This window comes from Mesorhizobium liriopis, from assembly GCF_024053505.1.
In the GTDB taxonomy this organism is placed as follows: domain Bacteria; phylum Pseudomonadota; class Alphaproteobacteria; order Rhizobiales; family Rhizobiaceae; genus Mesorhizobium_B; species Mesorhizobium_B liriopis.
The window spans coordinates 1-56599 of the sequence record NZ_JAMXQS010000004.1 but is presented as its reverse complement, the minus strand read 5'-3'; the positions used below and the strand labels follow the sequence as shown (position 1 = coordinate 56599).

The 56599-nt window shown below is 63.4% G+C and carries 52 protein-coding genes and 1 pseudogene (1 of these 53 cut by a window edge); 27 read left to right on the top strand and 26 right to left on the bottom strand.

Annotation, left to right across the window (positions count from 1 at the left end):
• The 3 genes from NGM99_RS08175 to NGM99_RS08165 all read left to right on the top strand — a co-directional run.
• Window positions 1-959: the 3' portion of an efflux RND transporter periplasmic adaptor subunit gene (locus NGM99_RS08175; protein ID WP_252817887.1), read on the top strand. Its footprint begins 277 nt before the window's first position; the window shows 959 of its 1236 coding nt (coding positions 278-1236); the start codon falls outside the window, past its left edge; its stop codon occupies window positions 957-959.
• A 72-nt stretch (window positions 960-1031) separates the two neighbouring features.
• Complete coding sequence (locus NGM99_RS08170) at window positions 1032-4148, top strand: efflux RND transporter permease subunit (protein WP_252818442.1); 3117 nt, start codon at window positions 1032-1034, stop codon at window positions 4146-4148.
• Between the two features lie 104 nt (window positions 4149-4252).
• The gene (locus NGM99_RS08165) at window positions 4253-4729 is read left to right on the top strand and encodes a MaoC family dehydratase (protein WP_252818440.1); all 477 of its coding nucleotides are present in this window, start codon (window positions 4253-4255) and stop codon (window positions 4727-4729) included.
• Window positions 4730-4790: 61 nt separating this feature from the next.
• On the opposite strand, the gene NGM99_RS08160 is transcribed toward NGM99_RS08165, so the two are convergent.
• Genes NGM99_RS08160 through NGM99_RS08135 form a run of 6 tightly spaced genes read right to left on the bottom strand, consistent with a single transcriptional unit; the run spans window position 4791 to window position 10711 of the window.
• The gene (locus NGM99_RS08160) at window positions 4791-5000 is read right to left on the bottom strand and encodes a hypothetical protein (RefSeq protein WP_252818491.1); all 210 of its coding nucleotides are present in this window, start codon (window positions 4998-5000) and stop codon (window positions 4791-4793) included.
• 54 nt (window positions 5001-5054) lie between these two features.
• Window positions 5055-5606, bottom strand: a complete 552-nt coding sequence (locus NGM99_RS08155) for a sarcosine oxidase subunit gamma (protein ID WP_252817886.1) — start codon at window positions 5604-5606, stop codon at window positions 5055-5057.
• Entirely contained in the window at window positions 5599-8595 is a 2997-nt protein-coding gene (locus tag NGM99_RS08150) for a sarcosine oxidase subunit alpha (RefSeq protein WP_435371408.1), read from the bottom strand. Before NGM99_RS08150 ends, NGM99_RS08155 begins: the two co-directional genes overlap by 8 nt.
• Window positions 8595-9023 carry a sarcosine oxidase subunit delta gene (locus NGM99_RS08145; protein ID WP_252817883.1) on the bottom strand — a complete coding sequence of 143 codons (429 nt, stop codon included), beginning with the start codon at window positions 9021-9023 and terminating at the stop codon, window positions 8595-8597. The genes NGM99_RS08150 and NGM99_RS08145 overlap by 1 nt, the downstream gene beginning before the upstream one ends.
• An 18-nt stretch (window positions 9024-9041) precedes the next feature.
• Entirely contained in the window at window positions 9042-9458 is a 417-nt protein-coding gene (locus tag NGM99_RS08140) for a hypothetical protein (RefSeq protein WP_252817881.1), read from the bottom strand.
• Window positions 9458-10711 (bottom strand): sarcosine oxidase subunit beta, encoded by a 1254-nt coding sequence (locus tag NGM99_RS08135; RefSeq protein ID WP_252817880.1) that lies wholly within the window; start codon window positions 10709-10711, stop codon window positions 9458-9460. Before NGM99_RS08135 ends, NGM99_RS08140 begins: the two co-directional genes overlap by 1 nt.
• A 443-nt stretch (window positions 10712-11154) precedes the next feature.
• Between NGM99_RS08135 and rpsU the strand changes: the two genes are divergently transcribed.
• The 4 genes from rpsU (at window position 11155) to NGM99_RS08115 (ending at window position 14569) form a co-directional block, all read left to right on the top strand.
• Entirely contained in the window at window positions 11155-11409 is a 255-nt protein-coding gene (gene rpsU / locus NGM99_RS08130) for a 30S ribosomal protein S21 (RefSeq protein ID WP_252817878.1), read from the top strand.
• A 177-nt stretch (window positions 11410-11586) separates the two neighbouring features.
• Window positions 11587-12435, top strand: coding sequence for a tetratricopeptide repeat protein (locus NGM99_RS08125; protein WP_252817877.1), 849 nt, complete (start codon window positions 11587-11589; stop codon window positions 12433-12435).
• A gap of 137 nt (window positions 12436-12572) precedes the next feature.
• Window positions 12573-13061: a DUF992 domain-containing protein gene (locus NGM99_RS08120; protein WP_252817875.1), complete on the top strand. Its 489-nt coding sequence runs from the start codon at window positions 12573-12575 to the stop codon at window positions 13059-13061.
• An 83-nt stretch (window positions 13062-13144) separates the two neighbouring features.
• Window positions 13145-14569, top strand: a complete 1425-nt coding sequence (locus NGM99_RS08115) for an MFS transporter (RefSeq protein ID WP_435371413.1) — start codon at window positions 13145-13147, stop codon at window positions 14567-14569.
• A gap of 221 nt (window positions 14570-14790) precedes the next feature.
• On the opposite strand, the gene NGM99_RS08110 is transcribed toward NGM99_RS08115, so the two are convergent.
• The 4 genes from NGM99_RS08110 to NGM99_RS08095 all read right to left on the bottom strand — a co-directional run bounded on the left by NGM99_RS08110 (window position 14791) and on the right by NGM99_RS08095 (window position 18280).
• A complete protein-coding gene (locus NGM99_RS08110) occupies window positions 14791-15018 on the bottom strand; it encodes an aa3-type cytochrome c oxidase subunit IV (protein WP_252817872.1) in 228 nt (75 codons plus the stop codon).
• Window positions 15019-15104: 86 nt separating this feature from the next.
• Entirely contained in the window at window positions 15105-15254 is a 150-nt protein-coding gene (locus NGM99_RS08105) for a DUF3096 domain-containing protein (RefSeq protein WP_252817871.1), read from the bottom strand.
• 77 nt (window positions 15255-15331) lie between these two features.
• A complete protein-coding gene (locus NGM99_RS08100) occupies window positions 15332-16111 on the bottom strand; it encodes an N-acyl amino acid synthase FeeM domain-containing protein (protein ID WP_252817869.1) in 780 nt (259 codons plus the stop codon).
• A 153-nt stretch (window positions 16112-16264) separates the two neighbouring features.
• Window positions 16265-18280, bottom strand: a complete 2016-nt coding sequence (locus NGM99_RS08095) for a putative bifunctional diguanylate cyclase/phosphodiesterase (RefSeq protein WP_252817867.1) — start codon at window positions 18278-18280, stop codon at window positions 16265-16267.
• Between NGM99_RS08095 and NGM99_RS08090 the strand changes: the two genes are divergently transcribed.
• Window positions 18248-18574, top strand: coding sequence for a hypothetical protein (locus tag NGM99_RS08090; protein ID WP_252817866.1), 327 nt, complete (start codon window positions 18248-18250; stop codon window positions 18572-18574). The two genes, NGM99_RS08095 and NGM99_RS08090, sit on opposite strands and share 33 nt — an antisense overlap.
• A gap of 261 nt (window positions 18575-18835) precedes the next feature.
• On the opposite strand, the gene NGM99_RS08085 is transcribed toward NGM99_RS08090, so the two are convergent.
• Complete coding sequence (locus tag NGM99_RS08085) at window positions 18836-19918, bottom strand: alpha/beta hydrolase (RefSeq protein ID WP_252817864.1); 1083 nt, start codon at window positions 19916-19918, stop codon at window positions 18836-18838.
• A gap of 200 nt (window positions 19919-20118) precedes the next feature.
• Here NGM99_RS08085 and NGM99_RS08080 point away from each other — a divergent pair, with 200 nt between their 5' ends.
• The 3 genes from NGM99_RS08080 to NGM99_RS08070 are packed head-to-tail and all read left to right on the top strand — an operon-like array spanning window position 20119 to window position 23257.
• Window positions 20119-20724, top strand: a complete 606-nt coding sequence (locus tag NGM99_RS08080) for a TRAP transporter small permease subunit (RefSeq protein WP_252817862.1) — start codon at window positions 20119-20121, stop codon at window positions 20722-20724.
• On the top strand, window positions 20721-22238 hold the full coding sequence (locus tag NGM99_RS08075) for a TRAP transporter large permease (RefSeq protein WP_252817860.1): 1518 nt from the start codon (window positions 20721-20723) through the stop codon (window positions 22236-22238). Before NGM99_RS08080 ends, NGM99_RS08075 begins: the two co-directional genes overlap by 4 nt.
• Window positions 22238-23257, top strand: a complete 1020-nt coding sequence (locus tag NGM99_RS08070; RefSeq protein WP_252817859.1) for a zinc-dependent alcohol dehydrogenase family protein — start codon at window positions 22238-22240, stop codon at window positions 23255-23257. The genes NGM99_RS08075 and NGM99_RS08070 overlap by 1 nt, the downstream gene beginning before the upstream one ends.
• A 36-nt stretch (window positions 23258-23293) precedes the next feature.
• On the opposite strand, the gene NGM99_RS08065 is transcribed toward NGM99_RS08070, so the two are convergent.
• Window positions 23294-24391 (bottom strand): TRAP transporter substrate-binding protein, encoded by a 1098-nt coding sequence (locus tag NGM99_RS08065; protein ID WP_252817857.1) that lies wholly within the window; start codon window positions 24389-24391, stop codon window positions 23294-23296.
• A 189-nt stretch (window positions 24392-24580) separates the two neighbouring features.
• Here NGM99_RS08065 and NGM99_RS08060 point away from each other — a divergent pair, with 189 nt between their 5' ends.
• Complete coding sequence (locus tag NGM99_RS08060; RefSeq protein ID WP_252817856.1) at window positions 24581-25354, top strand: gamma-glutamyl-gamma-aminobutyrate hydrolase family protein; 774 nt, start codon at window positions 24581-24583, stop codon at window positions 25352-25354.
• A 20-nt stretch (window positions 25355-25374) separates the two neighbouring features.
• On the opposite strand, the gene NGM99_RS08055 is transcribed toward NGM99_RS08060, so the two are convergent.
• The 3 genes from NGM99_RS08055 to NGM99_RS08045 form a co-directional block, all read right to left on the bottom strand.
• The gene (locus NGM99_RS08055) at window positions 25375-26346 is read right to left on the bottom strand and encodes a 2-hydroxyacid dehydrogenase (RefSeq protein WP_252817854.1); all 972 of its coding nucleotides are present in this window, start codon (window positions 26344-26346) and stop codon (window positions 25375-25377) included.
• Window positions 26347-26361: 15 nt separating this feature from the next.
• Complete coding sequence (locus tag NGM99_RS08050; RefSeq protein WP_252818439.1) at window positions 26362-27384, bottom strand: LacI family DNA-binding transcriptional regulator; 1023 nt, start codon at window positions 27382-27384, stop codon at window positions 26362-26364.
• Window positions 27385-27474: 90 nt separating this feature from the next.
• A complete protein-coding gene (locus tag NGM99_RS08045; RefSeq protein ID WP_252817853.1) occupies window positions 27475-28023 on the bottom strand; it encodes a MarR family winged helix-turn-helix transcriptional regulator in 549 nt (182 codons plus the stop codon).
• A 185-nt stretch (window positions 28024-28208) separates the two neighbouring features.
• Between NGM99_RS08045 and NGM99_RS08040 the strand changes: the two genes are divergently transcribed.
• From NGM99_RS08040 to NGM99_RS08020, 5 genes are all read left to right on the top strand, one after another.
• A complete protein-coding gene (locus NGM99_RS08040) occupies window positions 28209-29297 on the top strand; it encodes a CobW family GTP-binding protein (protein WP_252817851.1) in 1089 nt (362 codons plus the stop codon).
• Between the two features lie 3 nt (window positions 29298-29300).
• Window positions 29301-30272, top strand: coding sequence for a WD40 repeat domain-containing protein (locus NGM99_RS08035; RefSeq protein WP_252817849.1), 972 nt, complete (start codon window positions 29301-29303; stop codon window positions 30270-30272).
• Window positions 30273-30298: 26 nt separating this feature from the next.
• Window positions 30299-31687, top strand: a complete 1389-nt coding sequence (locus NGM99_RS08030; RefSeq protein ID WP_252817848.1) for a glutamine synthetase family protein — start codon at window positions 30299-30301, stop codon at window positions 31685-31687.
• Between the two features lie 116 nt (window positions 31688-31803).
• Window positions 31804-33039, top strand: coding sequence for a putative DNA modification/repair radical SAM protein (locus NGM99_RS08025; protein WP_252817845.1), 1236 nt, complete (start codon window positions 31804-31806; stop codon window positions 33037-33039).
• Between the two features lie 18 nt (window positions 33040-33057).
• Window positions 33058-34533, top strand: coding sequence for a UdgX family uracil-DNA binding protein (locus NGM99_RS08020; RefSeq protein ID WP_252817842.1), 1476 nt, complete (start codon window positions 33058-33060; stop codon window positions 34531-34533).
• 44 nt (window positions 34534-34577) lie between these two features.
• Here the strand turns inward: NGM99_RS08020 and NGM99_RS08015 are convergent, their stop codons facing one another.
• Window positions 34578-35069: a heme-degrading domain-containing protein gene (locus NGM99_RS08015; protein WP_252817840.1), complete on the bottom strand. Its 492-nt coding sequence runs from the start codon at window positions 35067-35069 to the stop codon at window positions 34578-34580.
• 16 nt (window positions 35070-35085) lie between these two features.
• Window positions 35086-36399, bottom strand: a complete 1314-nt coding sequence (guaD, locus tag NGM99_RS08010; protein ID WP_252817839.1) for a guanine deaminase — start codon at window positions 36397-36399, stop codon at window positions 35086-35088.
• Window positions 36400-36500: 101 nt separating this feature from the next.
• On the opposite strand from guaD, the gene NGM99_RS08005 reads away from it, so the two are divergent.
• The 9 genes from NGM99_RS08005 (at window position 36501) to NGM99_RS07965 (ending at window position 47432) form a co-directional block, all read left to right on the top strand.
• Window positions 36501-37004 (top strand): ureidoglycolate lyase, encoded by a 504-nt coding sequence (locus tag NGM99_RS08005; protein WP_252817837.1) that lies wholly within the window; start codon window positions 36501-36503, stop codon window positions 37002-37004.
• Window positions 37005-37085: 81 nt separating this feature from the next.
• Complete coding sequence (locus tag NGM99_RS08000) at window positions 37086-39101, top strand: CocE/NonD family hydrolase (RefSeq protein ID WP_252817836.1); 2016 nt, start codon at window positions 37086-37088, stop codon at window positions 39099-39101.
• Between the two features lie 143 nt (window positions 39102-39244).
• Window positions 39245-40828, top strand: a complete 1584-nt coding sequence (locus tag NGM99_RS07995; protein ID WP_252817834.1) for an ABC transporter substrate-binding protein — start codon at window positions 39245-39247, stop codon at window positions 40826-40828.
• A gap of 143 nt (window positions 40829-40971) precedes the next feature.
• Complete coding sequence (locus tag NGM99_RS07990; protein ID WP_252817833.1) at window positions 40972-42561, top strand: ABC transporter substrate-binding protein; 1590 nt, start codon at window positions 40972-40974, stop codon at window positions 42559-42561.
• A gap of 20 nt (window positions 42562-42581) precedes the next feature.
• Entirely contained in the window at window positions 42582-43541 is a 960-nt protein-coding gene (locus NGM99_RS07985; protein WP_252817831.1) for an ABC transporter permease, read from the top strand.
• 13 nt (window positions 43542-43554) lie between these two features.
• A complete protein-coding gene (locus NGM99_RS07980; protein ID WP_252817830.1) occupies window positions 43555-44385 on the top strand; it encodes an ABC transporter permease in 831 nt (276 codons plus the stop codon).
• Window positions 44378-46042 (top strand): ABC transporter ATP-binding protein, encoded by a 1665-nt coding sequence (locus NGM99_RS07975; protein ID WP_252817829.1) that lies wholly within the window; start codon window positions 44378-44380, stop codon window positions 46040-46042. Before NGM99_RS07980 ends, NGM99_RS07975 begins: the two co-directional genes overlap by 8 nt.
• A 64-nt stretch (window positions 46043-46106) precedes the next feature.
• Window positions 46107-46562: a preQ(1) synthase gene (gene queF / locus NGM99_RS07970; protein ID WP_252817827.1), complete on the top strand. Its 456-nt coding sequence runs from the start codon at window positions 46107-46109 to the stop codon at window positions 46560-46562.
• Window positions 46563-46592: 30 nt separating this feature from the next.
• Entirely contained in the window at window positions 46593-47432 is an 840-nt protein-coding gene (locus tag NGM99_RS07965) for an alkaline phosphatase family protein (RefSeq protein ID WP_252817825.1), read from the top strand.
• Here NGM99_RS07965 and NGM99_RS07960 read toward each other — a convergent pair.
• The 7 genes from NGM99_RS07960 to bcoG are packed head-to-tail and all read right to left on the bottom strand — an operon-like array spanning window position 47429 to window position 55054.
• A complete protein-coding gene (locus tag NGM99_RS07960) occupies window positions 47429-47899 on the bottom strand; it encodes a CAP domain-containing protein (protein ID WP_252817823.1) in 471 nt (156 codons plus the stop codon). The two genes, NGM99_RS07965 and NGM99_RS07960, sit on opposite strands and share 4 nt — an antisense overlap.
• Window positions 47900-47921: 22 nt before the next feature.
• Window positions 47922-48872, bottom strand: a complete 951-nt coding sequence (locus tag NGM99_RS07955; RefSeq protein ID WP_252817822.1) for an alpha/beta hydrolase — start codon at window positions 48870-48872, stop codon at window positions 47922-47924.
• Window positions 48869-49651, bottom strand: a complete 783-nt coding sequence (locus NGM99_RS07950) for a carnitinyl-CoA dehydratase (protein WP_252817820.1) — start codon at window positions 49649-49651, stop codon at window positions 48869-48871. Before NGM99_RS07950 ends, NGM99_RS07955 begins: the two co-directional genes overlap by 4 nt.
• A gap of 58 nt (window positions 49652-49709) precedes the next feature.
• The gene (locus NGM99_RS07945; RefSeq protein WP_252818437.1) at window positions 49710-51833 is read right to left on the bottom strand and encodes an acetate--CoA ligase family protein; all 2124 of its coding nucleotides are present in this window, start codon (window positions 51831-51833) and stop codon (window positions 49710-49712) included.
• A 56-nt stretch (window positions 51834-51889) separates the two neighbouring features.
• A complete protein-coding gene (locus NGM99_RS07940) occupies window positions 51890-53053 on the bottom strand; it encodes an acyl-CoA dehydrogenase family protein (RefSeq protein WP_252817819.1) in 1164 nt (387 codons plus the stop codon).
• Between the two features lie 5 nt (window positions 53054-53058).
• Window positions 53059-54126, bottom strand: a complete 1068-nt coding sequence (locus NGM99_RS07935; RefSeq protein ID WP_252817817.1) for a 3-hydroxyacyl-CoA dehydrogenase NAD-binding domain-containing protein — start codon at window positions 54124-54126, stop codon at window positions 53059-53061.
• A gap of 10 nt (window positions 54127-54136) precedes the next feature.
• On the bottom strand, window positions 54137-55054 hold the full coding sequence (gene bcoG / locus NGM99_RS07930; protein WP_252817816.1) for a 3-dehydrocarnitine:acetyl-CoA trimethylamine transferase BcoG: 918 nt from the start codon (window positions 55052-55054) through the stop codon (window positions 54137-54139).
• 76 nt (window positions 55055-55130) lie between these two features.
• Between bcoG and NGM99_RS07925 the strand changes: the two genes are divergently transcribed.
• Window positions 55131-56108 carry a GlxA family transcriptional regulator gene (locus NGM99_RS07925; RefSeq protein WP_252817814.1) on the top strand — a complete coding sequence of 326 codons (978 nt, stop codon included), beginning with the start codon at window positions 55131-55133 and terminating at the stop codon, window positions 56106-56108.
• Window position 56109: 1 nt separating this feature from the next.
• On the opposite strand, the gene NGM99_RS07920 is transcribed toward NGM99_RS07925, so the two are convergent.
• Complete coding sequence (locus NGM99_RS07920) at window positions 56110-56334, bottom strand: hypothetical protein (protein WP_252817813.1); 225 nt, start codon at window positions 56332-56334, stop codon at window positions 56110-56112.
• 114 nt (window positions 56335-56448) lie between these two features.
• Window positions 56449-56599: pseudogene (locus NGM99_RS07915) on the bottom strand (xylose isomerase); the annotation flags it as partial.

Below are 56599 nucleotides of genomic sequence, written 5' to 3'. Positions count from 1 at the left end.
ACAGGCTGCAAGCCATCGGCACCGGCCGTGCACTCGCATCCGTCACCGTGAAACCCTATTCCGCAGGGCGCGTCACCGAGGTTCTGGTCAAGTCCGGCCAGCAGGTAAAGGCGGGCGATGTGCTGGCCAAGCTCGATTCCGAGGGCGAACAGCTCGCGCTCGACCGCGCCCGTATCGCAACCAAGGACGCGCAGGCGACACTCGAACGCACCAACACGCTTGTGCGCTCCAACACAGCATCCAGCGTCCAGCAGACCCAGGCTCAGCTCGCGGTCAACAATGCGCAGATTCTCGAGCGCGAGGCGGCACTCGCGCTCGAACGCCGCTCGGTGCTCTCGCCCATCGGTGGCGTGATCGGCATCGTGCCGATCGAGGTCGGCAACACAGTCGCCATCGACACGACGATTGCCTCCATCGACGACCGCTCGAGCCTGCTCGTCGATTTCTGGGTGCCGGAGCGTTTCGCCAGCACGATCCAGGTCGGCGCAGCCCTGCAGGCTGTTGCCATCGCACGTCCCAACGAAGTGATCGACGGCGAGGTGAACGCGGTGGACAGTCGTGTGGACGAGGCGAGCCGTACGCTTCAGGTCCGTGCCCGCATCCCGAACCCCGACGACGCCTTGCGTGCCGGGCAGTCCTTCCAGATTACCATGCGCTTTCCCGGCGACAGCTATCCGGCTGTCGATCCGCTCGCCGTTCAGTGGGGTGCCGACGGCGCCTTCGTCTGGGCCGTGCGCGAGGGTAAGGCCGAGCGCGTGCCCGTGCGCATCGTCCAGCGCAACACCGAAGACGTTCTGGTGCAGGCCGACCTCTCCTCGAGTGATCGTGTGGTGACGGAAGGCATTCACACCGTGCGTCAGGGTGCGGAGGTGCAGGTGGCCGGCAGCGAGCCGACAACACCCACCAGCGGTCCCGACACCTCGATCTCGGGTCCTCGCGCTTCAACAAGCGAGCTCTGAGCCGTGAGCGAAGAAACACACGCTCCCGACGGCGGGATAGCACAGACCAACCCGCACGGTGCAAAGCCGCAGATGGGCGCAGGCCTGACCGAGCTTTTCGTGCGCCGCCCAGTACTCGCCTTCGTCATCAACATGATGATCATCGTGGCGGGCTTGGCAGCCTTCGCGGGCATCGAGATCCGTGAATTGCCCGACGTCGACCGACCCGTGGTCACCATCAACTCCGATTATGACGGGGCCGCAGCCGAAACCATGGATCGCGAGGTGACGGATGTCATCGAACGTGCCGTGTCGCGCGTTTCCGGCGTGCAGAAGATCTCCTCGTCCTCATCCTATGGCCAGTCGCGGGTCAGCGTCGAGTTCGGCGACGATATCGACCTGAACGTCGCCGCTGCCGATATGCGCGATGCGGTTTCGCGCGTCGCCAATCAGTTGCCCGACGACATGGACCCGCCCCGTATCGTCAAGGCGGACGCCAACGCCGATGCGGTGATGCGGCTTGCGGTGACATCCGACACGATGCCGGTCGAAGACATGACCGTCTATGTCGAGGATCAGATTTCCGACCAGCTCGCGGCCGTCACCGGCGTCGCCGATGTGCAGATCTATGGCGACCGCGAGAAGATCTTTCGCGTGGACCTCGATCAGTCCAAGCTCGCCGCGCTCGGGCTGACTGTGGCCGATGTCTCGCGGACGCTTGCAACCGTCAATTTCGATGCGCCGGCGGGATCGCTGGAGTCCGGCAGTTCCGACCTGATCGTACGGGCGACCGCGACGGTTTCCACACCCGAGGCCTTCGAGGATCTGAACATCAATCGCCGGGTGAAGCTCGGTGACGTCGCCAAGGTCACGCTCGGTGGCGATCCCGGCACGACCTCGCTGCGCTCGGACAACAAGACCGGCATCGGTCTAGGCATCATCCGCCAGGCGCAGTCGAACACGCTCGACATCTCGGAAGGCGTGCGCGCTGCCGTGGCGCGCATCAGCGAGACGCTGCCGGAAGGCATGCACATCAAGGTGACGAGCGACGATGCGAGTTTCGTGGACGGCGCCATCCATGAAGTCGAGATCGCGCTGGGCCTGTCGGTGACTGCTGTTCTCCTCGTGATCTTCCTGTTCCTTTTCGATTGGCGCGCGACGCTGATCCCCGGCCTGTCGCTGCCCGTTGCGCTCATCGGCACGCTGGCTGCCGTTTATCTCGCGGGATTCTCGCTCAATATTCTGACACTTCTGGCGCTGGTTCTCGCCACCGGCCTCGTGGTGGACGACGCGATCGTCGTGCTCGAAAACATCGTGCGGCGGCGCAACGAGGGACTGGGACCGCGTGCCGCCGCCGTGCTCGGCACACAGGAAGTGTTCTTCGCCGTCATCGCGACCACCGCGACGCTTGCCGCCGTGTTCGTGCCCCTTTCCTTCCTGCCGGGCCAGACCGGCGGCTTGTTCCGCGAATTCGGCTTCACGCTGGCCATCGCCGTGGCACTCTCTGCCGTGGTGGCCCTGACGCTCTGCCCCATGCTCGCCTCACGCATGCTGAAGGCCTCGGCGGACGGCCATATCGAGCATCAGCCGGGCCTGTTTCTCCGCGTCGGCGGTTTTCTTTCGGGCCTCTATCGCCGTATTCTGCGCGCCTGCCTCAATGCACCGCTGATCGTGGTGCTGATCTCGGCGATCTTCGCGGCAGCAGCCTATGGCGCGTTCGGGCTGATCCGCTCCGAGCTGACGCCGACCGAGGACCGCTCCATGGTGATGCTGCGCATCACGGCTCCGCAAGGCGTCAGCCTCGACTACACCACGGCCCAGATGCGCCGCATCGAGCAGCTGATCGAACCGCTGCGCGAGAAGGGCGAGGTGACGGCGACCTTCGCCAATGTCGGCCAGGGCGGCTCGACTTCGAACGGCTTCATGGTCATCTCGCTGGCGCCGTGGGCCGAGCGCACGCGCTCCCAGCAGACGATCGCAGCCGAAATCACAAGCGCGGTGCGGCGCGAGGTGCCCGGTGTCCGCGTGGTCGCCAACCAGCCCAACTCGCTCGGCATTCGCGGTGCGGGCTCAGGCCTGCAATTCGCCGTGGTCGGCCCCGACTACGAAACCATCGGCAAGGCTGCGACCGATATCGTGGCAGCGCTCGAGCGCGACCCGCGCTTCGAGCAGCCGCGCCTTTCGACCGACGCCACACAGCCGCAGCTCGCCGTGTCCATCGACCGCGAGCGCGCTGCCGATCTCGGCATCGACATTTCGGGCCTCGCGGCCTCAATCCAGTCCGTGCTCGACGGACGCGAAGTCGCAGAAGTCTTCATCCGCGACCGCTCCTATCCCGTGAAGCTCCTTTCCACGACCAATCCGATCAACGACCCGACCGATCTCGAAAACGTCTTCCTGAAAACGAGCGATGGCCGTTTCGTGCCGATGTCGACCATTGCGAGCCTCAAGGAAATCGCCGTGCCGCCCTCGCTGTCGCGCGAGCAGCAGCTCCGCGCGGTGGCCGTGACGACGAGCCTCGCGGGCGACTTCGCGCTGGGCGACGCTTATGCGCAGGTTCAGCAGATCGCGGCCCCGCTTCTGCCCGAAGGCACGCGCATCCTGCCGCTGGCGGAAGCCGCGACGCTCGGCGAGCAGTCGAGCTCGATGATCCTGGTCTTCGGCTTCGCCATCGTGATCATCCTGCTTGTGCTCGCAGCGCAGTTCGAGAGCTTCATCAGTGCGGTCATCATCATGGCGACCGTGCCGCTCGGCCTTGCTTGCGCCGTCTTCGCACTGCTTCTAACCAATACGAGCCTCAACGCCTACAGCCAGATCGGCCTCGTGCTGCTTGTCGGCGTGATGGCCAAGAACGGCATCCTGATCGTGGAATTCGCCAACCAGCTGCGCGATCGCGGTCGCAATGTGCGCGAAGCCATTGAGGAGGCCTCGGTCATCCGCCTACGTCCGGTGATGATGACGATGATCTGCGCCATTCTCGGCGGCGTGCCGCTGGTGCTGGCTTCGGGTGCTGGCGCCGAAGCGCGCATCGCGCTCGGCTGGGTGATCGTCGGCGGCTTGGGTCTCGCGACGTTCTCGACGTTGTTCCTGACCCCCGTCGCCTATCTCCTGCTCGGCCGCTTCGTGACGCCCAAGGCGGAAGAGGATGCGCGGCTTGAGCGCGAGCTGGAGGCCGCCAACGGTTCGGCGATGCCGGCGCCTGCCGAGTAGCGGGCACCGAAGGGCACGATTGGGGCTTGGCGCGTCTGGAATGATCGGGCAGTGAGGGCCGCACTGCCAGAGAAAGCCCCATCATGACCGATCCACGCTCGCCCATGAAGCTCGAACCCGTTTCCGTCGAGGATCTGGAAAAGGGCATCGGCCTCGAAGTCGGCGTTTCACCTTGGCGGGAGGTGACGCAAAGCATGATCGACCAGTTCGCCGATGCGACGGACGATCATCAGTTCATCCATGTCGACCCGGTCCGCGCCGCCGAGACTCCCTTCGGAGGCACCATCGCGCACGGCTTTCTGACACTTTCCCTGCTCTCAGCGCTGTTCTTCGAGAGTGTACGGCCGGTGAAAGGCGAGCGCGTCGGCGTAAACCACGGCTTCGATCAAGTGCGCTTCGTGACGCCAGTGAAGAGCGGCGCGCGCATACGTGGGCGGTTCACACTGGCGGAGTTGCGGATCAGGCCCTCGGGCTGGATCAACATCGCGCATGATGTGGTGTTGGAAGTGGAAGGGTCGGCGAAGCCCGCGATGACGGCACGGTGGCTGACGCTGTTAGGACCGGATACGGCCGAGGGGTGAGCCCGGCCTCTGACTCACCTGCCCGATATCGGGAACGTCACCCTCATTTCAGCCGAAACCCTCACTCCTTCTCCGGCCGTCCCGGTTTGCTCGGATTGGTGATCGCCAAGGGGTCGCTGCCCGGAAAGCTTTCTTCCAAGCCTTCCTCCAGCCGTTCCTCGGCGTCGCGGTTCTCGTCTTCCCTTACAGGAAAATCCTTCGACTGCGGGTTCTTGCTTTCCCGGCCATCCTCGCGAATGGTGTTGTCGTTGTTCGCCTCGATCTCACTCATCGCTCTCGCACTCCACTTTGCCTGCGAGAACGGAGGCGGACCGCGCCCGTTCCCTCAAGCCGCCGCGTCGCGTGCGGACGCTGTCAGGAAGGCGAAGGCGTAGGGGCTGAACGAGCGCCAGCATTCGATGTGGAAGCTGTTCTCCGCTTTCTTCCAGAGCACGATCTCGATCTTGCCGAGAACCGTGCGCGAGCACGCCCCGACAGGAAAAGCCTCCGGTGAAAGATCCTGCGGACATCCACCATTGACCGCCTCGGCCGCATAGGCGCCCGACGCCACGATGCCGACATTGCGGTGCGAGATATCGACCGCCGAATGCAAGGCCTCGACGCCGCGAGAGGCTGTGAGCGGATCGGTCTCGGTGTCGATCACCAGCCATTCGTCCGGTCCGAGCCAGAGCGCGGCGCGGGTCCCCTCTTCCGAGGAAGTCTTGGGCAGGCGCGGAAGCGACAGGCCAAGCGCCTCTTCAAGCACAGAGATCGACGCCTCCGGTGCACGCAACGACACGCGGAATGAGGACGGAGCCAGCGTCAGCGACGCACCCTTGGCGTCGAAGCCGCGTGTCTCAAGGGAGGTGCGGCGTTGCGCGGTTGCAGTCTCAGCCATTGAGGCGGCCTCCTTCGGGATCGAAGAACACGGTGCCGGTCACTTCCACTTCGATCGCGCCATCGGGCATCGGCACCCAAAGGGTTTGACCCATGCGCTTGCGGCCATTCTGCAGAAGGGCAAGCGCAATCGAATGGCCGCAATTCTCCGACCAGTAGGACGATGTGACATGGCCGAGCATCGTCATCGGCACGGGCTCGCGCGGGTTGGCGACGATCTGCGCGCCCTCCTCCAGAACCGTTCTCGGGTTTTTGGTGCGCAGGCCCACGAGTTGCTTGCGGCCATCTGCAACGAGGTCGGAACGCTTCAAGCCACGGATACCGACGAAGTCGCGCTTCTTCTTGCCGATGGCCCAATCGAGCCCGGCATCATAGGGGCTGACCGTGCCGTCGGTTTCCTGGCCGACGATGATGTAGCCTTTCTCCGCGCGCAGGACGTGCATGGATTCCGTGCCATAGGCGCAGGCCCCGTATTTCTGGCCCTCCGCCCAAAGCGCTTCCCACACCGCCTGCCCGTAATCGGCCGGCACATTGACCTCGAAACCGCGTTCGCCGGTGAACGACATGCGGAAGAGACGGGTCGGCACACCGCAGATCCTGCCCTCGCGCACAGACATATGCGGCATCGCGGCATCCGAAATGTCGATGCCTTCCACCAGCGGCTCGATGATCTTGCGCGAGTTTGGACCTTGAACGGCGATCACCGCCCATTGCTCGGTGATCGAGGTCAGCCAGACCTTGAGGTCGGGGAACTCGGTCTGGAGATAATCTTCCATGTGGTTCATCACGCGCGGCGCGCCGCCGGTGGTGGTGGTCACGTGGAAGCGGTCCGATGCCAAACGGCCAACCACGCCATCATCATAGATGAACCCGTCCTCGCGCAGCATGATGCCATAGCGGCAGCGGCCGACCTCGAGCTTCTCCCATGGATTGGTGTAGAGGATCTCCATGAATTTCGCGGCGTCCGGCCCGACCACTTCGATCTTGCCGAGGGTGGAGGCATCGAACAGGCCTGCGGTCTCACGCACCGTCTTGCATTCGCGGTCCACTGCGCGGTGCATGTCCTCGCCTGCACGTGGGAAATACCAGGCGCGCTTCCACTGGCCGACATCCTCGAACGCCGCTCCTTGTGCTTCCGCCCAGGGGTGGATCGGCGTGCGGCGGGTGGGATCGAACAGTTCGCCCTTGGCATGGCCCACGATGGTGCCGAAGGTGACGGGGGTATAGGGCGCACGGAAGGTGGTGAGGCCGACCGACGGGATATCCTTGCCCAGCACTTCGGCGGCGATGGCCAGCCCGTGCATATTCGAGGTCTTGCCCTGGTCGGTCGCCATGCCGTTGGTGGTGAAGCGCTTCACATGCTCGATCGAATGCATGCCCTCGCGCACGGCGAGCCGAATATCCTTGGCCGTGACATCGTTCTGAAAATCCACGAAGGCCGCGACCGTGGTGCCGTTCTCGGCGCCCGGCGTGGTGCCGAGCATGCCGCCCGCGAACGCTTCGCCCGAGACGCCGGCAGGACGCGCGGCGCTTTTTGTGCCGCCTGTCGTCTCCTTGGCTGCCTTTTCGCCGGCCGCATAAGCCTCCTCGAGCGTGGCCTCGAGTCTGTCGGTGCCATTCGAGGCGCCGACCGAAACACAGGCCTGCGCATAGGTGCCCGGCAGAAAGCGCTGGCTCGCCTCGTCGAAGGCCACGCGGCCACGCGATTGCGAAAACAGATGCACCGAAGGCGTCCAGCCGGCCGACATCAGAAGCGCATCGACCGGGATCACACGTTCCGCGCCGACATTCACCGAGCGCACGGCCATGGAGGAGACGCGCAGACGGCCGCCGGTTTTGACCACCGCATGGCCCGACAGCACCTCGATACCGAGCGCGCGTGCCTGTTGCACGGCATCACCCTCGGAGGCCGGACGGATATCGACGATGGCCGCGATCTCGGTGCCGGCCTTCTTCAGGTCGATGGCCGCCTGATAGGCGGAATCGTTCGCGGTGAACACGCCGACCTTGCGGCCGACGGAAACACCGTAATGGTTGAGATAGGTCCGCGCGGCGGAGGCCAGCATGATGCCGGGGCGATCATTGTCGGCGAACACCATATGCCGCTCGATGGCGCCCGTCGCGATCACCACGCGGCCCGCGCGCACCTGCCACAGCCGCTCGCGCGGCAGACCGGGATTGGGGCTCGCGAGATGATCGGTCACGCGCTCGGCCAGCGCCACGAAGTTCTGCGCATAATATCCGAAAGCCGTGGTGCGGGGCAGAACACGCACGCGATCATTGGCCGCGAGCTTCGCGATCGCTTCCTGTGCCCAGTCCCATGCCGGCTTGTTTTCGACCATCGCGCCGGCCTCGAAGCGCAACGCGCCGCCGAGATCGGCCTGCTCGTCGCACAGGATCACCCGCGCGCCGCTTTCCGCCGCGGCCGTTGCGGCCGCGATGCCTGCCGCGCCACCGCCCAGCACCAGCACGTCGCAATGAGCGAAGCGCTGCGAATAGTGATCGGGATCGGGCAGATCCGGGGCCACGCCCAAACCGGCTGCCGCACGGATCTTGGGTTCGTAGAACTTCTCCCAAGCCTTTTTCGGCCACATGAAGGTCTTGTAGTAGAAGCCCGCCGAGAACATCGGCGAGGCGATGTTGTTCACCTCGCCCACATCATAGGCGAGCGAAGGCCAGCGGTTCTGGGAGACCGCCTTCAGGCCCGGATAGATTTCCTGCACGGTCGCGCGCACGTTCGGCACCTTGCGGCTCGGATCGCGCTCGATATTGACCAGCGCGTTGGGCTCTTCGGCCCCTGCCGAAAGAATGCCGCGCGGACGGTGATATTTGAACGAGCGTCCGACGAGATGCACGCCGTTGGCAAGCAGAGCGGAAGCGAGCGTATCGCCTTCGACGCCCTGATAGCTCGCGCCGTCGAACGTGAAGTTGGCACCTTTCGAGCCGAGACGGCCCTTGCCGGAAACGCGGAAGGAAGCAGGCTCGGCCATCATGCGTCTCCCTTGGAAGCGTCCGCAGCGGGTTCCGCCACGTTGATCTGGTCCGGCGGCACATTGGCCCAGGAACCCGGCCCCTGATCGGCCGGCATGTCGCCCCGGCCCTCGTCCATGCGCCGGTCTTCGTTCGCCGCGATCAGCTCGTTCAAGTCGGGCTGCGGTTCACCGGCCTTGTAGGTGTGGTGGAACTTGTCGGTGATCGTGTCGCGCACCGCGTTGAAGAAGCGGCCGCAGCCATGGATATGGCGCCAGCGCTCGAAGATCACGCCCTTCGGATTGTCGCGGATAAAGAAAAAGCGCTCGAAGGCCTCGGCCGATTCCTGCACGATATCGGTGGAGCGCGCGATGTGCGCCTGCCCGCCATTGCGGAATTCGAGTTCCGGCCGTTCTTCCTCGCAATAGGGGCAGCGGATCAGAAGCATGGTTTCAGGGTCCGAAAGTCAGAGTTCACCGGAGTCGAGGGCAGCACCCGGCGGCTGGTCACACAGGCGCTCGCCGGCCTGTGCGAAAGGCGCCATGCGAGGGATGAGCCTGGCGAGATCGCCCGGCCGCTCGACCAGTTCCTGCGCGCCCATATTGCCGAAGGAGAGATCCATCGGATCGACCGACACGATCACCGCACGCGACGCATCATCCGAGGTGTCGTCATGGTCGGCCACGAAATAAACCACCGGCCGCCCCATCACATAGGCGCAGAGCAACGTGCCTTCCGGCACCGTGAACGGCCAGTCCTTTTCCGCCGCTCCGGCGCGCGTGATCCGCTGGGTGCGGAAATCGTCCGCGCCTGGAATGTGGAAGAAGCTCTTCTCATTCGCCAGCGCCGGAAACACCGACGCGGCCAAGGCCAGTGCCAACATCAGTGCGCCACGGCCGCTGCTGCCGCCTCATCAATCAGCCGGCCCGAGCGGAAGCGCTCGAGCGTATAGGCGGCATTCAGCGGATGCGGGTTGTCGTTGGCGATGGTGTGGGCGAAGACGTGGCCGGAACCCGGCGTCGCCTTGAAGCCGCCCGTGCCCCAGCCGCAATTGACATAGAGCCCCGGCACCGGCGTCTTGGCGAGGATCGGCGAACGGTCGGGGGTCACATCCACGATGCCACCCCACGAGCGCAGCATCTTCATGCGCGCGAACATCGGGAACATCTCGCAGATGGCATCCAGCGTGTGGTTGAGGATGTGAAGCCCGCCCGTCTGGGAATAGGAGATGTACTGATCGGTGCCCGCCCCGATCACCAGTTCGCCCTTGTCGGACTGCGAGATATAGGCGTGCACGGTGTTGGACATCACCACGCAGGGGAAAGCCGGCTTGACGGGCTCGGACACCAGCGCCTGCAGCGGATAGCTTTCGAGCGGCATGCGCACATCGGCCATCTGCATCAGCACCGATGTATGGCCGGCGGCGACCACGCCGACCTTCTTGGCGCCGATGAAGCCGCGTGTGGTTTCCACACCCGTCACATGGCCGTTGCCGGAGCGGCGGATGCCCGTCACTTCGCAGTTCTGGATGATGTCGACGCCGCGCGCGGATGCCGCACGCGCATAGCCCCAAGCCACCGCATCGTGGCGCGCCGTACCGCCACGCCGCTGGAGTGCCGCGCCCATGATCGGATAGCGCGCATTCTTGGTGATGTTGAGCGGCGGGCAGAATTCCTTGGCTTCCTCAGGCGTCAGCCACTCATTGTCGATGCCGTTCAGGCGGTTCGAATGAATGTGGCGCTTGAAGACCTGAACATCATGCACGTTGTGCGCGAGCATCATCACGCCGCGCGGGGAGTACATGACGTTGTAGTTGAGGTCCTGGCTCAACCCGTCCCACAGCTTCACCGCATGGTCGTAAAGCTTGGCGCTCTCGTCGTAGAGATAGTTCGAGCGGATGATGGTGGTGTTGCGACCCGTATTGCCGCCACCGAGCCAACCCTTCTCGAGCACGGCGATGTTGCGCACGCCATGCTCCTTGGCGAGGTAGTAGGCGGTCGCCAAACCATGCCCGCCGGCGCCGACGATGATCACATCATATTCGGACTTGGGCTCGGGCGAACCCCACTGCTCGTTCCAGCCTTTGTGGCCTCGCATCGCCTCGCGCGCGATGGCGAATACCGAATATTTGCGCATCCGTCTGTCCAGCTCGCGTCCCCTGTGGGGCTCAATATTTGATCGGTCCGAGAGCTTTAGCACTAGCAATGGGCGCTGGCGAGCTTCGCGCTGCTTTGCGACAACATTCGCCGTTTTGCGTCAAGCGCTCATCAGAGGCGCTCACGAAGGGATCGAGAAATGTCCTCCCGCTTGAGACGTCGGGCATCTCGTTCCTTATCGCAGTTGCAGTGTCGGTAGCGGCCGTCGCGATCGTGACGCTTGTGGTGCGCCGTCGGATGGCGGCACCGGTGACCCAGGAGCCATAAGTGATACAAAGCTTCTCGACAGGCCGGCCGACTTCTGGTAAAGCGCGCCGAAATTCGCGGCAGGAATGCCGCCGGAGGCGGTGCCTTCTGGGCGCACGCCTTCACACAGTTCAAAATCAACATATGGGTCGCACGACCCGAAACACAGGATTGCCCGTGCAGGTTCTCGTCCGCGATAACAACGTTGATCAGGCGCTTCGCGCACTCAAGAAGAAGATGCAGCGCGAAGGCATCTTCCGCGAGATGAAGATGCGCGGCCACTACGAGAAGCCGTCCGAGAAGCGCGCCCGCGAAAAGGCGGAGGCCGTGCGCCGCGCCCGCAAGCTGGCTCGCAAGCGTGCGCAGCGCGAAGGCCTGCTGCCGGGTGCGAAGCCCGCTGCGGCACCTGCAGCTGCTCGTCCGGCCCGTTGAGCCGCCAAGTTTTCGTCCCTTTCCACATTTAGGGATTTCCGAAGGCGGGGTGACGTGAAGCGTCGCCGCGCCTTTTTCGTTGCCGGCTCAAGCGAAACCCGCTTGGCAAGGCGGCGAGAACCGCGCCATCTTTCGACACGTCGTGCGTTTAATGCCGGCGCGCAGGGAACAGACGCCATGACCGCGACCCCATTCCGCCTCCCCGTTTCGCGTTCTCGCGTGCTGGCCGCCTCGCTGCTTCTGGCAGCCGCGACCGCTCTTTCCGCCTGCCAGACAAGCCCGACCAGCAATCTGGGGAGCATCGACGCCGCCCAGGGATCGACGCAGAACATCGCCTCCCTGTCTTCGGTGATCAGCCGCAACCCGCAGGATCCTGAAGCCTACAATGTGCGGGGCTCGGCCTATGGCCGCGGCGGGCGCTATCGCGAGGCGCTCAAGGATTTCGATCAGGCGATCTCGCTCAAGCCGGATTATTATCAGGCCTATTCCAACCGCGCGCTGATCTATCGCTTCACCAACGACCAGCAAAACGCGCTCGCCGACTACAACAAGGCCATTCAGATCAATCCGAACTACGATGCCGCCTATATCGGACGCGGCAATCTCTACCGTCAGGCGGGCCGCACGCAGGAAGCCTTCAACGACTTCCAGAAGGCCATCCAGCTCGACACCACGGATGCCCGCGCCTACCACAATCGCGGCCTGCTTTATCAGCGCCAAGGGCAGCACGCTCTGGCTCTCGAAGACTTCTCGACCGCCATCTCGCTCTCGCCCGACGCGCCCGAGCCCTATAATGGCCGCGGCCTCAGCTATCTCGCGACCAACGACGAGGACAACGCCTTCACCGACTTCAACATGGCGATCAAGCTCAACGACAAGCTGGCCGAAAGCTGGGCCAATCAGGCGTTGATCTATGAGCGTCGCGGCGACAAGGCACGTGCGGCGAAGTCTTATGCCCGCGCGGTCCAGCTCGACCCCAATTATGGACCTGCGAAGGAAGGTCTGAGCCGCACGCGCGGCGTGTGATCAGATTAATCCGAGCCACCGACAACCTGTCTCAAAAGCGCCATTCACAGCTGAACAACCCTCTCGTGGAACCCAACCGCCCCTGAAACCCTTTCAGGCGCAGGTTGGGGACATGTAGATTGTTCAGGAGTTTCACCATGAAGAAAACGCTTTCGGCGCTCGCGATCCTCGGCGCCTCGCTTTTTGCCGCCACGCCAGCCACGCATGCCGCCGGTCTCGAACTCGGCATTCTCGACTGCGCGGTCGATGGCGGGCTGGGCTATGTAGTCGGCTCGCATAAGGGCCTCACCTGCACCTTCCGCCCCTATGACAAGGCTTACGGCCCGGAAATCTATACGGGCCGCATCGGCAAGCTCGGCATCGACCTCGGCATCACCCACCAGTCTTCGATCTCGTGGGCCGTGTTGGCTGCCCATGGCGGTGAGTATGGTCCGGGCAGCCTCGTCGGCAACTATCTGGGTGCCAGCGCCGATGCGAGCATCGTGACGGGCGGTGGTGCGAACCTGCTCGTCGGCGGCTTCAAGCGCTCGCTGACGCTTCAGCCACTGAGCGTGCAGACGCAGACGGGTCTGAACGCGGCGGTCGCAGTGACCAAGCTCGAACTCTACCAGGAGACGGTCAAGTAAGTCCTGAGCGACTGGCCTAACGCCACCACCCTTGTCTGATCCGCACCTCCCGGCCTAGCCATGGCTGGGAGGTGTTTTGCATGGTGGCAGAATTTCAAAGCGGTCGGCTCGACTGGGCGGCACTCCGGCGGAGCAGCGATCTCGCTCGTTTCTGCTTCATCAGCCTCGGTGTGATGCTCCACGCCACCAACGAGACCATGCTCGCGACCGTCATGCCCGCGCTGGTGCGTGACCTGTCCGGCGTCGAGATGATCGGCTGGTCACTCTCGATCTATGAGCTTGGCGCGATCACGGCAGGGGCCGCTGCCGGCCGCATGATCTCCTATCTTTCCTTGCGCAGCACCATGGTGCTGGCAGCGCTGCTTTACGCGCTGGGTGCCGCGATCTGCGCCCTGTCGCCTTCCATGCCACTCTTTCTGCTCGGCCGCGTGATCGAAGGCTTGGGCTGCGGTGGACTGATGGGCCTGGCATTCGTTTCCGTCGAGCGCCTGTTTCCAAGCATGGTCTGGCCTCAGCTTTTCGCCATCATCTCGGTCGTATGGGGCGTTTCCGCATTTAGTGGCCCGCTCCTCGGCGCGCTTTTCGTTGAACACTTCAGTTGGCGCGCAGCCTTCGTGCTTTTCGCGGGGGCCGGCCTCGCAATGGCCTGCGCGAGCCTCATCATCCTGCGCGGCGCAGCACTTCGCATTGGGCTTGCGGGCGAAGATATCCCGCCGCCCTTTCCCGTTCTGTCACTCGCCGCGCTGGCCACAGGCGTCGTCATGATCGCGGCGGCGGGCGTCGTTCACGGCGTGCTCGCCGCCACTATGCTGTTCGCGCTCGGCATCACGGGTCTCGTGCTGTTCTTTCGGCTCGATGCTCGCAATGCGCGCTCGCGGCTGTTTCCTTCGAAGCTGTTCGACTGGCACCGCCCCTTGGGAGCCGGGATGATCATGGTCGGCTCGCTCTCGATCGCGACCTGTTCCTTCTTCATCTACGGGCCGATCCTGTTGACCAGCCTGCACGGCATTTCGGTGCTGACCACCGGCTACATCATCGCAGCCGAATCCATCGCATGGTCGGTTCTTTCCATTGCGGTCGCGAACCTGCGCGCAGCGAACGAGAGACTGGTTATCGTAGCAGGCGCCGTGATGATCGCGGCAGGCATTGCCGGCTTCGCCTACGCCGTGCCGGCGGGCTCCTTGCCACTCATTCTTTTCTGCGCACTTCTGCAAGGTGGCGGCTTCGGTATCGCTTGGCCGTTTGTCACACGTATGGTGGTTACAGCCGCACCGGAAGACGAGCGCACGGTTGCCTCGTCGGGCGTGTCGGCGCTCCAGCGCATCGGCTATGCGACGGGGGCGGCGCTCTGCGGCATCGTCGCCAACGAGGCAGGCTTCTCCAAGGGGCTCAGCACAGATACCGCGGCGCATGTTGCGCCATGGCTCTTCCTCGCCTTTCTGCCACTGGCAGCGCTCGGCGTGGTCGCGGCTGTCAAACTTGTCCGGCACCCCGCCCCGGCGGTTTGACTCAACGCTGAACACAATCTTCCGGCATCAGGCCCCTACCCGTCATGCCTCTTTGCAAACCAGCAGATGCCAGTCGGCAGAGACGTCATTGATCACACGGTGCGACAGGCCAGCGCTGCAGGCCGGCGAGCTACAAACGATGCCCTCGACAGGCGACGAGGCCACTGCATGATGGAAACGATACACGACAGGGAAACCCCTATCGAGGGCAGCAGCAACGCTCAGCGCAAGGCTAAGGATCCGACCGCCAGGATCAGCACGAAAAGGATAATGGACGAGATGAAGCCGCCGCCGCCCAGCAGACCGAATGCCATGGCGATCAGGAGAGCAACCACGGCGAGCGTGCCGTACTTGGTGAGGATGAGAAAACGGTCGTAGGTCTTCTCATGCTCCGGGTAGTCCATCTTGGCACCCATTTCGAGCGGCCCGCTGGTATGATGCTCCGCCATGTTCCCTCTTCCCCGGCTTCAACAACCCTTGTGCCATAGCGAAATCGTGGAAGCCGGGCAATGGCGGCCGATGGCCACGCCCATTCTCATCCCGCCAGTTGCGGAAACAGGCCGAGCAGGCCGATCACGATGAGATAAAGCGCCACGATGTAGTTCAGCAGGCGCGGCATCACGAGAATGAGCACACCTGCGATCAGAGCGATCAGCGGCGAAAGCGGCAGATTGGCGAAGTCCATCAGTTTTCCTCAACGCATGTCGAAACGAGATAGAGCTGCCCTGCCTGCTTTCAGGGGCCGCACAGTGAGGATTCCAGCTATGCGGCCTCGGGAATATATTTTGCTGTCGGCAGCACGGTCAGCGGCGCACGTTCGCCAAGTGACGGATCATCGAACAACATCCGCTGCTCCAGGGCCGTCGCCTGAAAGAAAGGATAACGCGCGAAGAAGCGTTCGCGGATACCCAGCACATTCGCAATGTAGAGTACGACCTGATAATTGAGCCCCGGGAAGCTTCGGAGCTCACCGAGCTTTTCCGACCAGAACACACGGCGATAGAAGCCGACATGCTCTTCCCGGATCGTCGACAAGCAATATGGCGCGTTGAAGTGGAAGCAGGCCATGCTGGCCAGTCGCAGGGTAAGATAGGGTATCTGCGGATGAAGCCTGGAGAACTCCGCATCGGCCGCAAAGCGCGTCGGGTCGATCAGGCGCGTGCCCTGCGCGAGGATCGGATCCAGAAGATCCCCATAGACTGCCATGGTCGGCGAAACCGGATTCTCCGGTGAGATCAGGCTCAGCCGCAGCGTGCTGACCAGCTGACCGTCTATGAATATACCGAACTTGTAGCTGTTGGGCAGGTCGTCATAAGCATCGTAGATGGTTTGACTCGTATTCGGTCGCACCATGTCCGTCGTGCGATAAGATTTGTAGCGAAGACGATAAACAGCCTCGAGGTCTTCTCCTGCATCGCACCGCCGATACTCGGTTCGCTCCAGAAGCTCGGAAACAGTTCTCGAGAAGTTGGAGACCGTAGCTGGCGCTACGGGATCACTCATACTCGCCACATGCCGCAATGTGGCCACATGCGCATTCATCAAGCCCTGCCTTTTACGAAGTTCACTTTCTTGCACCTTAGGGGGCGGAGAGACGAAGTAAACATTTGATTAAAAAGCCGAACGCTTAACTCCCGTTAAGGTTAATCGTGTGAGCAGAGTTTAGTGCGAGTTTAACGCGATTTTGTAGCGGATTCAGGTGGTGGCGGATTTTCGCTGTGAGAGAGACACGTTCTCAGCGAGCGGCCACACTGTGCTCGACATGGTTCTGATGCCAGATGCGGACAATGCTGCGCCGTACAGAAATCCTTGCACCATGTCCGGCTGCACTTCTCGAACCAGCACTTTGAGCTGCTCGAATGTCTCGACCCCTTCGATGGTTATTTCCAGACCCAGCGCGCGGGACAGTCCGACAATGCTGCGCACGAGTTCGAGCGTTCTCTGGTTGCGCGCGATGTCATGAAGGAATGACCGGTCGATCTTCACCTTATCGAGCGGCAGCTTGTGCAGATAGCTCAGGCTCGAATAGCCGGTACCGAAATCGTCCAACGCAATCCGCACACCAATCGCTTTGATGGCCTCGATGGTGCGGCTGGTCTGCACCTGGTCGTCAAGCAGCGCAGTCTCGGTTACCTCGATCTCAAGACGATCGGATGCGAGACCCGACTGATCCAGCACGGCTCGAACCTTGTCCACCATATCCGGGCTGCGGAAATCTTTCGCAGAAAGATTGACTGATACGCTGATCGGTTCAGGCCACTTTTTGCATTCTGCGGTCGCCGTTTCGAGTACGAAGACGCTGATCTGCGAAATGATACCCATTTCTTCGGCCAGCGGAATGAAGATCGCAGGGGAAACCGGTCCGAGCGAAGGATGGTCCCAACGGCATAGTGCCTCGCAGCTGGCAATGCGCATGGTTTCGAGGGCGATGATCGGCTGATAGACGACCCTCAATTCGCGGGCCTCGACGGCATTCCGCAGATCCGCCTTGAGCAATTGCTTGTCGCGGAAAGCGGCATCCATCGCGCTTTCGAACAGCTTCCAGCGCCCCTTCCCTTCTTCCTTTGCCTTGTAGAGCGCCAGATCGGCGCGAACGATCATCGCATCGAAATCGGTATCCCGGACCTTGGCAACGGCGGCACCGCCGCTGGCCTCGATACGCAGCACATGCCCAACGGCATCGACCTCACCCTCCAGAGCACCGAAGACCTTGTTGATGATGTCCGAGAGCTCGAACTCATCATCGAGATTATCGATGAAAAGCATGAATTCGTCGCCGCCGAAGCGACTGACGATCATGCGCTCGCTGGCGAAGACATGCAGCCGTTCCCCGACAGCCAGGATCATCTTATCGCCGATAGGGTGACCCAGCGTATCGTTGATGCTTTTGAAGTCGTCCAGATCGATGACGGCGAATGCGCAAAGGCGATCCGGATCGCCGCTCGCCATGATGTCGGTCACGAGTTCATTGAAGTAGGCACGATTGACGAGGCCGGTCAGGCTATCGTGACGAGCCATGGTGCGGATTTTCTCCTCCGCTTGGATGCGGGCCGTCACCTCTTCAAAGGTGATGACGCCCAGTTCCTGGCTGCCCTCCCTGGCAGAAAACTCATAATGTTGACCATTGGTCAGCGAAACCAGAACTTTCCTGCTGCGTCCCTCGCGTAACGCGCGGGTGAGCTGGGACTCGATGAAGCGGCAGTCGCGGGCAGCCAGCATGTTTCCGGCGACGCCGCGCTTCAGCAGATCCTTGATCGTCCGCCCTATGAGACGCTCGCTGGTCGAAAACGCCATGAGGCGAGCTGCCTCCATGTTGGCGACGACGATGCGCCCATCGGGTCCAAGCATCACGAGGCCGTGCCCCATCGTGTTGAGGGCACGGTTGAATCGCTGCGCAAGTCGATGCGATTTCTTTTCTTCCGACAAGGCGGTGAGGAGAACTTCGCGCACGACAAGCGCAAAGCGCCGGATCGCGAAGAACAATGGCAGAGCCATCACGCCGAGGACGACGTGATAGGTATCGCCGCGCAAGATGAACGCAATCGAGATCGGCACGATCATGGTGACCATGAAGATCATCACCATGCGTGGCGAGCCGTAGTTGCGCCCTGCGATCGAGCTTGCCGACCCGAAAGTCATGCAAACAGCCGCAACCTCGGCAAAATTATCGGGACTCACATGGATGCTGACAAAGCCGAAAAGGCCGAACATCGCCCCGTGGAGCGCGCCATAGAAGATATACTGATTCTCCCGACGCAGAGCCTCCGCATAGCCGTCCGGGGCTGGCATTTTAGCGAAATGGATCGTGTTGTTGAGACGGAGGGCAGCGACCACAACGAACGCGATCGCCACATACAGGTAAACGGCGGCACCCGTCTTCCAGTAGGACATGAGGACGAGCAAGGTCTGCGCGACGAAGCCGATCGTCAGCGTGGTGACATCCCGAAAGAGCGTTTGCACGAAAGTTATGTAAACGTCGGTCGGAAGCTCATTCTTTCGATCTAGTTGCACCGTGAAATCCAGGAGGACCGATGCCGAACATGGCAGACCAGACTTAAAAAAGCCTTTTGCTCAAGGAGATAGAAGGAACGCCCAGACCGCAAGCCTGCCGGAACCGGTTTGGAGAAAAATTATCAAGCAGCAGTGCGATCAGCGCCTGGCGTAAAGTCCAATACAAGTCACTTGACCGGTCGGCAAAGTGTTCAAGCGTGGCGCTCGCCAAGAAGACGGCATCAACGTCTCTCAAGACGCACCACTGGACTTCCTTCAGGACCCAGCGCCCTTGATGCCCTTGGGCTTTTGCGAACCGACCGTCTTCGCCTCGATCGGTGCAAGCGTCGGTCGACCGCTCGGCTGGCGTTTGGGTTGGTCCTCGTCGGAGCTTGCGACGAGATCAGAGGCTGGCTTGGACGGCTTGAGAGCTTCCGGAGACATTCCTTTCTGGAAGAGAGCGCCGATAAACCGAGTGGCTTCCGGTAGCCCGTCGCCCCAATAGGTCCAGTCATGGCCGCCCTCGCGCACCATGAAGCGATGTTTTACGCCGAGCTTGCGCAGTTGCAGGTGAAAGGCGGCGTTGCCGGCGAAAAAGTCGTCGTCGGAACCGCAGTCGAAGTAGAAACTGGTCTTTTCCAGATTCTTTCCAGGCACTTCGCTGGCAAGGTCGAATACGCTGTTGGCGCGATAAAGCTTGTTGATGCGCGCCTTGCCGGCGAGCCCGATGCCCCAAGCTTTGCCATAGCGCCAATCATAAGCGGTTTGGTCGAGCGCGGTGATCTGGTCTTCGGTGCGGAAGGCCGCACTGAGGGCGGCCGCGCCCACGAACAGGTCGGGATATTTCAGCGACAAGGCAGTTGCCGCATAGCCGCCCATGGAAAGGCCGATGATCGCGCGACCGTTCTTGGTGCCCAAGCCGCCATAGCGCTTTTCGACGAAGGGCACGAATTCGCGCACGAACATGTCCTGCCAGCGGAAGGCGCCGTCGGCATCGTTCATGTAATAGGTGTTGAAACTGTCTTTGGGATCGCGCCGGCCTTCGGGCGAGACGGCGATGAAGGGCGGCACCTTGCCGCTTTCGATGAGCTTGTCGAAGATCAGGTTGGCGCGGGCGAACTGGAACCAGTCCTCGCTGCGCCCGCCCACGCCATGCATCATGAAGATCACGGGATAGGAGCGTACCCTGCGGTCGTATTCCGGCGGCAGATAGACGGAATAATCCACGTCCTGACGCAGGATGGCGCTGGGCATCGCCTGGTCTTCCCGCACGACGCCGACCGCATCCCCGTTGGCAGCCATCGCCGAACCGAGCCCCGTCAGCACCGCGAAAGCGGTGAGAAGCATGCGCTTGAACATTCTTCCCCTCTCAAAATCCCTCGGCTCCTCAAGCCGGATCCCACGGTCCGATCTTTCATGAAGCGCCTGACAATTGAAAGCGGCAACGGTTTGGCCGCGTGTTCTTTGCAAAGCGCCGGTCGCCTGCAATAGTGCGCCCCGGAGGATGCGCGGACCTGTCTCGACCGGGCCGGCGCGAAGCAGATCGGGAGGACAGCCGTTTGAGGGCAGCACTCGCATTCACGCGCCTGATCGATGGCTTGAGCCGCCGCGTTGCGGTGGTCGCCGTTTATCTCGTGCTCTTTTCAGCGCTGGTCAGCGCGTTCAACGCAATCTTCCGTTACTCGACCGGCACGCTGGTGGAATTGGACGCAGCACTCGGCACGCATGTCTTCACCAGCATGCTCGACCTTTACCGCAACAACTCCAACACCTTGTCGGAATCCCAGTGGTACATGTTCGCCGGCATGGTGATGCTCGGTGGCGCGTGGACGCTCAAGGTCAACGAGCATGTACGCGTGGATCTCTTCTACGGCTGGGTGAGCGAGCGCACGCGCACCTGGATCGACCTTCTCGGCGGGCTCTTCTTCCTCCTGCCGATGTGCGCCCTGATGGTCTGGCTGACTTGGCCGTGGTTCTACCATGCATGGCTGACCAATGAGGGGTCGCTCAATGCCGGCGGGCTCGTGCGCTGGCCGGTCTTTCTCATGATCCCGCTCGGCTTCGCGCTGATGGGCCTGCAGGGCGTGGCCGAAGTCGTGAAATGCGTGCTGGTGCTTTCCCAAGGCTATGTGCGTGAGTTCGCCTACGAAAAGCCCCTGCAATGATCGCATTCATCACGCATAACCTCGCCCCGCTGATGTTCGCGGGGCTGATCATCTTCATGATCATCGGCTACCCGGCCGCCTTCAGCCTCGCCGCCGTCGGCCTGTTCTTCGGCCTGGTCGGCATCGAGCTCGGGCTCATCGCGCCGGATTTTCTTGGCAATCTCACCTACCAGCTGTTCTCGGTGCTTTCGAACGAGTTGCTGCTCGCCATCCCCTTCTTCACCTTCATGGGCGTGATCTTGGAGAAATGTGGGCTCGCGGAAGATCTGCTCGACGGTTTCGGCCAGCTGTTCGGTGGCGTGCGCGGGGGGCTGTCCTATGCGGTCATCCTCGTCGGTGCCGTGCTCGGCGCCATCACCGGTACGGTCGCGGCATCCGTGATCGCCATGGGCCTGATCTCGCTGCCCGTGATGCAGCGCTACGGCTACAATATGCGCCACGCAACCGGCGTGATCGCGGCTTCGGGCACCATCACGCAGCTGATCCCGCCCTCGCTGGTTCTGATCGTGCTCGCCGACCAGCTTCAGCGCTCGCCGGGCGACATGTATATCGGCGCGACGGGTGCCTCGATCGTCCAGGTGCTGCTCTTCGCAGGCTGGGTGTTCATCCTGTCGATCATCCGCCCAGAGGATGTGCCCGCCCTGCCGCCCGAAGCGCGCACGCTGCGCGGCTGGCCGCTGATCGCCAAATGCGCGCGCGGCATGATTCCGTCGCTCGCGCTGATCTTCATCGTGCTCGGCACCATCTTCATGGGCCTCGCCACGCCGACGGAAGCGGGCGCCATGGGCGTGGTGGGTGCGATGCTGCTCGCCTGGTTCAACGGGCGTCTCACCTGGGCGCTGATCTATTCGGGCATGGATTCCACCATGCGCCTGACCGCGATGGTGGTCTGGATCCTGCTCGGTGCGCGCGTCTTCAGTCTCGTCTTCCAAGGCGTGGGCGGCGGTCACTGGATCGAGGAGATGCTGACGTCACTGCCCGGCGGCGTGGTGGGCTTCCTGATCTTCGTCAACATCTTCGTCTTCGTTCTGGCCTTCTTCCTCGACTTCTTCGAGATCGCCTTCATCGTGATCCCGCTGCTGGCGCCGGTCGCGGAGTCGCTTGGCATCAACCTGATCTGGTTCGGCGTGATGATCTGCGCGAACATGCAGACCTCGTTCATGCATCCGCCCTTCGGCTTCGCACTGTTCTACCTGCGCGGCATCGTGCCCCGCTCTCAGGTGCCGACGCGCGACATCTATCTGGGTGCGATTCCGTGGCTGGTCCTGCAGTTGATCCTGGTCGGCCTGCTCATCGCCTTCCCCGGCATGGTGACCTTCTTTCTCGATGCGCCGACCAATGTGGACCTGAACTCCATCCAGATCACGCTGCCGCCGGGAGGCGAGACGGGCGGCGGGCTTTCCGCGCCGCCCGCCTTCGATCTCAACACGCCGCCTGATTTCGGTGGAGGACCAGCACCGCAACCGGCCCAGCCACAGGCGCCCAACCTGTCACAGCCGCCGAGTTTCGATTGATGCGCGCCGTTCGCTTCGAGGGAGATGGAAAGATCGCATTGCGTGAAGTCGAGCGCCCTTCGCCCGGGCCGTTTGATCTTCTGATCCGCGTCGAGGCTTGCGGTATCTGCGGTACGGACCGCCACATCGTGAAAGGAGAGTTCGGCGCAAGCCCGCCCGTGACGCTCGGCCACGAGTTCTCGGGCATCGTGGAAAGCGTGGGCAGCGGTGTGACACGGTTCCGTGTCGGCGAGCGCATCACGGCGGACCCCAACCACGGTTGCGGTCTTTGTGCGCCCTGCCGTGAGGGCAAGGTCAATCTCTGTGAGAACCTTCAGCCCCTCGGCGTACGGCGCGATGGCGGTTTCGCGGATTATGCGCTGGTGCCCGAGGCACAGGCGCATGCGCTGCCGCTCTCCATTCCGCCCCTTCACGGCGCCTTCTGCGAACCCCTCGCCTGCTGCATCCATGGCGTCGATCTCGCCGGTTTGAAGACCGGCGCGTCAGTCATCGTGCTCGGTGGTGGCGTGATCGGAATGCTCGTCGTGCAACTTGCGAGGTTGGCGGGCGCGACACGCGTGGTGATGGCGACACGTCAAGCAGACAAGCGCGCGCTTGCCCAAAGCATCGGCGCAACGGCTACGGTCGATCCGAGCGGAGACGACTTTCTCAGGCGCCTCATCGGCGAAAGCGGCCTTTTTCCCGGTGGCGCGGATGCCGTTTTCGAATGCGCGGGCGTGCCGGAAACAGTCACGCAGATGCTGAAGCTCACCAAACGCGGCGGCACGGCCGTGCTTCTCGGCGTACTGCCGCCCGAAGCGCGGGTCGCGATTGAGCCCCTCGGCCTCCTCCTGCGCGAGGTACGGCTTCAGGCCTCGTTCCTCAACCCCTTCACCCATGCTCGGGCAGCGGAATTGATCGCGAGTGGGACGGTCAAGGTCGAACCCCTGATCTCGCGGACGATCACGCTGGAAGAAGCCTCCGATGCGATCCGCCAGCCGGCGCCGCGCGGTGAAATTCGAACGCTCGTCGTCCCGTAAGAAAGCCCCGGCCGTGGCCGGGGCTTGTCGCAGACCTCAGAGCTTTTTGTTGCGCTGCTGGCTCATCATGAACGTGTCGAAATTGTATTCGGCGATCTGCTGATAAAGGTAGTGGTCCTTGCGGAAGGCTTTGATCGAGTCCCAGATCTTCTTGAAATCCGGGTTCTTCGCTTCGATCTCGGCATAGACCTCGTTGCTCTTGTCGAAGCAGGCCGAGAGCACGTCCTGGCTGAAGGGACGAAGCTGCGCGCCGTTGGCGACGAGCTTCTTGATCGCGGTCGGGTTCAGCCAGTCATATTTCGAAAGCATGTCGCTGTCGGTCGCCCGCGCGGCGGTGCGCACCAGAGACTTGTAGCTTTCAGGCAGTTCGTCGAACTTGCCTTTGTTGAACATCAGGTGGACGGTCGGTCCGCCTTCCCACCAGCCGGGATAGTAGTAGAACGGCGCGACCTTCTGGAAGCCGAGCTTCTCGTCATCGTAGGGTCCGACCCATTCGGCCGCATCGATCGTGCCCTTTTCGAGCGCCTGATAGATTTCGCCGCCGGCGATCTGCTGCGGGATCACACCCAGCCGTGACAGGATCGAGCCGGCGAAGCCGCCGACGCGCATCTTGAGGCCCTGCAGGTCGGCGACCGTGTTGATCTCCTTGCGGAACCAGCCGCCCATTTGCACGCCGGTATTGCCGCTGGGCAGCGCGACGAGGTTCTGCTTGGCCATGAACTCGTTGAAGAGTTCGATACCGCCGCCGTGGTACTGCCAGGCATTGCGACCGCGTGCGTTGAGCGCGAACGGCACGTCGGCTCCCAACGCCCAGACCGGATCCTTGCCCCAGTAATAATAGGACACCGTGTGGCACGCCTCGACGGTTCCGGCTGCGGCGGCATCCGCTGCCTGCAGGCCCGGCACGATCTCGTTCGCCGCGAAGACCTGGATCTGGAAATTGCCGTCAGTCGCTTCGGACACGTATTTCGCGAAGGTCGGGCCGCCGCCATAGATCGTATCCAGCCCCTTCGGGAAAGACGATGTCAGCCGCCATGTGATCTTGGGCTGGCTTTGCGCGATGGCCGGCGCGGCAAGCGCCACGGTGCCGGCGCCGGCCAGCGCGCCCTTGGTCAGAAACGATCTACGGTCCATCCAGTCTCCTCCTGTTCTGGATCACCGCAAGAGCTTGCGCTCTCTCCTCGCGCGGTCGATCCCTCGAACCCGACAATACATGGCGAAACCCCCATGTCCAGCAGCCCCGGGCTGGCCCAACATGCCTGTCTGGAAAGCTTCCGGACGATGGATTAAATGGAGGCTGTCATTCAAGCGAAAGCCTGTTCCATGTCCCAGCCGCTCGTCGCGGTCGCCGCCGATGTCCGCCAGTTCGACAACTATGTTTGGCATGCAGCACCCCGGCAATACTTGGAGGCGGCCATTGCCAGTGCCGGTGTCTTGCCGCTGGTGCTTCCCTCCCTCGGCGATCGTCTCGACCTTGACGGCCTGCTCGACCGGGTGGACGGGGTTCTCATCACCGGCTCGAAATCGAATGTGCATCCTTCGCTCTATGGCGAGGAAGCGACGGAAGCCAACGGTCCCTATGATCCTGACCGCGACGCGACCACGCTGCCGTTGATCCGCAAGGCCATCGCGCGCGGCGTGCCGCTGCTCGCGATCTGCCGTGGCATCCAGGAACTCAACGTCGCACTCGGCGGCACGCTTGCGACTGAAATCCAGGAACGCGAAGGCGCGCTCGACCACCGGGCACCGGTGAGCGACGATCAGGATATTCGCTTCGGCATTCGCCAGAGTGTCGAGATCAAACCCGGCAGCTGCCTGGCCGGCATTTTCGGGGCGGGGGAAATCAAGGTGAATTCGGTCCACCGCCAGGGCATCGGCCGGCTGGGGGACAAGCTGCAGGTCGAGGCGGTCGCGAGCGATGGTACGGTGGAGGCGGTTTCCGTGATCGGCGCACCGGGCTTTGCCGTTGGCGTGCAGTGGCACCCAGAATATTGGGCCGCGAGCGACAAGGCGTCGGGTCAGATTTTCCGCGCGTTCGGCAACGCGGCACGAGCCTATGCGACGGCGCGAGACGGAGTGCGCGAAGCGGCAGAGTGACGGTTTGACGAGCGGAACGATCAGGCTCTCGCCTGGACCCCGCGCGTTTCCGCCACCGGCGTCAGGGCCCTTCCCTCATCGAACCAGCTGATCAGATTATTCACCACCAGATCCGCCATCGCATTCCGCGTCCAAACCGACGCCGAGCCCACATGCGGCAGGAGCACGGCGTTGGGCAGCGCCAGCAGTCGCGCAGGCACATGCGGTTCTTTTTCGAACACGTCGAGCCCTGCCGCCTGGATCGTGCCCTGCTCGAGCGCCTCGATCAGGGCCGCTTCGTCCACCGTCGTGCCGCGACCGATATTGATGAACACGCCACTCGGCCCCAGTGCTTTGAGGACGGAGGCGTCGATCGCCTTCTCCGTTTCAGGCGTTGAGGGTGCGACGTTGATCAGCGTATCGACCGCTTCGGCCAGTCCCTCCAGCGTGTCGTAGTAGGTATAGGGCGAGGCTTCAATTGCTCGGCGGTTGTGGTAGCTCACCGGCAATCCGAACGCCTCGATGCGCCGCGCGATGGCCTGCCCGATCCGACCCATGCCGAAGATGCCCACCTTCCGCCCGCGCAGCGTGCCTGGCGTCAGCCGATATGGCCCTTCCTTCTCCCAGTGCCTGTCGCGCAGCCAGGCTTCCGCACGCGGGAATTCGCGCATGGTGTTGATGAGCAGCCCGAGTGCCGTGTCGGCCACTTCTTCGGTCAGCACATCCGGCGTGTTCGTCACCATCACATGGCGCATGGCGGCGTGTTTGGCATCGACCTTGTCATAGCCCACGCCGAAATTCGCGATGATCTCGAGCTCGGGCAGGCGGTCGATCAAACCGGCATCGATGGCGAAGAAGCTCGTGGCAATGCCGCGTGTCTGTTCAACGATCTCTGCAGTGATCGCAGACGGCTCGACGCTCGCCACCTGGACCACCCGGAAATTCTCATGGAGCCGAGCGAGAGCGCGCTCATGCAGCTTGCCCGGCACCAGGATCGTGATGTCGCGTGTCATGATGGCAAACTCCGTTCAGTTGCGCTCGTGGGGCTTTCCGGTCGAGGCGCGGATGCGCAGTTCGGGATGGATCAGTTCCTGCTCGGCGCTGACCTCCTCACCGTTCAACCGCGCAACAAGAGCGGAGGCCGCGCGATGCCCGACCTCGCGCTGACCGTTCCAGACTGTGGTCAGCGCCGGTGTGGCGATAGCCGCCTCTTCGAGGTCGTCGTAACCGATCACGGAAACGTCGCGACCAGCCACGAGGCCAGCCCGAAAAAGACCGTTCATCAGGCCGATGGCAGATAGATCGTTCCAGCATACGGCCGCCGTCGGCTTGCCGGGCAGTGAAAGGAAGCGCTCGGTCGCATCGAAGCCCGCTTGCTTGGTGCGTGGGCCGGGAATGCGCCATGCCGCATCGACCGAAAGTCCTGCCGCTTCCATCGCATTCTTGTAACCCTGATAGCGGTCGCGGCCGGTGGACGTGCCGTCCGTGCCGCCGACCATGGCGATGCGGGTGTGGCCGAGCTCGATCAGGTGCCGGGTGGCGAGTGCGGTGCCGTAGGAGTCGTCGCCTCGAAAGGCCGGCACCGCGGCCCCCTCCACATCACGCGCGATGAGCACGGCGGGCAGCCCATTGTCTTCCGCCATGCGGATATCCTCGGGCGGCGTACCGATGGCGGGCGACATGATCACGCCATCCGCGCCCAGTTGCAGCAACGTGTCCACGAAGTTCCGCTGCTTCTCCAGATCGTCATAATGATTTGACAGGATGAAGGTCTGCCGGGAGCGGTCGAGCTCGGTTTCGATCGAACGCAAAATCTCGGCAAAGAACGGGTTCATGATGTCATGCACCACGACGCCCACAATGCCGGACCGCGACGTGCGCAGGCTCGCCGCCCGGCGGTTGTAGATGTAGCCGATCTCGCGTGCATGCGTCTTGATGCGCTCGCGCGTGGTGCTGGCCACCAGCGCGCTGTCGCGCAACGCCAGCGATACGGTCGCAGTGGATACGCCCAGCGCGTCCGCAATGGTGGACAGCTTGATCTTTTGCGCCAGTGTCCCGCTCCCCAGTCCGGCCGTGATTTAAACTGTTTAGACGGCCATAGAGACTGGAAACGAGAAAATCAAATTCCGGCGCCCAAGGATTCACACATCCTTGTCGGCATCGGCGGCCTGCTCGGCCTGCGAAAGCTCCGACGCGGCGATGGCGAGCGGCACGGAAAGCTCGTCGCCGTCATCATCGTGATCGTCGACGGACGCGCCATCGGTCAGGTTCGCCTCGATGCGCTGCAACAGCTTCATCAGGGCCTTGCGGTCCTTCTTGTCGAAATCCTTGAGCGCCTGCTTCTCGGTCTTCTTCACCGCGTGCTCGATGTCGCGGATGGCCTCGCGACCGGTTTCGGTGAGGAACACGTTGGATTGGCGCTGGTCTTCCGACGAGGGCTTCTTTTCGAGATGCCCCTGCGCGCTCAGGCGGTTGATGGTCTTGGTGATCGTCGGCGGCTTCACGCCGAGACGTGCCGCGAGTTGTCCTGGCGTTTGGCCGTCCTCGGCATGCAGGGCGAGCATGATCCCGTCCTGACCGGCATGAAAACCGTGCCCGTTCAACCGGGAAGCGAGTGCCGTGCGCACCAGCCGTGCGGCACCATGCAGCTGACCGATCGTTTCGCTGCGTTTGGCTTTGGCCTTGACCATTCCTGCGAAGCCCCTGAAACCTCTTTCGCCGGCTAGGCTCCTAGCAATGTTGAATGACACTTTGATGACAGTTCGGTGACAGAACTGTCATTTGTTAGCAGGCTCGCAAAGTGAGGAGAAGGGCCGTGCAAAGCGGCTCGACTGCTCCTATATGGGCGCAACCTGTTTCTCAAGGACGCTTCCCCATGAGCCAGACCGCAACCGCTCCCGCAGCCTCCACTGCTGCCGCCCAGATCCCTGTGACCGTACTGACCGGCTATCTCGGCTCGGGCAAGACCACGCTTCTGAACCGCATTCTCTCGAACACCCAAGGCAAGCGCTATGCGGTGATCGTCAACGAATTCGGCGAGATCGGCATCGACAACGACCTGATCGTGGAATCCGACGAGGAAATCTACGAGATGAACAATGGCTGCGTGTGCTGCACCGTGCGCGGCGATCTCGTGCGCGTAGTGGAAGGCCTGATGCGCCGGCCCGGCCGTTTCGACGCGATCGTCGTCGAAACCACGGGCCTCGCCGACCCCGCCCCTGTCGCGCAGACCTTCTTCATGGACGAGGATGTGCGCGCGAAGACGCGTCTCGATGCGGTTGTGGCGTTGGTCGATGCCAAGCACCTGCCGCTGCGCCTCAAGGACTCCAAGGAAGCCGAGGACCAGATCGCCTTTGCCGACTTGGTAGTGCTCAACAAGCTCGATCTCGTGACACCGGAAGAACTCGCCAAGGTCGAAGCTACGATCCGCGCCATCAACCCTACCGCGCGTATCCACAAGACGGAGCGCTCGGGCGTGGCATTGGAATCCGTGCTCGACCAGGGCGCTTTCGATCTCAAGCGCGTTCTCGAAGACGACCCGCATTTCCTGGATGCCGACGATCATCATCATGACCACGATCACGAATGCGGCCCGGACTGCAATCACGACCATCACGGCCACGATCATGGCCACCATCATCACCACGGTGAGGTGTCGGACATCCACGACATCTCCGTGCGCTCCGTTTCCCTGCGCGCCGGCGAAATGGACCCGAAGAAGTTCTTTCCGTGGATCGAGAAGATCACCCAGATCGATGGGCCCAACATCCTCCGCCTCAAGGGTATCATCGCCTTCAAGGGCGATCCGGACCGCTATGTGCTTCAGGGCGTTCACATGATCATGGAAGGCGACCACCAGCGCCCCTGGAAGGATGGCGAAGCGCATGAGAGCCGGCTGGTCTTCATCGGCCGCGAGCTTGACGAGGAAAAGCTCCGTCGCACCTTCGACGCCTGCCGCGCCTGATCCATGCCCACAGTCGCACCGCTCGACCTCGACGGCCACTGTGTGGCCGCCGGGTTTCTTCAGGACATCCCGTTCTTCGCATTGGCCGATGGCACGATTCATCGGCTCGACAATGGACACAGGCAGGCGCAGGCTCATGATGGGCTGCTTTGTGCGGCCTTCGACGGAGCCACGCGCCTTCTGACAGGCGGCGAGGACGGCAAGGTCGTTGCCACCAGGGCTGGCGGCGAAAGCGAGACGCTGGGCGAGACTCCACGCAAATGGATCGGCGCCGTGGCATCCGGCCCGCAAGGTGCCATCGCATGGGCTGCCGGGCGCAACGCCACGGTGCGCCTCGCTGACGGCACACTCAAGGAATTCGCCCATCCGCGCACGGCCGAAGGTCTCGCCTTCGCGCCCAAGGGGCTGCGTCTCGCGGTTGCCCGCTACAACGGCGCGACGCTGCATTTCCCGAACGCGCAGGGCAAGCCGACCGAACTGGAATGGGGCGGCGCGCATACCGGCGTGACGTTCTCGCCCGACGGCAACTTCCTCGTCACCGCGATGCAGGAAAATGCTCTGCACGGCTGGAAGCTGGCCGACGGCAAGCACATGCGCATGACTGGCTACCCGGCCAAGGTGAAGAGCCTGTCATGGAGCGCCAAGGGCCGCTGGCTCGCCTCGTCCGGGGCGCCGGCCGCGATCCTCTGGCCATTTCAGGGCAAGGACGGCCCGATGGGCAAGGCGCCGCTCGAACTCGGCACGCGGGGCGACACGATGGTGACCGCCGTTTCCTGCCACCCCTCCGATGATATCGTCGCCATTGGCTATGCCGACGGCATGGTGCTTGCCGCCCGCTTCACTGATAGCCGCGAGGTGCTGTTGCGCCGCGCGGGCAAAGGTGCAGTGACGACGATGAATTGGGACAGCGGCGGCCAGCGTCTTGCTTTCGGCGGCGAGGAAGGCCAGTGCGGCGTGATCGACATCTCCGCCTGACAGATCGGCCCCGGACAGACCAATCCATGACCGCCTCGCCTTCCGGCTCCAGCACTTCCGAGGCTCAACGCTTTCTGGATGCCCATCCGGAGATCGAGGCGGTCGATATCGTGCTCTCCGATCTCAACGGCGTCGGCCGCGGCAAGATCATCCGCCGCCATGAGTTGATGGGGCTGTATGAGGAAGGCCGGCATGTGCCGGTCTCGATCATGGCGCTCGACATCACCGGCGAGGACGTTCACGAAACGGGCCTCACCTGGGAACAGGGCGACAAGGACCTGCGCGTCTGGCCGGTGCCCGGTACGCTGGTGCCGCTTCACGGCACGACCCCACCCCGCGCGCAGGTCTTGGTGACGCTGTTTGCGCTCGATGGCACGCCCTTCGGCGTCGATCCACGCCATGCGTTGAAAGCCCAGGTCGATCGCCTGGCCGATCGCGGCCTCTCCGCAGCCGGCGCGTTCGAACTCGAATTCTTTCTGCTTTCCAACGAGCGCGATGCGGATGGCCGCATCCAGCCTGCACGTGCGGTGGTCGATGGCCGCGCCAGCACCAAGACGGAAGTCTATTCCGTGGATCACCTGCACGGCATGGAGCCGCTGGTGTCCGACATCTATCGTGCGGCAGCGATCCAGGGCATTCCGGTCGAAACCCTCATTTCGGAGTTCGCCCCCGGCCAGTACGAACTGACCCTGCGCTACCGCCGCGACATGCTTCGCGCCGCCGACGACCTCGTCATGCTCAAGCGCCTCGTCCGTGCCCAAGCGCGCCGCCACGGCGTTGCCGCCTGCTTCATGGCGAAGCCCGTGGAAGCCTATGCCGGCTCCGGCATGCATTTCCACGTCTCGCTCTGGGACGACGCCAAGCGCAACATCTTTGCGGAAATCGGCGACGAGCGCTTTGCCTCCAATCTCCTCCACGGCCTCGGCGGCCTTTCCGCCACTTTGTCCGAGAGCATGCTGGTCTTTGCACCTCATGCCAATTCCTGGCGCCGTTTCGTGTCCAATGCCTATGCCCCGGTCGCAGCAAGCTGGGGCGTCAACAACCGTTCAGTCGCGTTCCGCGTGCCCGCAGGCTCGCCGACGAACCGCCGCGTCGAGCACCGCGTCGCGGGCGTCGATGCCAACCCCTATCTCATTGCCGCGGTCACACTTGCCGGGCTGATGAAAGGCCTCGACGATCGCCTCGATCCGGGTCCTGAAACCACCGGCAACGGTTACGCAGCCGATGCGACGAGTTCTGCTATTCCGTCCGACTGGCGTTCGGCCATCGAACTCGCTGCCGGCTCCGCCTTCCTCGAACAAGCTCTCGGCGCGCCGAGCCACCACGCCTTCGTCGCGATCAAGCGCGCCGAATACCTCCGGGTTGCCCGAACGGTAAGCGAACTGGACTACCGGCTTTACCTCCACGAGGTTTGAGCCCCGCCCCGCCCCGCCCCGACCCGGCCTTTGGCCGACCCTTCTGCGCGAACACGGAAAAGTATTTTCCACAGCCCGCCCTCGCCTTTTCTGCCGACAGAACATATAGTGAACATATGGCTCAGCTCAGTGTTCGCGAGAAGTTGGCGGTCCTTTCGGATGCCGCAAAATATGATGCATCCTGCGCCTCGTCGGGCGCAGCGAAGCGCAATTCGCTGAAGTCGGGCGGCATCGGTTCGACGGAAGGCATGGGCATCTGCCATTCCTACGCGCCGGACGGTCGATGCATCTCTCTACTCAAGATCCTGCTGACCAATTTCTGTGTCTACGACTGTTCCTACTGCGTGAATCGGTCGTCCTCGAATGTGCGGCGCGCCCGGTTCACACCGAAGGAGGTCGTCGATCTGACGCTCGACTTCTACAAGCGCAACTATATCGAGGGACTGTTCCTCTCTTCCGGCGTCGTCCGATCGCCTGACGAAACGATGGGCGAAATGGTGGAGGTGGCACGGTCGCTGCGCGAGGACCATCGCTTTCAGGGCTACATCCATCTCAAGACCATCCCTGAGTGCTCGCAGGAGTTGATCGAGAAGGCGGGGCGCTACGCCGACCGCCTGTCGATCAATGTCGAATTGCCGACCGATGAGGGCGTGAAGAAGCTCGCGCCGGAGAAGAAGCCGGAAACGATCCGCGTTTCAATGGCGAAGCTGCGCTCGAAGATCGAGGAGAAGGCCGAGCCGACCTTACAGACCAAGCGTCGCGAGCGTTTCGCGCCGGGCGGGCAATCGACCCAAATGATCATCGGCGCCGACCAGACGTCGGACGAGGGCATCCTCAAGACCTCGGCACGGCTCTATGGTTCCTACCGGCTGCGCCGCGTCTATTACTCCGCCTTCAGCCCGATCCCGGATTCGTCCGCAGCGCTCCCTCTCATGAAGCCGCCGTTGATGCGCGAGCACCGGCTTTATCAGGCCGATTGGCTGATGCGCTTCTATGGCTTCCGTCAGGACGAGATCACCGCCGGTCAGAAGGGCGGCATGCTTGATCTCGCCGTCGATCCCAAGCTGGCATGGGCGCTTGGGCACCGCGCGATGTTTCCGGTGGACGTCAACCGCGCCGACCGCGAAGCGCTTCTGCGCGTGCCGGGCTTGGGCGTCAAATCGGTCGATCGTATTCTTTCTTCACGCCGCCATCGCAAGATGCGGCTCGAGGATGTCGGCCGCCTTTGCGCCTCGATCACCAAGGTACGTCCCTTCATCACCGCTGCCGACTGGTCGCCCGGCAATCTGACCGACAGCGCGAACCTGCGCGGTCGCCTCGCGCCCGAACCCGAACAGCTTTCGCTTTTCTGACGTTCCTCTGGAGCCAGAATGATGAAACACGCCGCAGCCCTCCATCTCGCCCGCTTTTTCGTGGTGCTCGACAGCGAAACCAATTTTGCCGGCTGGCGCGATGCCGCGCGTCGCTTGGTGCTCAACGACGTGCCGCCCGAGGACATTGCCTGGGAGGTGCGCGAGGGTGCGGGCCTGAAGGGTGCTGGCCTGCCGGACATCCCGGAAGGCGCCGAGTTGCGCGTTCCGCGCGAGGCGGTGTCACGTCTCGAAACGGCCTTCTGCCATTCCGACCCGAACCGGTTCGGCTTTCTCTACCGCATCCTCTGGCGCCTGCGGAACGAACCGGAACTGTTGAAGATCGCGTCCGACTCGGATGTTCGGCGCTTCGAGACCATGGAAAAGGCGATCCGCCGCGACATTCACAAGATGCGCGCCTTTGTGCGCTTCCGCAAACTCGGCGAAGGTGATGACGAGCGTTTCATCGCTTGGTTCGAGCCGGACCACTTCATCGTCGAGCGCAACGCACCTTTCTTCGTGCGCCGCTTCACCGGCATGCGCTGGTCGATCCTGACGCCTTACGCCTCCATCGCCTGGGACGGCTCAAGCCTGCTTGTCGGCCCCGGTGCCACCAAGCGCGACCTGCCGCCCGAGGACGGGTCGGAGGAGTTGTGGCAGACCTATTTCCGCTCGATCTTCAACCCGGCGCGTCTCAAGGTAAAGGCGATGCAGGCCGAGATGCCGAAGAAATATTGGCGGAACCTTCCAGAAGCCGCGCTCATTCCTGAGATGATCGCTGGCGCAGAAGGCGCGGCGAAGGAGATGATAGCCAGGATGCCAACCGTCCCAGCCCCTCATCACGCGAAGGTCCAGGCGAAGCACTGGCCCAAGCGCGAGCCGCAAGCCGACAATGACGGCGCGGATGCCGCCACGATCGACGAACTGCACGACGCTGCCATGGGCTGCCGTCGCTGTCCGCTCTGGGAAGGTGCCACGCAGACCGTGTTCGGCGAAGGCCCGGACAATGCTCGGATCGTCTTTGTCGGCGAACAGCCGGGCGATCAGGAGGATATCGCGGGGCGTCCCTTCGTGGGGCCCGCCGGCAAGGTGTTCAATGCTATCCTTGAAGAAGCGCAGATCGACCGGCAGATCACCTATGTGACGAATGCGGTGAAGCACTTCAAGTTCGAGCCGCGCGGCAAGCGCCGCATCCATATGAAGCCGAACACAGGCGAGATCCGCGCCTGTAACTGGTGGCTCAACCACGAACTCGCGCTGATCAAGCCCGATCTGGTGGTGGCGCTCGGTGCAACGGCCGCGCAGGCGCTTCTCGGAAAGGTCGTGCCGATCACCAAGCTGCGCGGGCAGGTGGTGACGCGTGAGGACGGCTTGCAGGTTTATCTCACCGTGCACCCCTCCTTCATTCTCCGCATTCAGGAACCGGCAGCCGCAGCGGATGAGCGGATGCGGTTTCTGAATGATCTGAAGGATGTGAAGAAGCTGATGGGCGTGTAGGGCTCGCCGCTCTGCTGAATTCAACCCCAGTGACGGGGCGGCTCTCAGTCTTCCAGCGCCATATCGCCGTAGGCTACACCCAACTCCCCGCACAGCGCCTCGACCACCACCGCATGGTCCTGTCGCTCCGGCAGTCCCGACACTACCACGGCGCCGACCACCCCCGCCCCCTCGACACGAATGGGGAACCCGCCGCCAGCGAGCACATAGTCGGTGATCGGCAGGCCGGTTCCCACCTTGAACTGCCGGTCCGGGCTACGCTCTTCCAGAACCAGCCCATAGGTGGAACGGTGGAACATCTTCACGACGTTGAACTTGCGCCGTATCCAGTCGACATTCGAGGCGGTCGAACCCGGAAGAGCGGCGAAGAAGAGCGGTCGGTCCCAGAGGCGGACCTCCGCCATGATCGGCCAGTTCTCGGTCAAGCCGCGCTCGCGGATCGCCGAACCGATACGAAAGGCCGTCTGCTCGTCGAAACGAGAAAAGACCAACGCCTTTTCCTGCGCCCTCACCCGGTCCATATCGTCGTGGTGCATATGCCCTCCCGAATATTCAAGCGTCGGTCAGCGCGCTCTTCGCTGCGCGGCCGGCGACATAGGTCTCAGCCACCGCGCGGTCGTCTCCTGCCGTTTGAAGCAGGAACAGTTCCTCGGCAAGCGTTGCGATCCGCTCCATCCGCACCTTCATCGCGGGTGTCGCATTCGCATCAAGCACAACGAGATCGGCGTCGCGTCCCGCTTCCAGCGTGCCCACCCGATCCGCGATCGAGAGCGCCTCGGCATTGCCGCGCGTGAGCTGCCAGAACGAGCCGAGCGGATCGAGCTTCTCGCCCCTGAGCGCGATGACCTTGTAGGCCTCGTCCATGGTGCGCAGCATGGAATAATTGGTGCCGCCGCCGACATCGGTCGCGGTCGCCGTTCGCACGGGATGCGCCCGGCGGCGCATCTCTTGATAGGGATAAAGGCCAGAGCCGAGAAACAGGTTCGAGGTTGGGCAGAACACCGCCACCGACCGGCTTGAGGAGAGGGCATCCGCCTCTCGCGCGCTCAGGTGGATGCAATGGCCGAAAAGGCTTTTCGGCCCCAGCAACCCATAGCGCTCATAGACATCCGTGTAGTCACGCGCCCACGGGTAGAGCTCCTGCGTGAACGCGATCTCGGCGTGGTTTTCGGACAAATGCGTCTGCATGTGCAGATCGGGATGCGCGCGCATCAGCGCTTGCGCTATTTCCATCTGCTCCGGGCTCGATGTGATGGCAAAGCGCGGCGTCACCGCGTAGAGCCCGCGCCCACGGCCATGCCATTCGGCGATCAGCGCTTCCGTGTCGTCATAGGACGACTGTGGGGTGTCGCGAAGCGCTTGCGGGGCGTTGCGGTCCATCATCACCTTGCCCGCGATGATCAGCATGTTGCGCGCCTCGGCTTCCGCGAAGAGTGCCTCGGCCGATGACTTGTGCACCGAGCAATAGGCCGCGACCGTGGTCGTTCCCTGGCGGATCAGCTCATCCAGAAACAGCCGCGCGATACGACGCCCGTGCTGGGCATCCTGGAACCGCGTCTCCTCGGGGAAGGTGTAGCGGTTCAGCCAATCGAGCAGTTCAGTGCCGAAGGACGCCAGCACCTGCATCTGCACGAAGTGGGCATGGGCATCGATGAAGCCGGGCATGATGAGGTGTGGACGATGGTCGATCACCGGAGCATCGGGCGCAGCCGCAACGATCTCCGCGAAACCGCCAGCGGCCTTGATCTTCCCGTTCTCGATCAGAATGCCACCGTCTTCTTCGAAGCGGCAGGCGGCGAGATCGTCCACATCCTCGGGCCGGCGCGTGAATGAGAGCGTGCGGCCACGCAAAAGGGTTCGTGTCATGAAGCAGTGTCCAGGCAATTTCAGGAGCGAATGCGCAACGCATTCCGGCTTTCGCTCTTTCCGACCCTAGAGTGCCCGACAAAGCAAGAGAAGGACGCGCCATGACCGGACGAAAGATCGTCGCCCACCCTTTGACCCGCGAGGGTTTCGCGCCATTCGGCGCGGTGATCGACAAGGAAGGCGGCGAGAGCTATCCGATCAATGGCGGCAAGGCACGTCGCTTCCATGCGCGGGCGAAGACGGATGTGCTCGACGGCGCGGTCGTTCTCAACATCTTCGAGGGCGCCCCCTACCTTTTTCCGCTCAAGCTCGAACTCGTGGAACGCCACCCCCATGGCAGCCAGGCCTTCATGCCGTTGACCTTGGCGCCGTTTCTGGTGGTCGTGGCGGAAGACACGCCCGATGGGCCGGGCGAGCCGCGGGCCTTCGTCACCCATTCCGGCCAGGGCGTTTCCTACAACCGCAACACTTGGCATGGCGTCTTGATGCCGATCGAAGAGGTGCAGGATTTTCTGGTGGTCGATTATGGCGGCGACCAGAAGAACCTCGAAGAGTTCCGCTTCGAGCAGCCTTGGGAAATCCACCTGCCGGGCATGACGGTCTAACGCGCGCCCTCATTCTGGCCCTTTCCCACAACGAGCGAACCGCCTAGCCTTGCACCGTTAGTCGCAGTGCAGAGGTCGCGCTTGAAAACCGTCACCCAATTCCCCCGCAAGGTCCTCGAGTACCCCGATTGGGGCATCACCATGCCGGATGGGTGCCGGCTTTCCGCTCGGGTCTGGATGCCGGAGGATGCGGAAGCCAATCCGGTCCCCGTCATCCTCGAGCACCTGCCCTACCGCAAGCGCGACGGAACCAATGCGCGCGACGCGCTGACCCATCCCTACTTCGCCGGCCACGGCTACGCCTCGATCCGCGTCGACATGCGCGGCAACGGCGATTCCGAAGGGCTGATGGAGGACGAGTATTCGGAGCAGGAATGGCAGGATGCCTGCGATGTGATCGCATGGGCCGCGAGCCAGCCCTGGTGCAACGGGCGCGTCGGCATGATGGGCATTTCCTGGGGCGGCTTCAATTCGCTGCAAGTCGCCGCCAAGCAGCCCGAGGCGCTCAAGGCCATCATCACGCTCTGCTCGACGGACGATCGCTACGCCGACGACATCCATTACAAAGGCGGCTGCCTGCTCAACGAGAACATGGGCTGGGGCGCGACCATGCTGTCCTACTCCTCGCGTCCGCCGGACCCGGCACTGGTCGGCGAGAAGTGGCGAGACATGTGGCTCGACCGCCTGGAGAACGAGCCTTACCTGCCGGCTCTCTGGCTGCGGCACCAGCATCGCGACGCCTATTGGAAGCGTGGCTCGGTCTGCGAGGATTTCTCGCGCATCAAGGCCGCGACGCTCGCAGTCGGCGGATGGGGCGATGCCTACAAGAATGCCGTGTCGCGGCTGGTGGAAGGCATCAAGCCTTATGCGCCGGTGAAAGGCATTGTCGGGCCCTGGATCCACAAATACCCGCATTTCGCCGTACCCAAGCCCGCCATCGGCTTTCTGCAGGAAGCCCTGCGCTGGTGGGACCGCTGGCTGAAAGACGAGAAGACCGGCGTCGAGAACGATCCCGACATGCGGCTCTTCGTGATGGATTCGGAGCCCCCGCGCGACTGGTACGAGGAGCGACAGGGCCGCTGGATCGCCGAAAGCCACTGGCCCTCGCCCAACATCCATCCGAAGACCCTGCGTTTTGGCGAAGGCGGCGTGCTCGATGAAGCCGCTCCCCTGCCCGAGCCCTTTCCGATCCGCTCGCCGCAGGATTGCGGCACGAAGGGCGGCGAGTATTGCGCCATCTGGCTCGGCCCCGAACTGCCGGGCGATCAGCGGTCGGATGACGAGAAGTCCGCCTGCTTCGACGGTGAACCTCTGGCGGGCGGCCTCGACATCGTCGGCGCGCCGGTGGTGCGGCTGACCTTGGCCTCCGACAAGGAAAGAGCGCTCGTCGCCGTTCGCCTTTGCGATGTGGCGCCTGACGGCTCGTCCACGCGCATCACCTATGGGGTTCTCAACCTCACGCACCGTGACAGCCACGAGCACCCGCAACCGATCATCCCCGGCGATCCGATGGAGATCATGGTTCAGCTCGACGACATCGCCTATCGTGTGTCCGCCGGCAACCGGCTGCGCGTCGCGATCTCTTCCACCTACTGGCCGCTCGTCTGGCCCTCGCCGGAAGAAGCGACGCTGACATTGCACGAGGGCGCGGTCGACCTGCCGATCCGCCCGTCCGGCGATGACGGTCATGTCCGGTTCGCCGAGCCCGAGGGAGCGACCCCTTGGGCGGTCGAAACCCTCCGCAAGGGCTCGAACAGGCGTGACTGGGAAACGGAGCCCGTCACCGGCAAGGTCCGCCTGCGCATCGAGGACGATTTCGGCGAAGTGCGTGACCTTGACCACGGCCTGATCACGGGAAGCACCGCACGCGAACTTTGGACGATCGAGCCGGACGATCCTCTTTCGGCGCTCGGCGAGACGCACTGGACCGAAACGCTCCGCCGCGATGATGGCTGGTCGGTGCGGACCGAGACCTTCTCGACCATGCGTTCGGATGAGGAGATGTTCTACCTCACAGGCCGCATCGAAGCCTATAAGGGCGAGACCCTGGTTTTCGAGCGCGACTTCGATGAGCGGATCGCGCGCGATCTTGTGTGACGGATTTCAGAGGCGTAGCCTGATTGCGCCAGGAAATGTCGTTCGGGCCGGAGGCGGTTGACGCAGCGGCCCGTCACACTGACGGCAACTGACAAGAGCCGCAACGTCGGCCGGGAACACTCGAAGCTGGGGAACTGCAGACCATGTCGAAGGAACTGGAATATCTGAGCCGCCGTGTGCTCACGGGCGGTCTGAACCGCCGTGACTTCCTGGGCCGCGCGGCGGCGCTCGGCGCCTCGGCGGCTTTCGCAAACTCGCTGCTCGGCAGTGCGGCACAGGCACAGACACCGAACAAGGGCGGCATCCTGCGCGCCGGCATGCAGGGTGGTGCGGCCACCGACAGCCTTGATCCGGCGACATGGGCAAGCCAGGTGCCCTACTTCTTCGGGCGCCAGTGGGGCGAGCAGCTCGTGCAGCTCTCCGCCGATGGCAAGGTCAACCCAGCGCTCGCCACCGAATGGGGCGCCTCCGACGACGCCAAGGTCTGGACCTTCAAGATCCGCAAGGGCGTGCAGTTCCACAACGGCAAGGAGATGACGCCGGCCGACGTGGTCGCCACCATGGAGCGCCATTCGGATGCCAATTCGAAGTCGGGCGCGCTCGGCATCATGGGCGGCATCGCCAACGTCAAGGCGGATGGCGACACGGTGGTCTTCACGCTGACCGAAGCCAATGCCGACCTGCCCTACCTGCTTGACGACTACCACCTGATGATCCAGCCGAATGGCGGCAAGGACAAGCCGGACGAAGGCATCGGCACCGGTCCCTACAAGGTGACGGTCAACGAGCCGGGCGTGCGATTGGGCGGCGAGAAGTTCGCCAACTACTGGCGCGACGATCGCGGCTTCGCTGATCAGATCGAGATCGTGGTGATCAACGATGCGACAGCACGGACCTCCGCCCTTCAAGGCGGCCAGGTCGACATCATCAACCGCGTCGAGCCCAAGATCGTCAATCTCATCAAGCGCGTGCCGGGTGTCACCATCCAGAACGTGGCTGGCCGCGGGCATTACGTGTTCATTGCCCACTGCAACACGGCGCCCTTCGACAACAACGACCTGCGGCTCGCGCTGAAATATGCGATGAACCGCGAGGAGATGGTGAAGACCATCCTTCAGGGCTATGGCTCGATCGGTAACGACACGCCGATCAACAAGGCCTATCCTCTTTTCTCTGAAATCCCGCAGCGCGCTTACGATCCTGACAAGGCGGCCTTCCACTTCAAGAAGTCCGGCCATGACGGTCCGGTGCTCCTGCGCACGTCCGATGTCGCCTTCCCCGGCGCGGTCGATGCGACGCAGCTCTACCAGCAGTCGTGCCAGGCCGCCGGCATCCCGATCGAGGTGAAGCGCGAGCCGGGCGACGGCTACTGGTCGGAGGTCTGGAACAAGCAGCCCTTCTCCACCTCCTATTGGGGCGGGCGTCCGACACAGGACCAGATGTTCGCGACCGCCTATTACTCCAAGGCCGACTGGAACGACACGCGCTTCTTCGACGAAAAGTTCGACAAGATGCTGTTCCAGGCGCGCTCCGAGCTCGACCCGGCCAAGCGCACGGCGATCTATCGCGACATGAATGTGCTGTTGAACGAAACCGGCGGCGTGATCGTGCCGATGTTCAACGACTTCATCGACGCGACCGGCCCCAAGGTCGAGGGCTGGGTACCGGATGGCAACCAGGAGATGATGGGCGGCTATGCGCTCAGCAAGTGCTGGCTGAAGGCCTGATTTTGCGTCCCAGAGGGCGATTGTCCGTGGATGGAGCGCCCGGCGGGGTTGAGCCGAGCGTCACCGGCCCGCAATAATCGCCCTCCAGAACGAAGATGGGCGCGAAAGAGCGCCCTCTCATCCACGGGAGCGAAATCGCGATCATGTCGAACGAACTCGATTACCTGAGCCGGCGGGTTGCCGCCGGCAAGTTGAATCGCCGCGACTTTCTCGGTCGCGCCGCAGCGCTCGGCGTGGGCGCGGTCGCCGCGCAAAGCTTGCTGACGAGCGCCGTGCGTGCGCAAGGGCCGGTCAAGGGCGGGTTGCTGCGCGCAGGTCTCCAGGGCGGCGAGGCGACCAACACGCTCGACCCCGCGCTGAACCTCAGTCAGGTGCCGTTCAACTTCTGCAAGCAATGGGGCGAGTTCCTCGTGCGCCTCGACCGCAAGGGCGGCCTCGAGCCGCGCATCGCAACCGAGATCAACCCGTCCGACGGTGGCAAGACCTGGACGATCAAGGTCCGCGACGGCGTCGAATTCCACGACGGCAAGACGGTGACGGCCCAAGACGTGGCAGCGACGCTCGAGCGTCATGCCGACGAGAAATCGCAATCCGGCGCGCTCGGCGTGCTGAAGGATATCAAGACGATCAAGGCCAATGGCAAGGAAGTGGTGGTCACGCTCGGCGAGGCGGATGCCGACTTCCCTTATCTGATGGCCGACTACCACCTCGTCATCCAGCCGAACGGCGGCAAGGACAAGCCCGATGCCGGCATCAGCGCGGGGCCCTATAAGGTTTCGGTCAACGAGCCCGGCGTGCGTTACGGCGGCGAACGCTTCGCCAATTACTGGAATGCCGGGAAACAGGGCTTCGCGGATCAGGTCGAGATCGTGGTCGTCAACGACCCGACTGCGCGCATGGCCGCCCTTCAGGGCGGGCAGGTGAACTTCATCAATCGCGTCGAGCCCAAGATCGTCGATCTCGTGAAGCGCATCCCGGGCGTTCAGGTGCGCAACGTGGCGGGCAAGGGCTACTACCCCTTCAACATGTTCTGCGACACGGCCCCCTTCGACAACAACGATCTGCGCATGGCCTTGAAGCTCGCCATGGACCGCGAGGGGATGCTCAAGACCATCCTGCGCGGCTACGGCTCGGTCGGCAACGATTTCCCGATCAACAAATCCTATCCGCTTTTCGCCGACGACATCGAACAGCGCGTGTTCGATCCCGAAAAGGCGGCCGAACTCTACAAGAAGTCCGGCCATTCCGGCTCGATCCTGTTGCGCACATCGGACGTTGCCTTCCCCGGCGCAGTCGATGCGGCGCAGCTCTATCAGCAGTCCTGCGCGCAGGCTGGCATCCAGATCGAGATCAAGCGCGAGCCGGGCGACGGTTACTGGTCGCAGGTCTGGAACAAGCAGCCCTTCTCGACCTCGTACTGGGGCGGGCGCTCGACGCAGGGGCAGATGTACTCGACCGGCTATCTGTCGACCGCCGACTGGAACGACACACGTTTCAAGAACGAGAGCTTCGACAAGATGCTCTTCGCTGCGCGCAGCGAACTCGATGAAGCCAAGCGCCAGGCGATCTACCGCGACATGGCCGTGCTGATGCGCGACCAGGGCGGCGCCATCGTACCCTTCTTCAACGAGTTCATCGATGCCACTGGCCGTGGCGTGGAGGGATACGAGAACCATCCGGAAGCCGAGCTGATGGATGGCTACGCGCTGTCCGAGTGCTGGCTGTCGGCCTGACGGGACGAAAAGGAGACCGCGTGGGAACATCGATACCCGTCCTGATCGTCAAGCGCGTCGGTTTGGGGCTCCTGCTCCTCCTTGCGGTCTCCATTCTGATCTTCGCCGGCACGCAGATCCTGCCCGGCGATGTGGCGCAATCGATCCTGGGGCAGTCGGCCACGCCCCAGGCCCTTGCCAACCTGCGGGCCGAGCTCGGGCTCAACGACCCTGCATGGCTCCGCTACCTTCACTGGCTCGGCGGCATTCTGACGGGTGATCTCGGCACGGCGCTGACCTCTCGGCAGGACATCGCCTCCTCCCTCTGGCCGCGCCTGAAGAACACGCTTTTTCTGGCCTTCTGGGCAGCGGCCATTTCCGTTCCGCTTGCCATTGCGCTGGGCCTCATCGCCGTGCGCTATCGCAATGGTTTCGTGGACAAGGCGATCTCGGCCTTTGCGCTGGCCTCGACTTCGTTTCCGGAATTCTTCGTCGGCTATCTGCTGGTCTTCTTCTTCGCCGTGAAGTGGCAGTTCTTTCCGGGCATCTCGACCGTTTATGACGGCATGCCGTTTCTGGCGCGAATGCAGGCCATCGCATTACCGGCAACGGCGCTTACGCTCGTCGTTCTCGCGCATATGATGCGCATGACGCGGGCCGCGATCCTCAACGTCATGCAATCCGCCTATATCGAGACGGCAGAGCTCAAGGGCCTTCGCCCCATCGAGATCATCCGCCGCCATGCCTTCCCGAATGCAGTGGCGCCCATCGTCAATGTGGTGATGCTCAACCTCGCTTATCTCGTGGTCGGCGTGGTCGTGATCGAGGTGATCTTCGTCTACCCCGGCATGGGCCAGTATCTGGTTGATCACGTCGCCAAGCGCGATGTGCCGGTGGTTCAGGCGGTGGGGCTGATTTTCGCCGCCGTCTATATCGGCATGAACATCATCGCCGATATCGTCGCCATCGTCGCCAATCCCCGCCTCAGGCATCCGAAATAAGGGGCGCTCTCCGATGCCTGACTTGAAACGCATTCCGCTCGGCGCCTGGTTCGGCCTGATCCTCTGCGCCATCTTCCTTTTTGCCGCGATCTTCGCCCCGCTCGTCGCACCCCACGGCATGGGCGAGATCGTCGGCGATGTCTGGGCGCCGGCTTCCGCGCAATATCCGTTCGGCACGGACAATCTCGGGCGCGACCTCCTTTCGCGCATGATCTACGGCGCGCGCACGACGATCCTGATCGCGGCACTCGCCACCGCCCTGTCGTTTATCCTCGGCTCGGTCCTGGGCTTCATGGCAGCGGTGGCCGGCGGTTGGTTCGACACCGTGTCCTCGCGCGTGGTCGATCTTCTGATGGCGATCCCCACGCTGATCTTCGCGCTGGTGGTGCTCTCCGTCCTGCCGACCACGGTCGTCACCTTGATCCTCGTGATGGGCATTCTGGATTCCACCCGCGTGTTCCGCCTCGCACGCGCGGTGGCGGTCGACATCAACGTCATGGACTATGTGGAAGCCGCCAAGCTGCGCGGCGAAGGCACGGGCTGGATCATTTTCCGCGAGATCCTTCCCAACGCGCTCTCACCACTGATTTCTGAACTCGGCCTGCGCTTCATCTATGCCGTGCTTTTCCTTTCCGCGCTTTCCTTCCTCGGCCTCGGCGTGCAGCCGCCGGAAGCCGACTGGGGCGGCATGGTGAAGGAGAACAAGGACGGCATCGTCTTCGGCATCCCCGCCGCGCTCATCCCGGCGGCGGCCATCGCGCTTCTCGCCATCTCGGTGAACCTCGTCGCCGATTGGGTGCTCAACCGGACATCCGATCTCAAGGGAGGACGCGGCAATGGCTAGACGCCCGGCAAAGCCTCGCGGCGACGGTCCCCTCCTCGACATCCGCGATCTCAGGATCGAGGCGACCTCCTACCCACCCGGCGAAGCGCCGCGCATTGTCACCATCGTGGATGGCGTGTCGCTGACGCTGGAACGCGGCAAGGTGCTGGGCCTGATCGGCGAATCCGGTGCCGGCAAATCCACCATCGGCCTGTCATCCATGGGCTATGGCCGCGGCGGCGTACGCATCACGGGCGGCGAAGTGCGCCTCAACGGGCGCGACATCATGAAGAACCGCGCGAGCGGCTTCCGCGCCCTTCGCGGCCGCGAGGTCTGCTATGTCGCTCAATCGGCGGCCGCCGCCTTCAACCCCGCGCACAAGCTGATGGACCAGGTGGTGGAAGCGGCCGTCCGCCACGGCACCCTGCGCCGCGCGGAAGCCGAGAAGCGCGCCGTCGCTCTCTTCCGCAAGCTCAGCCTGCCCAATCCCGAAACCATCGGCGAACGCTTTCCCCATCAGGTCTCGGGCGGCCAGCTCCAACGCGTGATGACCGCGATGGCGCTGTGCTCGGAGCCGGACCTGATCGTCTTCGACGAGCCCACCACCGCACTCGACGTCACCACCCAGATCGACGTGCTCGCCGCCATCAAGGACGCCATCCGCGACACCGGCGTGGCAGCGCTCTACATCACCCACGACCTTGCGGTGGTCGCGCAAGTGGCCGACCAGATCATGGTTCTGCGCCACGGCAAGCTGGTGGAGTGGGGCGATACGCGGCAGATCATCAAGGAGCCGCGCCAGGAATACACCAATGCGCTGGTATCCGTTCACGAGATCCAGCACCCGGAAAAGGCGCCAACGGGCACACCCGTGCTGTCGGTGAAGAACGTCACCGCGTCCTATGGCGGCGGTCGGGTCAAGGTCTTGAAGAACGTCTCGGTCGATCTCTGCGCAGGCCAGACTTTGGCGGTGGTCGGCGAATCCGGCTCGGGCAAGTCCACGCTGGCGCGCGCCATCACAGGACTTCTGCCGCCTGAAGACGGTAGCGTGACATTCGTCGGCCGCACCCTCGCCCCGCGTCTGCGCGATCGCACCAAGACCGATCTGCGCGAACTGCAGATGATCTACCAGATGGCCGATGTCGCCATGAACCCGCGCCAAACGGTGGGTACCATCATCGGCCGCCCGATCGAGTTCTATTTCGGCATCAAGGGCCAGGAGCGCGACCGCCGCGTGGCCGAACTTCTCGAGAAGATCGAGATGGGCAAGGGCTTCATCGATCGCTACCCGGCCGAGCTCTCCGGCGGCCAGAAGCAGCGCGTCTGCATCGCGCGTGCGCTTGCCGCGAACCCCAAGCTCATCATCTGCGACGAGGTGACGAGCGCGCTCGACCCGCTGGTCGCCAACGGCATCCTCAAGCTGCTGCTCGGGCTGCAGGCGGAAGAAGGCGTCGCTTATCTCTTCATCACGCACGACCTGGCGACCGTGAAGTCCATCGCCGATTCCATCGCCGTGATGCTGCGCGGCGAGGTCGTTCGCTATGGCCCGAAGAGCCGGGTTCTGACGCCACCCTTCGACGATTACACCGACCTCCTCCTGCGTTCCGTCCCGGAAATGGAGATCGGCTGGCTCGAAGGGGCGATCAGCGGACGGCGCATGGCGAGCGCGGGCAATTAGAGACGGAAACTGAGGCGAAGCGCCGCCTTGATCCTGCCCCGTTGAACGCCTCAAAGGCCGGGCCATGAACATATCTTCGTTGACCCAGCTCGGCACCGCGTCTGCCGTTCCCACCTCGCCGGAAGAGGCCGTGCTCGAGCGCGTGCCCAACCCGCATCCCGACACGAATTACGTGGCGCGCTTTACCGTGCCCGAATTCACCTCGCTCTGCCCCGTCACCGGCCAGCCCGATTTCGCCCATCTCGTGATCGACTATGTGCCCGACCAGTGGCTGGTCGAATCCAAGTCGCTCAAGCTCTATCTCTTCTCCTTCCGCAACCATGGCGCGTTCCACGAGGATTGCACGGTGGCCGTCGGCAAGCGGCTGGTGGACCTGCTCGGGCCTCGCTGGCTGCGCATCGGCGGCTACTGGTATCCGCGCGGCGGCATTCCCATCGACGTCTTCTGGCAGACAGGAACCCTGCCCGATGGCACATGGGCGCCGGACCAAGGCGTGGCACCCTATCGCGGTCGCGGCTGAAACCGGCCGCTTCTGAGCCGAGAGAACCCCATGCCGCTTCAGTCCAAGCTCCTGCTCATCATCCTCGACGGCGTGCCCTGGGCGAACTGGACCCGGCTGATGGGCAACCTGGAAGGCTGGGTGCAGGCGGGCGAAGCACAGCGCTGGCGCATGCGCTCGGTGCTGCCCTCGATCTCGGCCTGCTGCTATGCCTCGATCCATACGGGCGTCCAGCCCCAGGTTCACGGCGTGACATCGAACATGGCGCGCTTTCGCGTGACGCAGCCCGACGTGTTCGGCGCAGTGACGAGTGCGGGCGGCAAGACGGGTGCGGTCACGCATTCCTACTGGTCGGAAATGTTCAACCGCTGGCCCTTCGATCCCGTGCGCGACATCGAATACGACCACGAGCCGGGTCCGATCACGCATGGCCGCTTCCATTCGATGACGGGTGAAAGCGGCAAGAACCAGATGACGCCATCCGACGCCGATCTCTTCGCGACGCTGACCATGCTCACCGAGCGCTTCGGGATCGACTACGGCATCCTCCACACCTGCACGCTCGACTCGATGGGTCACCGGTTCGGCCACGACTGCGCCGAGATGGATCACGCCGTCTATCTGATGGACGCACAGCTCGCCGCCTTCCTGCCCCGCTGGCGCGCAAACGGCTATGAGGTGATCGTCACCGCCGACCACGGCCAGGGCTTGCGCGGCCATCATGGCGGGCACGAGGACATCCAGCAGGATTTCGGCCTTTATTACCTCGGCCCCGCCAAGGGACCCGATGGCGATACGCTCCTCGACCAACTCCAACTCGCGCCGACGCTGCTTTCGCGACTGGGCGTGCCGGTGCCGGAAACCATGAAGGCGAAGCCGTTTCTGGCTTAGCGCCCGAGCACCAGCGCCCAATAGCGCTTGCCGTCCTTGGCCGTCGCCGAAGCCAGTCCGAAATGCGCGAAACGCGGGTCGAGCATGTTGCGGCGGTGGGGCGGTGAGTTTTCCCACATCTGGAACACCTTGGCCGTGTCCATCCGTCCATGTGCGATGTTCTCGGCCGCTGCCGTCTCGATGCCGGCATCCTTCATGCGCGAGGCGAAGTCGCGGCCCCAGCCGGTGTCATGCTCCATCTTGTTGCTGGCGGCCATATAGCGCGCCTGCTGAAGTGCGGCCGCCTCCAGCGTCTTGTCGGGCGAAACCGTGCTGAACCCCTGCTCGGAGCGAAAGCTCGACAGGATTTCGGTCGCCGAGCCCGAGCGGATTTCGGCAGGGCCGGAAGGCCTGATGGCACATCCTGCAAGCAGAGCGGCAAGGAGAAGCGCGCTGAGCGGGGCGCGAGGGCAGATGCGAGTCGTCATGGCCCCCGCCAAAAGAGCCTGATTATGGCTTTTGGCGGGCGAGGTCGGCAGGCCATTCACCGCGACCGAGCGCAGACAGGGCATTCACGATCCGGGTGAAGCTGTCGCGAGCGCGCGCCACGCTGTGCCGTGCCCGCAGGTAACCATGGACGAGACCCGGCTCCTCGATCCAGAGCGCCTTGCCACCGTCCGCGATGATGCGGTCGCGATAGGTTTCGCCATCGGATGAAAGCGGATCGCATTCGGCGGTGATGACCACGGTCGGCGGCAGGTCGGAGAAGTCCGTATCGGCGAGAGGGGCAGCAGTCGGGTCGCCGGCCGCCGCACCGCGAACATCATGGTAGAACAGCACATCGCGCGTCGAAAGCATCGGTGCATCGGCATGCGAGACGTAGGAGCCTGTTGTCACGTCACCGCCAAGGCCAGGATAGATGAGCACCTGCCCCAAGGCTCGCCGCGCGTTCTTCCGCCCCGCGGCAGCGAGTGCCGCCGCGAGATTGCCGCCGGCCGAGTCGCCGCAGAGCAGAACGGGCAGCGAGCGGCTCAAGAGCCATTCGAACACGGCCATTGCATCATTGAAGGCCGCTGGATGCTTGTGCTCGGGCGCCAGCCGGTAATCCACCGCGAGAACATCGAACCCGGTTCGAGCCGCAATCTCCGCACACACATCGTCATGGCTTTCGAGCCCGCCCACCACGAACCCGCCGCCATGCAGGTAAAGCACCACGGCCGGTGCGTTCTCCGCCTCGGGGCGATAAACGCGCATCCGGATATGCGGCTCCCTCTGCTCGAACCAGCCGGTTCCCATGCTCAGCCCTTCGGGATGACCCGCATGAAAGGCCTGGCACATTCGGTCATAGACCGCCCGCTGTTCATCCACGGTCATCTCGACGGCGTCAGGGGGGTAGAAGCTGTTGGTTTTCTCGATGAAGGCCCAGGTCTCGGTGTCGATCAGCGTGGAATAGTCGGTCATCGCCCTTTCCAGACGGGCTCCCGCTTCTCCGCGAAAGCCTTGAAGCCTTCCAGATTGTCCTCCGAACCATAGAGCGTATCGACTGTGGCGAGCTGACGACGGGTGATGCGGTTCATCATGGCCTGGAAGCTCTGCGCCTCGGCCTCGCGCGCCACTTCCTTGATGGCTGCGAAAACCAGCGGCGGGCCGCCGGCGAGCAGCCGCGCGATTTCCCAGACGCGCTCCTCGAGCTTGTCTTTGGGCAGCACCTCGTTGACGAGCCCCCAGCGATGGGCCTCGGCCACATCCATCCAGCGGCCGGTCAGCAGCAGGTCCATCGCCACATGGTAGGGAATGCGCTTGGGCAGCTTGATCGTGGCGGCATCCGCCAGCGTGCCGGCCTTGATCTCGGGCAGCGCGAAGGAGGAGTGGTCGGACGCGTAGATCAGGTCGCAGGAAAGCGCCAGTTCGAAGCCACCGCCCACCGCCATGCCGTTGACGCAAGCGATCACCGGTTTGTTGAGATCGCGCAACTCCTGCAGCCCGGCAAAGCCGCCGACGCCGTAATCGCCATCCACCGCATCGCCACTGGCGGCGGCCTTGAGGTCCCATCCGGCACAGAAGAACTTGTCGCCAGCCGTCTTGACGATGGCGACACGGAGCTCGGGATCGTCGCGAAAGGCTTTGAAGGTTTCGCCCATCAGCCGCGAGGTCTTGAGGTCGATGGCGTTCGCCTTCGGGCGGTCGAGCGTCACTTCGAGGATCACACCCTCACGCCGGGTAGAAATGACATCGGTCATGAAACGGCTCCCTGCCTTGTGCCAACCAGTCTGCGGCGAAGTCGGACGGAAGTGTTCATCACGCGCCCGCTTTCTGTTGCATCACCAGCAACGCATCCGCGGCCCAGGCGCCCTGCCCCTCTGCGCAGACGATCAGCGGATTGATGTCCAACTCCTCGACCTCGTCGCCATGCGCCAAGGCAAATGCGGCGATAGCCTCGATCGCGTCCAGCGTGGCCGGGAGATCGGCCTTGGGCCGCCCGCGATAGCCGTCGAGCAGAGGAAAGAGCTTGAGACGACGCAGAGCCTGCTCGATATCGTCGCGGGAACTCGGCAGCAGAAGCGTAACAGAGTCCTGTAGAAGCTCGACCAGCACGCCGCCGGTGCCGAGCGTCATGACGGGTCCGAAGATCGGATCGCGCGTGATGCCGACGATCAGTTCGGCTATGCCACCTGTGATCATACGCTCGACATAAAGGCCGCTGCCCAGGCTTTCGAGTTGAGCGGCAGCTTGCCGAACCTCCTCTTCGTCGCGCAGGTTCAGGCGAACAGCCTGCATTTCGCTTTTGTGCGCAATGCCGAGCGCCTTGAGAACGACGGGAAAGCCGAGCTCCCGGGCGGCGCCGACGGCCGCCTCCGCCGTATCGACTTGAACGCCGGACGGCACGGCAATGCCAAAAGCGCTCAACTTCGCCTTGGCGACAGCCTCAGAAAGCGTTTGGGGCGGTGCCGCGCGTTGCTCACCCCCGAGCGCCGCTTCCGAAAGGACCGCTCCGCGAACCGGCAAAGCCTCGGCTCGCGCCCACGTGTTCCCGACGAATGCGGCAGCCTCCGCGGCATCGAACGCTTCCGCCACCCCATGCAAGGGCGTGATTCCGCGCTGGAACAGCGCCTCGGCGTGGTTCTCGGAAAGGTTCTCCAGCATGGTCGTCACGATGGCGCCCCGCGCGCCATGGGCCTTGAGCCCCGCCTCGAACGCATCCACAGCCGTCCACCAATCGGCATCCGAACAGCGGTCGGCGCGGGGGAAATCGAGCACGAGAAGATTGAGGTCGAACCTGCCCGATGCCATCGCGCCGAAGGTGGCGCTCATGGCCGGGCGGTCGTTCCAGATGAAGGTGTGGTAGTCGAGCGGGTTGGCGATCGCGACAAGCGGCCCGAGCGTGTCCTTGATCCGCGCCCGGTGTTCAGGTGCAAGCGGCGGAAACCCGACTTGCCGCCCCTCGACACTATCCGCCATCACCGAGGCTTCGCCGCCCGAACAGCTCATGGAAGACAGGCGCCGTCCCGAAAGTGGGCCGCCATTATGGAAGAGCTTCAATGTTTCGAGCAGCGAGGGAATCGTATCGACCCGCGCGATGCCGATACGCTTGAGGAAGGCGTCGGACGCAGCATCAGAGCCGGCAAGCGAGGCGGTGTGCGAGACCGTCGCTGCCCGCGCCTGTTCCGAGCGGCCGACCTTCATCGCGACGATGGGCTTGCGCAACTCCCTCGCCCGCGAAGCCAGGCGCTCGAAGCCGGACGCATCACGGAAGCCTTCGATATGCAGGCCCAGGCAGGATACGCGTTCGTCTTCGATCAGACCGAGCGCCATTTCGGCAAGCGTGGTCTGCGCCTGATTGCCGGCTGTCATCAGAAAGGCGATGGGCAGACCGCGCTGCTGCATGGTGAGATTGCAGGCGATGTTCGAGCTTTGCGTGATGATCGCCGCCCCCCGCTCGCCTGCGCCCAATCGCTTGCCACCGTGCTGATCGGGCCAGAGCAGCGCGCCATCGGCGTAGTTGATGAGGCCGTAGCAGTTGGGACCGATCACCGGCATGGTGCCGGCCGCCTCAATCAGCTCGGCTTGAAGCCGCGCGCCATCCGCATCGTCATTGCCCGCTTCGAGAAAGCCGGCGGCAAAGCAGATCGCACCGCCCGCTCCCTTCTCGCGCAAGGCCTTGATCATCTCGATCGTAAGAAAGCGATTGACCCCGATGAAGGTGGCGTCGGGGGCCGAAGGAAGGTCGGCAACACTGCGATAGGCCGGAAGCCCCTCGACTGTGTCTTTCGTTGGGTGGACCGGCCAGATGTCGCCGGAAAATCCCATTTTGAGCGACTGCTTGACGACATTCGTGCCGAACGCGCCGCCGCCGATGACGGCGATGGAGCGGGGGCGGAGAAGGCGTTCGAGGCGGTTGGTTGGATTGGCGGAGGCCGGCATGGTGGAGGCGTTACCTCCACCCCGCAAACCTTCGCCGCCGCAGTCCCCTCTCATCTTCAAGCCCCCTTCGCCCGCAGCATCGCGCGGCTGATGATGTGGCGCTGGATCTCGCTGGTCCCTTCCCAGATCCGCTCCACCCGCGCATCGCGCCAGATGCGCTCCAGCGGCAGGTCGTCCATCAGGCCCATGCCGCCATGGATCTGGATCGCCTCGTCGGCCACGTAAGCGAGCATTTCCGTGGCCTTGAGCTTGGCCATCGCCATATCCTGGTCCGTCACCGTGCCCTGATCGAATTTCCAGCCGGCCTCGAACACCATCAGATTCGCGGCTTTGAGTTCGGTCGCCATATCCGCGAGCTTGAAGGACACGCCCTGGTTCTTGCCGATCGACTGCCCGAACTGCGAGCGTTGCGCCGCATACTCCACCGAGTGCTCCAGCGCACGCTCCGCCCGGCCGAGACAAGTCGCGCCCACCTGCAGGCGTGTGGCGCCAAGCCAGGTATTGGCCACCTCGAAACCTTTGTGAACCTCGCCGAGCACCTGATCTGCCGGTATCCGACAATCGTCGAATTCAAGGATCGAATTCGTGTATCCGCGATGGGACACGTTGCGGTAGCCGTCGCGCACGGAAAAGCCCGGCGTGCCTTTGTCCACGAAGAAGGCCGTGATCTTCTTCTTTTTGCCACGCGGCGTTTCTTCCTCGCCGGTGGCCATGAAGCAGATAGCGAAATCGGCGATGTCGGCGTGGCTGATGAAATGTTTGGTGCCGTTGAGCACCCAGTCACCACCATCCTGCACGGCCGAGGCCTTCATCCCGCGCAGGTCGGAGCCTGCGCCGGGCTCGGTCATGGCGAGGCAGTCCCACTTCTCGCCGCGAATGCACGGATAGAGGTACTTTTCCTTCTGCGCGTCGCTGCCCGCGAGCAGGATGTTCGAGGGCCGCGCCACGCAAGTCCAATGCAGCGCGTAGTTGGCGCGGCCGAGCTCCTTTTCGTAGAGCAGCCACGTCACCGTATCGAGCCCCGCCCCGCCGACCTCTTCGGGCATGTTCGCGGCATAGAGGCCTGCGGCGATGGCTTTGGCTTGGATTTCATTGACCAGTTCCATGCGCAGATGGCCGGTGCGCTCGACCTCGGCCTCGTGCGGGTAGAGCTCGTTTTCGACGAAGGCGCGGGTCGTGTCGACGATCAGCTGCTGTTCTTCGGTGAGGCCGAAATTCATGGGCGTCAGCCTTTCCTTGCGCTCTTCCTGGGCTTCGTCGCCTTGGCCTTTGCGGCCGCGGCCGAAAGTTTCGGCTTTGATGCCCGGCCGAGTTGCTTGACGTAGGCGTTGTGCAACTCACCCGCGCCCCAGCCCTTGCCCTTCTCGGCCTTGGCGAGCGCTTCCATGATGCCGATCAGGTTCTCGTCGCGGATGCGTTCCAGTTCGCGGATCGACCACTGCCCCGACTGCGCGTCGGATTGCTCTGCGATCAGCTCCACCAGATCCTCGTTGAATTCCGGCACGTCCATCAGCTTGGTCCAGGGCCATTGAAGAGCCGGGCCGAACTGCGCCATGAAGTGGCGCATGCCCGCTTCGCCGCCGGCGATGCGATAAGTCTGGAACATGCCCATCTGCGCCCATCGCAGGCCGAAGCCGTAGCGCATGATGTCGTCCAGTTCCTCGACGGTGCACACCCCATCCTTGACCAGCCAAAGCGCCTCGCGCCATGCCGCCTCCAGCAGGCGGTTGCCGACGAAGGCGTCGATCTCCTTGTTGATCACCACGCATTTCATGCCGATCGAGGCATAGAAGTCGCATGCACGCTGCGTGAATTCCTTGCCCGTCTTCTCGCCCGGCACGATCTCGTTGATCGGCAGAAGATAGACGGGATTGAACGGATGCCCGACCAGAAAGCGCTCGGGGTGCATCATGTCGGCGGCCATGTCCGTCGCTTTGAAGCCGGATGTGGATGAACAGATCAGTGCATCGCTTGGCGCCCCTGCCTCGATCTCGGCCAGCGTCTTGAGCTTGAGGTCGAGCCGCTCCGGCACGCTTTCCTGAATGAACTGCGCATTCTTGACGGCATCCGCGATCGACGCCGCATAGGTCACCGTTCCCTCTTCCGGCAGCCCTTTCAGGGCCATGCGCCGGTAGGCATGCCGCGCATTGGCCATTACCTCGTCCACCTTGCGCTTGGCTTCCGGGTGCGGGTCGAACACGGCCACATCGATGCCGTTCAACGCCAGCCGCGCGATCCAGCCGCCACCGATGACGCCGCCGCCGATGGCTGCTGCCTTCGTGATCTTCGTCATAAGCTTATCCTCAGGCTGCCAGGGGCGCGCGTTTCGAGAGCTTGAGCTTGGCACGAACCTCGTCCGGCCCGATCACGCGAGCGCCCATGTTCGACACGATCGTCACCGCCCGCTCCACCAGCTGCGCGTTGGTGGCGAGCACGCCCTTGTCGAGCCAGAGATTGTCTTCGAGCCCGACGCGCACATTGCCGCCCGCGAGCACGGCCGCCGCCGCATAGGCCATCTGATTGCGGCCGAGCGAGAAGGCCGACCATGTCCAGTCGGAAGGCACGTTGTTGACCATCGCCATGAAGGTGTTGAGGTCGTCCGGCGCCCCCCAAGGCACGCCCATGCAAAGCTGCACGAGTGCCTGCGGCGCGAGCACGCCTTCGGACACGAGCTGTTTGGCAAACCAGAGATGGCCTGTGTCGAAGGCTTCGATTTCAGGCTTCACGCCGAGCTCGGTCATCATGCCGCCCATCGCGCGCAGCATGCCGGGCGTGTTGGTCATCACATAATCGGCTTCGGCGAAATTCATGGTGCCGCAGTCGAGCGTGCAGATTTCGGGCAGGCACTGGCGCACATGTTCCATGCGGTCCGCCGCGCTGCCCATATCGGTTCCCTGCTCCTTCAAAGGCAGCGGCTGGTCCGGCGGGCCGAACACCATGTCGCCGCCCATGCCAGCGGTGAGGTTGAGGACCACGTCCACCTCTGCGTCGCGAATGCGCTCGGTCACCTCGCGGTAAAGCGCCACGTCGCGGCGTGGCCGCCCGGTTTCAGGGTCGCGCACATGGCAGTGGACGATGGCCGCACCCGCCTTCGCGGCATCGATCGCGACGTCCGCGATCTGTTTGGGTGAGCGTGGCACATGCGGGCTGCGATCCTGCGTGCCGCCTGAGCCCGTCACGGCGCAGGTGATGAAAACGTCACGGTTCATCGCAAGTGGCATCGGCACTCTCCCCTGCTGAATGCATTCGGATCATGCCTCGCTTGTCCAAGCACGCTTTGCGTTTTACGAATGGAACATGACGCAAAGCGAAGAGCGCAGTATTTTTCGCGGAAGCCGCGAAAGGCTCGATGTGACCTTTCTCGTTCTGTCCGGCTGCTCGCTGATGTGCGTGGCCTCTGCCGTCGATCCGCTTCGCGCTGCCAACCGCGTATCCGGCGAAACGCTGTTCGACTGGAAGCTCGTCTCGGTCGACGGCCAGCCCGCCATCACCACCTCCGCCCTGCCCGTCGCAGTATCCGGGGCCTTCGAACCGGGGCGGCAAACGGACATGCTGGCAGTGATCGGCGGCTTCGGCACGCGCGACGACGCGACCCCTGGGCTGCTGCGCGGTTTGCGCCGCGCCGCGAAGGCGGCTCAAGGTTTCGGGGGCATCGAGGCGGGTTCGTGGCTCGTCGCGCGCGCCGGTCTCCTCGATGGCTGTGCCGCGACGACCCATTGGGAGGATATGGAGGACTTCGCCAGCGCTTTCCCCGAGATCGACGTGCGCCCCGACCGCTACGTGATCGATGGCCGGGCCTTCACCGCCGGTGGCGCGTCACCGACCTTCGACCTGATGCTGCATCTCATCCGCACGCGGCTCGGCATGGCGGTGGCGCTCGATGTGGCGAGCGTCTTCATCTATGACGGCACGCGCGCGGCGTCAGACGCGCAGCCCCTCGTCTCGCTCGGGCGGCTCGACGGCTACCACCCGCGTCTGGCCCAGGCGATCCGGCTGATGGAAACCCATCTGGACAACCCGCTGACGGTTGACGCCATCGCGCGGCGCTGCGGCGTCAAGGCGCGAACGCTGGAGAAGCTTTTCAAGGAGAGCCTCGACGAGTCGCCCGGCGCCTATAATCTCAGGATGCGGTTGAACGCGGCACGGCGACTGGTGCTCGACAAGCGCTTGGCGATGTCGGAGATCGCGGCGCGAACCGGCTTCACCGCCGGCTCGTCTTTCTCGCGTGCCTTCTCCCGTCAATTCGGACAATCGCCTACGAACATGCGCAAATGACTCAGGCCGCGTCACCCTCGTGACGCAGGCGCGAAACGATGTGGGTGCGCATCTGACGGGCAAGCATGGCTTCAAGGCGTACGGCCTCGGCATCGCGTTTTTGAGGGCGCGAATGGGTCTCGGGCAGTTCCATCAGGAAGTCGACGAGCGACTTCGCGGTGTCGTTTGCGAGGTGTGGGAAGCGATGCTGTTCCATGCCGCGATAGGTAGTGCGCGACCTCGGCATCGAGAAGGCGTGAGGGTGGCGCGAAAAGGGCAAAGGCCAGAAAAATTTTCTGGCCTTTGTCATCAAAGCGTTAAGGTTTCGGTAACCCATTCCCGAATGTGACGTTTGCGCAAATCACACGTATCGATTGACGACGTTTTCGAGCCATTCCTGTTTGCCTGATTTGGGCTGGGGGTCGATGCCTTCGCGCTCGACGCGGGCGGCGATCTCTTCGAGGCTTCGCTCGCCCTTCAGCATGGCCTGGGCTTCGGGCTGGTCCCAGCCC

Bases quoted from the DNA above. Each gene is read 5' to 3' on its own strand.
- NGM99_RS08170 (WP_252818442.1), top strand. From the start codon at position 1,032: ATGGGCGCAGGCCTGACCGAGCTTTTCGTGCGCCGCCCAGTACTCGCC.
- NGM99_RS08165 (WP_252818440.1), top strand. From the start codon at position 4,253: ATGAAGCTCGAACCCGTTTCCGTCGAGGATCTGGAAAAGGGCATCGGC.
- NGM99_RS08160 (WP_252818491.1), bottom strand. From the start codon at position 5,000: ATGAGTGAGATCGAGGCGAACAACGACAACACCATTCGCGAGGATGGC.
- NGM99_RS08155 (WP_252817886.1), bottom strand. From the start codon at position 5,606: ATGGCTGAGACTGCAACCGCGCAACGCCGCACCTCCCTTGAGACACGC.
- NGM99_RS08150 (WP_435371408.1), bottom strand. From the start codon at position 8,595: ATGGCCGAGCCTGCTTCCTTCCGCGTTTCCGGCAAGGGCCGTCTCGGC.
- NGM99_RS08145 (WP_252817883.1), bottom strand. From the start codon at position 9,023: ATGCTTCTGATCCGCTGCCCCTATTGCGAGGAAGAACGGCCGGAACTC.
- NGM99_RS08140 (WP_252817881.1), bottom strand. From the start codon at position 9,458: ATGTTGGCACTGGCCTTGGCCGCGTCGGTGTTTCCGGCGCTGGCGAAT.
- NGM99_RS08135 (WP_252817880.1), bottom strand. From the start codon at position 10,711: ATGCGCAAATATTCGGTATTCGCCATCGCGCGCGAGGCGATGCGAGGC.
- NGM99_RS08125 (WP_252817877.1), top strand. From the start codon at position 11,587: ATGACCGCGACCCCATTCCGCCTCCCCGTTTCGCGTTCTCGCGTGCTG.
- NGM99_RS08120 (WP_252817875.1), top strand. From the start codon at position 12,573: ATGAAGAAAACGCTTTCGGCGCTCGCGATCCTCGGCGCCTCGCTTTTT.
- NGM99_RS08110 (WP_252817872.1), bottom strand. From the start codon at position 15,018: ATGGCGGAGCATCATACCAGCGGGCCGCTCGAAATGGGTGCCAAGATG.
- NGM99_RS08105 (WP_252817871.1), bottom strand. From the start codon at position 15,254: ATGGACTTCGCCAATCTGCCGCTTTCGCCGCTGATCGCTCTGATCGCA.
- NGM99_RS08100 (WP_252817869.1), bottom strand. From the start codon at position 16,111: ATGAATGCGCATGTGGCCACATTGCGGCATGTGGCGAGTATGAGTGAT.
- NGM99_RS08090 (WP_252817866.1), top strand. From the start codon at position 18,248: ATGGATGCTGACAAAGCCGAAAAGGCCGAACATCGCCCCGTGGAGCGC.
- NGM99_RS08095 (WP_252817867.1), bottom strand. From the start codon at position 18,280: ATGTTCGGCCTTTTCGGCTTTGTCAGCATCCATGTGAGTCCCGATAAT.
- NGM99_RS08085 (WP_252817864.1), bottom strand. From the start codon at position 19,918: ATGTTCAAGCGCATGCTTCTCACCGCTTTCGCGGTGCTGACGGGGCTC.
- NGM99_RS08075 (WP_252817860.1), top strand. From the start codon at position 20,721: ATGATCGCATTCATCACGCATAACCTCGCCCCGCTGATGTTCGCGGGG.
- NGM99_RS08070 (WP_252817859.1), top strand. From the start codon at position 22,238: ATGCGCGCCGTTCGCTTCGAGGGAGATGGAAAGATCGCATTGCGTGAA.
- NGM99_RS08065 (WP_252817857.1), bottom strand. From the start codon at position 24,391: ATGGACCGTAGATCGTTTCTGACCAAGGGCGCGCTGGCCGGCGCCGGC.
- NGM99_RS08060 (WP_252817856.1), top strand. From the start codon at position 24,581: ATGTCCCAGCCGCTCGTCGCGGTCGCCGCCGATGTCCGCCAGTTCGAC.
- NGM99_RS08055 (WP_252817854.1), bottom strand. From the start codon at position 26,346: ATGACACGCGACATCACGATCCTGGTGCCGGGCAAGCTGCATGAGCGC.
- NGM99_RS08045 (WP_252817853.1), bottom strand. From the start codon at position 28,023: ATGGTCAAGGCCAAAGCCAAACGCAGCGAAACGATCGGTCAGCTGCAT.
- NGM99_RS08040 (WP_252817851.1), top strand. From the start codon at position 28,209: ATGAGCCAGACCGCAACCGCTCCCGCAGCCTCCACTGCTGCCGCCCAG.
- NGM99_RS08035 (WP_252817849.1), top strand. From the start codon at position 29,301: ATGCCCACAGTCGCACCGCTCGACCTCGACGGCCACTGTGTGGCCGCC.
- NGM99_RS08030 (WP_252817848.1), top strand. From the start codon at position 30,299: ATGACCGCCTCGCCTTCCGGCTCCAGCACTTCCGAGGCTCAACGCTTT.
- NGM99_RS08025 (WP_252817845.1), top strand. From the start codon at position 31,804: ATGGCTCAGCTCAGTGTTCGCGAGAAGTTGGCGGTCCTTTCGGATGCC.
- NGM99_RS08020 (WP_252817842.1), top strand. From the start codon at position 33,058: ATGATGAAACACGCCGCAGCCCTCCATCTCGCCCGCTTTTTCGTGGTG.
- NGM99_RS08015 (WP_252817840.1), bottom strand. From the start codon at position 35,069: ATGCACCACGACGATATGGACCGGGTGAGGGCGCAGGAAAAGGCGTTG.
- guaD (WP_252817839.1), bottom strand. From the start codon at position 36,399: ATGACACGAACCCTTTTGCGTGGCCGCACGCTCTCATTCACGCGCCGG.
- NGM99_RS08005 (WP_252817837.1), top strand. From the start codon at position 36,501: ATGACCGGACGAAAGATCGTCGCCCACCCTTTGACCCGCGAGGGTTTC.
- NGM99_RS07995 (WP_252817834.1), top strand. From the start codon at position 39,245: ATGTCGAAGGAACTGGAATATCTGAGCCGCCGTGTGCTCACGGGCGGT.
- NGM99_RS07990 (WP_252817833.1), top strand. From the start codon at position 40,972: ATGTCGAACGAACTCGATTACCTGAGCCGGCGGGTTGCCGCCGGCAAG.
- NGM99_RS07980 (WP_252817830.1), top strand. From the start codon at position 43,555: ATGCCTGACTTGAAACGCATTCCGCTCGGCGCCTGGTTCGGCCTGATC.
- NGM99_RS07975 (WP_252817829.1), top strand. From the start codon at position 44,378: ATGGCTAGACGCCCGGCAAAGCCTCGCGGCGACGGTCCCCTCCTCGAC.
- queF (WP_252817827.1), top strand. From the start codon at position 46,107: ATGAACATATCTTCGTTGACCCAGCTCGGCACCGCGTCTGCCGTTCCC.
- NGM99_RS07965 (WP_252817825.1), top strand. From the start codon at position 46,593: ATGCCGCTTCAGTCCAAGCTCCTGCTCATCATCCTCGACGGCGTGCCC.
- NGM99_RS07960 (WP_252817823.1), bottom strand. From the start codon at position 47,899: ATGACGACTCGCATCTGCCCTCGCGCCCCGCTCAGCGCGCTTCTCCTT.
- NGM99_RS07955 (WP_252817822.1), bottom strand. From the start codon at position 48,872: ATGACCGACTATTCCACGCTGATCGACACCGAGACCTGGGCCTTCATC.
- NGM99_RS07950 (WP_252817820.1), bottom strand. From the start codon at position 49,651: ATGACCGATGTCATTTCTACCCGGCGTGAGGGTGTGATCCTCGAAGTG.
- NGM99_RS07945 (WP_252818437.1), bottom strand. From the start codon at position 51,833: ATGCCGGCCTCCGCCAATCCAACCAACCGCCTCGAACGCCTTCTCCGC.
- NGM99_RS07940 (WP_252817819.1), bottom strand. From the start codon at position 53,053: ATGAATTTCGGCCTCACCGAAGAACAGCAGCTGATCGTCGACACGACC.
- NGM99_RS07935 (WP_252817817.1), bottom strand. From the start codon at position 54,126: ATGACGAAGATCACGAAGGCAGCAGCCATCGGCGGCGGCGTCATCGGT.
- bcoG (WP_252817816.1), bottom strand. From the start codon at position 55,054: ATGCCACTTGCGATGAACCGTGACGTTTTCATCACCTGCGCCGTGACG.
- NGM99_RS07925 (WP_252817814.1), top strand. From the start codon at position 55,131: ATGACGCAAAGCGAAGAGCGCAGTATTTTTCGCGGAAGCCGCGAAAGG.
- NGM99_RS07920 (WP_252817813.1), bottom strand. From the start codon at position 56,334: ATGCCGAGGTCGCGCACTACCTATCGCGGCATGGAACAGCATCGCTTC.